A 50,412-nucleotide genomic window follows, 5' to 3' on the forward strand; every position below is an offset into this window, starting at 1 on the left:
TTTGCCATTATGCTTATCCATCCACGCCCCCTCGATATATGGATCTTCATTCCCGAGAGACTTCCTGATGGTTTGCAAGAACTCCTCCGTCACGCCGGGATTCATTTTCGCGTAGTTTTTAACGATCTCCTCGACCTGTTCCGGCGGTCTGGGTACGTGATTTTCGCCATTTCTTTCATAGCCGATAACCGCAGTATTGCCCTGCACGAGGGCGATCGGTTCCCCATTGGGCTTCATATCCTCTGGATTGAGTTCAACGCCGTAAAGCGGCGTGACATTGGAGCATCCCCAGTAGAAATAAACCCTGCCGTCGTCATCCAAGAACAGATTCGGGTCCCAGAAGGGAAACGTCCCTTCGATTTCTTCAAACGCGCCGTTAATCGGATCTTTCGTTCTGTAGAAGGAACAGTTCTTGGATTTACTCGATGCGGAAAAATAAACATATTCTCCGATGACCCGAACATCCGGGGCATAGTCGTAAACCGGCACATCCTTCAGCGGGTGGAAGGTCCAATCGGTCAAATTGTCGCTGACAAGAAACCCTGCCGTCATCGAAGGAAACAGATAATATTGGCCTTTGAACAAAATCATTGAAGGATCCGCGGCTTCCCTATAAGTGACGTTAAGCCCTCTTGAATCGGTGAATTGATATTTGTATTCCATATTGATCGGGTTGCACATATACGTCATTCTCGTTCGCTCCTCTTCAGATCGCTACTTTTTCGTTAAATTGGCTATCATACAAATCCGCGTAAAAACCTCTTTGTTCCAACAATTCAAGGTGGTTGCCCCGTTCCACAATCTCTCCGTTATTCATGACGAGGATCAGATCGGCATCCCGGATCGTGGACAGCCGGTGAGCAATGACGAAACTCGTTCTGCCGGCCATTAATTCCTTCATCGCATTTTGAATATTCATCTCTGTCCGAGTGTCGACGCTGCTCGTCGCTTCGTCGAGGATCAGGACGGTCGGGTCGGCGAGGATCGCCCGGGCGATCGTTAGTAATTGTTTTTGTCCTTGCGAAATATTCGAGGCGTCTTCTCCCAGCAACGTATCGTAGCCTTCCGACAGCTTGCGGATAAAATCGTCCGCGTAAGCACTTCTGGCGGCACGGACGATGTCCTCTTCCGTCGCTCCTGTGCGTCCGTAGGCGATATTGTCCCGGATCGTTCCGTTAAACAGCCACGTATCCTGAGTGACCATGCCGTATCGGCTTCGGACTTGCTCCCGGCTCATGTCCTTGTAATCGACGCCGCCTAGCAGGATGCTCCCTTCGTCGACCTCGTAAAATCGCATTAACACGTTAATCAGCGTGGTTTTGCCCGCACCCGTCGGTCCGACGATGGCGATGGTCTGGCCTTCCTTCACGTCAAGATCGAATCCGCGAAGGATCGGCTTGGCTTTCTCGTAACCGAAGCTGACGTTCCGGAAGCTAACGCTCCCCTCGATTTTGTCGGCAGGGCCGATCGACGGCTCGCGTCGGTCTTCCTCTTCTTCATCTTCATCCAGAACTCGGAATACCCTCTCCGCGGAAGCGATCGCCGCCTGAATCAAATTCATGATGCCCGCCACCTGCATCAACGGATAATTGATCTGCTGCGTATATTGGATGAAGGCTTGAACATAGCCGATCCGCATATTCCCGTTTAACACGAGAACGCCGCCGACGATGGCGACCACTACGTAACCGATGTTGCCGACGAAAGTCATCAATGGCATCATGAGTCCGGAAACGAACTGCGCCTTCCTTCCGGCTTCATAGAGCTTCTGATTCATCTGATCGAAGGATCGGATTGCTTCTTCTTCGTACCCGTACGTTTTCACGACCCGATGGCCGCCGAACATCTCCTCGACATGTCCGTTCACGTTGCCTAATTCCGCTTGCTGACGAACGAAAAACTTCTTGGATTTTCCTGCTATCCATCTCATCGCGAATGCGCTGAGCGGCAAGGTGATACCGATCACGATCGTGAGCCACGGACTGATATAGAGCATCATCGCGACGATTCCAACGACGGTCAAGACCGAGCTCATGATTTGCGAGATCGCCTGTTGAAGAGAAGTATTGATGTTATCGACGTCGTTTACCGCCCTACTGAGCAAGTCGCCCTGGGAATGCCGGTCGAAATACCGAAGAGGCAAGCGCGACATTTTCTCTGTTACCTGTTGTCGCAAAGTCGCGGTTACCCGTTGGGCAACGCTTGCCAGGACGTACTGCTGCAAAAAGGAAAAGAACGAAGAAGCGGCATATAGTCCGATCATCCCGATTAGCCATTTCCCGAGCCAAGCGAAATCGACACCCGTGCCTTCCCTGTAACTGTCGAACAAGAAATTCGTCGCGTCCCCGAGCAACTTCGGGTTAACGACGCTGAATAGCGTGCCCGCAATAGCCGCGAACGCGACGAACGTCAATTTACCACGATGGGGCTTGAGGTATCCCATCAACCGCCGGAATGCGTTCTCATTGCTTCCTGTCATGCGCTCTCCTCCTCCTTAAGCTGAGAAGCAACGATTTCCCGATAAATACCGTTTGATGACAGCAATTGTTCGTGGGTTCCGATGCCGGCGATTTCTCCCTCGTGAAGCACGATAATCCGATCGGCGTCCTTCACCGTGCTGACGCGCTGGGCGACGATTAAGATCGTGGCATCCGCCGTGACCTGCTTCAACGCTTTCCTTAACTCGGCGTCCGTCTTGTAATCCAGCGCCGAAAAGCTATCATCGAACAAATAGATGGCGGGTTTTCTCGCGAGTGCTCTCGCGATCGACAACCGCTGCTTCTGGCCGCCTGAGAAATTAGCTCCTCCTTGCGCGGATTCTTCTTCCGAACCCTTCTCCTTTGAATGGACGAAATCCAAGGCTTGCGCAGTTCGGAGCGCTTCTTCCAGCTGTTCCGGCGATAGCCGATCTCGGCCGAATGCCACGTTATCTGCAATCGTCCCCCGGAATAAGAACGCTTTCTGGGTGACGTACCCGATGCGCGACCTGAGCGATCGCTGAGGTATATCCCGAATGTCCACACCATCGACGAGTATCGCACCGCTCTCTACGTCATATAAGCGAGGAATGAGTTGCAGCAGCGTCGTCTTGCCCGAACCCGTGCTCCCGATAATCGCCGTCGTTTCGCCCGGTCCGGCTTGAAAAGAAACCGATCGAAGAGCAGGATTCGCGGCTCCAGGATAACGAAAGGTGACCTCCGCGAATTCAATATGGCCCTTGATCTCGGTTGCAAGCTCGTTGCTCCCGGCGTCCGCGATCGTCGGTTCGAGCCGCAACACGTCGGCAATCCTATTGGCGGAGGCTTGTGCTCGCGGAATCATGACGAACATCATCGATAACATGATCAAAGCGACCATAATCATCATCGCGTATTGCAGGAATGCCATCAGGTTGCCGATTTGCATGTGCCCTTGGTCGATTCGAAATCCGCCGAACCAGACAATCGAAACATTCGTTAAACTCATCACCATGGTCATCGTGGGGAACAGATAAGCCATTATTTTGTTCACCTTGATGCCTGTGTCGCGATAATCTTCGTTCGCCTCGTTAAATCGCCCGCTCTCGTATTCCGTTCGGTTAAACGCGCGAATGACGAGCATGCCGCTTAACGTTTCGCGAATGATTAGATTCAAGCGATCCGTCTTCGACTGCAACAAACCGAATAAGGGAACGGCTTTTCGCATGATTATGAAAATGATTCCCGCCAATACCGGCAAAACGGCGATAAAAACCAAGGAAAGCATCGAATCCCGATAGAACGCTAGAATGATGCCCCCCAGAAGCATGATGGGCGCACGTGTCATCATCCCGAACAGCGCGTTGACAAAATCCTGCACTTGCCGGATGTCGTTCGTCGTTCGCGTCATCAGTGAAGCCGGTCCGAAAATTTCGAATTGTTGCAAGGAGAACTTCTGTATTTGGATGAACAAAGAGCGCCGCAAATCTTTGCCAAAACCGTGCGCGACTCCGGAAGAGAGGTAGTTCACGCCGACGGTGAGCGCCACCGCGAAGATGGAACAGAAGATCATCCACCCGCCGGTCTGAAAGACGTAATCCATATCCTCTTTCGCGATGCCGAAGTCCACCATGTTGGCCATCAGCGTAGGCAAATACAGTTCGAGCATGATCCCCGCAAACATCAGGATGAGAAGCGCCGCAATTGATTTCTTGTACGGCTTCAAATATCGCAATAATAAGGTCATGACCGCCCCTTCTCCGAATCGTATATTCGGGTATCGAGATATTCGATTGATTTCTGTAGCAGATTGGACAACATGCGGCTTTCCTCGGCTCCCAGATGCTCTGCCAACCCTTCGTAAAGCTTGCGAGAATATCGGAGAACATCTGAGGCTTGCTGTTTTCCCTTCTCGGTCAATGAAACCCGAACGACCCGACGGTCTATCGGATCTTTGGCGCGAACGATCAAATTCCGTTCGACCATGTCGTTCAACAGTTGGGATACAAACGGGGAAGTCACTCCCAAATACTCGCTAATCTCCATTACGCTCATACGGTCTTGCTCTCTTTCCATGAGGATCAACAACATCCGGGCTTCGTTTACTTTTTGGTTAAAAGTGTCTATGCGAGTTTCAATATTTTTGCGGTACAGATGCCCGAAAACCTTCATCAGCTCCAACGATTCGTGATCCATGTAACTCTCCTTTCACGATAATAATCGAATAGGTAAGTTACTTATTTATTCGATCTGATTTGATTGTAAAAAATCGCGCATTCCCGAACTAACACTTTGAAGACTTTTTCGCTATCACTATTACGACTTTTTGGAACGCTTGGAAAACAAAAAAACACCTATTCCCAGACCTATCCAGATCTTCTTTTTTTTCGTTCTTGCGCTATTTCTATTGCCTTATTTATTAGATATTTTCCTAGCCCTTGTTTATAATTACCTATTTTGGCATCGGTTCCTTGAACTGAACAAGAAACAAGATGAAAAATTAGTTTCCAACGCAATACTTTTGGTATCGTGTCAAAAACCAAATTTCACCACAATACGGTTATTTAAATCTGGCTAATCTTGCTGTCGTTATTTGGAACGAAGAGCAATGGGCAAATAATCTTCTCATAAGAAATTATTTAAGAGATAATCCAGATGTAGCCAAACATTACTCTGAAAATAAGCTCAAATCCATAATGAAAGGATATACTACATTACTTTCTTATTCGGATGAAAAAGTCGATTTCGTATACAATTTACTCGAACAAGCAAAGAAAAGCTATGAATAGGACTAACAGAACCGCTTATACTTCGGCGGTTCTGTCTCGACATATATAGCAACAATATTTAAGAAAACAGCCTTTACAGAATAAAAAGGGACTTCCCTAAAATCATATAGACTTTTGGAACAGCCCCGCATTAAGGTTTCTATGACATTATCATTGCCCCTACTTAAAATACAATGTATCCATTATTTACGATTCGAAACCGAAGTATTCTTGAGCGTTGTGATAACAAACATTTTGTACAATCGTGCCAAGGAAATCTACATTATTAGGATACTCGCCTTTGCTGACCCATTCTCCGAGCAGGTTACAAAGAATGCGCCGGAAATATTCATGGCGCGTAAAAGACAGAAAGCTACGTGAATCCGTCAGCATGCCAATGAAACGGCTTAAGAGCCCAAGTTCAGCAAGTGATTTCATCTGTGCGATCATACCCTCCTTCGTATCATTAAACCACCAGCCCGATCCAAATTGTATTTTGCCAGGAATACCATCCCCCTGAAAATTACCAATCATCGACCCAATCACATGATTATGTGATGGATTTAGTGAATAAAGAATTGTCTTTGGAAGCCCCCCCTCGCGTTGGATCGCATTCAATAAATAGGACAATGGTTTAGCTATGCTGCCATCGTTAACCGAATCATAACCAGCATCAGGACCAAGAATCTCAAATGCCTGTGTATTATTATTCCGAAGTACATTCATATGGTATTGCATCGCCCAGCCACGTTTTGCGTACAAATTACCTAAATAGACGAGAATAGCTGTTTTATATCGTTTCTCCTCTTCTGGGCTTACCTCGGCACCCGCAAGAGATTTTGCAAAAATCGCAGCCACTTCATCCTTAGTACCACCTATAAAGTGAACATCATTTAATCCATGATCAGAGACTCGGCAACCGACTGAATGAAAAAAATCCACTCTGTTTTCGATTGCCCTAAGCAGACTGTCATAGTCCGAAATAGCAATACCGGAAATTCGCTGCAAACTGCTGATCCAATCCAGAAAATGAATTCCATTAATATCTAGACATTTATCTGGACGGAAGGTTGGCAATACCTTTACATCAATTGTAGGATCATCCTTTATTTTTAAATGGTATTCTAGCGAATCCGTCGGATCATCCGTCGTACAGATTACATGTACATTGGACTTCCTAATAATATCCCTTGCGCCAAAATCCCCTTCAGTAAGCATCGTATTAACCCTATCCCAGATCAAAGGTGCAGTGTTACCATCGAGCAGTTCGTTGATATCGAAAAATCTCTTCAGTTCTAAATGTGTCCAGTGGTACATTGGATTACCAATCATGTATGGAACTGTTTTCGCATATGCAAAAAATTTATCATAGTCACTCGCATCTCCAGTTATCCGTTTTTCATCAATTCCATTTGATCTCATTACTCTCCATTTGTAATGATCCCCCGACAACCACACTTCCGTAATATTGCGATATTTCTTATTTTCATAAATCTCCTTTGGATTCAAATGGCAGTGATAATCGATGATAGGCATATGTTTTGCGTAATTATGATACAAAGTAACTGCTATCGGGGTCTCCAATAAAAAATGATCATCCATAAAAGCCTTCTCCACAGTCTTCCGCTCCTTTTGTTGTTAACCTAACCAGATTTCGAACAAACCTTCCGTTACCCCTAGATTGTACATGTAGAAAAGGCCGAATAAGAAACTCAACGTCCCCGCTAAACGTGTCAGGGAGATATTCAACCATCTATTTTGATAGCTATATACGAACGGAATGCCCAAAATTGTTGTAAATAGGAGCATTCCTATAATTGTTCCTAATCCGAATAAGAGAATATACAACGCACATTTCCAAATTGAAGATACCGTCGATAAGGTCAAGATCACCATCGCCGCGCTTCCAGCTAGTCCATGCACGAAGCCGATAAAAGTCACTTTCCATAATGAAGCTTTCGCTTCATTAGTGGTCGTTTTTGAGTTCAAGGCATTCTTCAAAATCAGATTCTTTGCTCCTAGATAGACCAACATAATCCCTACTAAAAATTCAAGTGACATCGCCCATTTCTCTGGCAAATCTCCTCTAAGCAGGACAAGAATCATACCGACCACGAATAGCGTCACTGTATGTCCGATTCCCCAAAAAACACCCGTTAATGTGGAGCGCCACAATTTCTTACTGTTCCCAACCATCGTGGACACAGCAATGATGTGATCAGGTTCAATGGCATGCTTAATGCCAAGAATAAATCCCACAGTTAAAGCAGATAGCAAACTAACAATCAAATTCTTCGCCTCCTAGAGGTTTATGCTCCTCTATACACTTAAACTTCTGCTCTGCGAATAGCGTCGTACACAGTCTTAAGTGGAATATCATACAACTTTGCGACTCGCTTGCATTCCTCATATTCCGGGGCCCATTGTACGACTACGCCGCCGTAAATACCTTTCTTCACTGTAATCGGTCCCCATTCCGTCTGCACGCTGACGAATACACGCTCTAAGCGATGGACCGATAATGGGTAATAACGAATGCCGAGTGTTGTTGTCTCCCTGAATAGTGTTTTTTTCATTTCGTCGATTTTATCATCGGAGCATAGCAACTGTAGAAGTGTGCCTGGTCTATTCTTTTTCATGTATATAGGCGTATAGTAAACATCGTTAGCCCCTTGTTCAAAGAGCAGATCCATAACGTAGCCAAGCCATTCGCCCGGCATATCATCCAAGTTAACTTCCATTTTTACCATGTTGTTATCAATATGCTCGTATGGCGGCGGTGATTGATTCCCCATGAGGCGAACTCCTCTTTATCTTCAGATCGTAATTTAATTATTCACCGATCATGACGCGCAGTACGTTAGGCTGTTCACGGAATGTTTTTGTTCCAGCTCCATAACCGATGGACTCTACACGGAGTGAAGGCATTGTACCAAAACTATCCGCGAGAACCGAAACGATTGCCGCCCCCGTCGGTGTTGTAAGCTCGGATCTAATATGCGACTGCTCAATGGGGATCCCCTTAAGCATTTCAAGTGTGGCCGGCGCAGGAACCGGATAGATACCGTGATCGATACGAATTTTGCCCATACCGGTCGGAACAGCTGAGCAAGCAACCTTCGAGATTTCTAACTGATGAATCAAAATGGCCGCCCCAACTATATCCACAATGGAGTCGACAGACCCGACCTCGTGGAAGTGAACGCGTTCTAAAGGAATTCCATGAATTTTGCCTTCTGCTTCTCCAATTTTCCGGAAAATCGTCAGTGCCGTTTCCTTGACCTTATTTTCCAAATCGGAATCCGCGATTAAGTGAACGATATCCTTATACGCTCGGTGATCATGGTGATGGTGATCATGGTCGTGACCGTGTTCGTGACTTTGATCGTGATCGTGATCGTGACCATGATCGTGACCATGATCGTGATCGTGACCGTGTTCGTGACCGTGTTCGTGACCGTGACCGTGACTGTGTGAATGCCTATGAATATGTTGTTTACTTGCATCCTTGTTCGGCTGATGCAGTAAAACTACATCAAATTTAACAGCTGTAATACCGTTCTTAATAATAGTCTCTCGCTTTAGCTCGTACTCATCGCCGATATGAAGCTTTTTCAGCTCCTGTTGAAGCAGTTGCATATCGCCGCCCGCGTCGAGCAGCGCTCCAATGAACATATCTCCGCTAATACCTGAAAAGCAGTCGATGTATAAGGTTTTCATACAGAGACTTCCCCTTTGTGAATGAGTTGATGGATAAGAGCGGCATTATAACCCCCTCCGAAACCATTATCAATATTGACCACGCTAATACCCGACGCGCAAGAATTGAGCATCGTCAACAGCGCTGACAGTCCGTTGAAGTTTGCACCGTAACCGACACTAGTCGGGACTGCTATTACTGGATGCGACACCAGGCCACCAACGACGCTCGCCAGCGCCCCTTCCATACCAGCAATAACAACGGAAACTGTTGCTTGCTGAATCTCCTCTGCGTGATATAGAAGACGATGAATGCCCGCAACACCTACGTCATAAATGCGGTGAACTTTACTCCCTAATACTTCTGCGGTGACAGCAGCCTCCTCAGCGACGCTTATATCGGATGTACCTGCTGCTATAACGGCAATGTATCCTTCGCGATCACTACTCGATTGATTGGATTTCTTCCAGTAGAGAAGCCGGGAAGTGTTGTCATACACGAAATCAGAGCAACAGCTTTGAATTAAATTCGCTTTCTCCGGTGTAATTCGGGTAATAAGCACCTCGTTGTTTTGCGCTTGCAGTGACGTTGCAATGCCGATAATCTGTTCCACAGATTTGTTCTCACCGTACACGATCTCGGGAAAACCCTGCCGCTTCTTTCTGTGATGATCAACCTTCGCAAAACCGAGGTTTTCGAAAGAAGCCAATAGCTTCGACGCTTCTTCGACGCTCATGCTTCCGCTATGCACCTGCTTTAAAATGTTTTCCAGCACGCATTTCACCTCTCCACGTTAAGAGTTGCTTAAAATAACGGTGCAATTAGGTTTGCCAATTCCTCATATCGCCCGTAAATCTCTTTATACTTCCTGCTGTTCTCTCCATTAGGAAGCACAGCTTCACCTAACGGAATATTGTTTTTAATATCCTCGAATCGCTGCTCGGCCCCAATCGCGACCAAAGCCGTCCAAGCTGCCCCCCACGCTGCGCTATGATGGTTCTCAGATACATAAATCTCCGTACTAAATACGTCTGCCATCATCTGTAGCCAGATTGGCGAACGGGCTAGCCCCCCGCTCACGTACATATGCTTAGGTGGTCCCGCCAGCTTCTCAAGCACCCGACCAATTTGATACAAGTTGAACGTAATGCCTTCCAGAACTGCTCTTACGTAATGCGCTTTCGTATGTGTCATCGTCAAACCGAAGAAATTACCTCTCGCTCTTTGATTCCAAAGTGGAGCCCGTTCGCCGTTAATATAGGGCAGGAATAGCAGCCCCTCTGCCCCCGGAGGTGATTGCTCTGCTTCGGCAAGGAAGCTTTCGTAACTGCCAGAGTCGTTAAGTAATTGCTTCAACCACTGTAGTGTAATGCCCCCATTATTCGTCGGCCCGCCAATAATATAGGAATCGCTCATAAAAGAATAACAAAACGTTTCCCCGCTTTGACTGACCTTCACTTCATGGGTGAATTGCCTAATTGCTCCGCTCGTGCCAACCGAGACAGCCACTTCTCCTGGCAGAAGAGCTCCTGTTCCAAGATTAGATAACTGACCATCGGCCGCCCCGATCACGAAAGTTATGGATTGAGAAAGTCCCATCCGATCTGCGATATCGACTTTAAGTTCTCCCAATACCGTCGTTGGAGGTACGATCTCAGACAGTTGTTCCTCAGCAATTCCAGCGAGCGCCAGCAATTCCTCATCCCATGTCAGCGAGGATGGATTGAACAATCCGGTAGCCGATGCCATCGAATAATCAATTATCCGTTTGCCAAACCAGCGATAGATGACATATTCCTTGATCGACATGAAGTAAGAGGCCTGACGGTACGCCTCATCCTGTACCTCTTTCATCCACATCAGCTTTATAAAAGGCGTCATAGGGTGGATGGGGGTTCCTGTTTTAGAATACAACCGGTTTCGTATCTCCTCCGTCATCTGTTCCACTTGCACTGTCCCTCGGCCATCCGCCCAAATGAATGCTGAGGATAAAGGTTGGCCTTGCTTGCTTACTGGCACAAGAGAGTGCATGGCAGCTGAAAAGCCGATCGCTTGTAGCTGATCGCTATCAATCGCAGCCTTGCTGATAACTTCCCTAACGACTTGAACCGCCTGCCGCTCAATCTCAGTGGCATCCTGCTGCACCCATCCCTGTTGAGGATATTCCGAATCAATCATTCTCTCTGCTTCAGCGACGAGATTCCCAATTCTATCGAAAAGACATGCTTTCACGCTTGTCGTCCCGATATCAAGTCCCATTACATAGGTTGACATGTGACTACCTTCCTTTTTCAATCAAGATAGATTCCACTTACAGGCCAAGTGATTTGTTCATGCTGCCGCTTCGATAGCCGAGAAGATCCAATGTAACGTATTTGTAGCCATATGCCTGTAAACGCTCAACAATTTCCTCGTGGTTGGACAGAATCGAAGCCATGTCACCGGGGTCTACCTCGATTCGAGCGATATCCTGATGCGTCCTCACACGTACTTGACGAATATGAAGCGATTTCAAATAGGCCTCTGCTCGTTGAACCTTTTGCAACTTCTCGTTTGTAATTGTCTCGCCATATGCAATCCTAGACGACAGACAGGCGAATGAAGGCTTATCCCAAGTAGGCAAACCAAATCCTTTGGATAAGGAACGAATTTCCTCCTTGTATAAGTCAGCTTCCATTAGCGGCCCCCGTATGCCTCTTTCCTTAGCAGCCTGCATGCCTGGGCGATGCTCATTCTTATCATCTGCGATGACTCCATACACAATATTGGCAAACCCCCTCTCCTCAAGCAAAGGAAGTAAATGGTCAAACAGGCTGCTTTTACAGAAATAGCAGCGATTTTTGTTATTCTCCGCATACCCTGGAATAGCAAGCTCTGAGGTCGATATAACCTCATGACGTACGCCGATAAGCTCAGCTAGCAACTCTGCTTCCTTTAACTCGCTTGTTGGATACGTCTCAGAATCAGCTGTTACAGCCAGAACATGCTGTGCGCCTAACGTTTCCACAGCAGCCTTCAGCAAGAACGTACTGTCCACTCCTCCCGAGAAAGCAACGACGACTGACCCCAACTCACGAAGGATTTCTTGTAGGGCAACATACTTATCAGTAGTCAATCTCCAGTCCCCTCTCTATATCGTCATGCTGCCGAAGCCGCCGTCCACACGAACGAGCGTTCCAGTAACAAAGCCTGATGCTTTGTCCGACGCAAGCCATACAGCCGCTCCTTGTAACTCCTCCGGCATTCCGAACCGATTCATTGGAGTATGCCTCATAATGGAGGCGACACGATCCTCGCTCAGTATTTTCCGATTCTGTTCTGCTGGAAAAAATCCAGGAATAATCGCGTTCACACGTATACCTTGTTCTGCGAACTCACGCGCGAGAAATTGCGTAACGCTGTTTAATCCCGCTTTAGACACCGAGTAAGTGAAAACTTTGGATAATGGTGTTGTCGACGAAACGGATGAAATATTAATAATACTCCCTCTCCGTCCTTGCTCAATCATACGTTTGGCGAAAATTTGACAAATGAGGACGACCCCCTTCAAATTCACGTCCATAATGTCGTCCCACTCATCCATTTCAAGATCGAAAAATGGAGTAGGACTGTTCTTACCCGGGGCGTTTAACAATATGTCGCAGCCTCCCGTCCATGCTTCGATCTCCGAAGACAATTGGCGAAGCGATTCCTTCGAGCCAACATCGGCTTGAAAAGCTTGTGCACTTCCACCAGCACCAATTATGTTTTCAGCCACCGATTTAGCTTTGTCGTAATTCCTTCCAACGATTGCGACATGGGCTCCATGTGCGGCCAAACCTGCTGCCATCGAAGAACCAAGCACGCCGTTACCTCCTACCACAACCGCGGTCTTCCCTGTCAAATCAAACAAATTAACCATTTCCTTTCTCCTCTCTACTATTAGAATAAGTTACCGTCCTCATCGAAAGTCAGTTCGTATAGATCCTGAATTACTTCCATTTTGGGATGACGCCGCACTTCGTCCAACAACGCTTCGGATACATCGATCACACCAAGCTCCAGCGTATTTTTGATCCGAACCATTCTGACTTGTTCAAAATGCAAAATATTGCAAGTCTTTATGGACGCCTGAATGGTCTCCCTGTCATTGGGCAGTGTCGTGGCTATCTTCGTCGGTGCTACAACAGTGGAAGTTAAGCCATTCGCATACGTTTTCTCGCGATCCATTTTGTCTATCAGCCGTTGTGTCGTAAAATCTGCAGTTCCAACGCCGTTAGCATTTCCTTCGCTCTGATGGGTCAGATCTAATACCGCCATTTTGTTCACATCAGGCCCGCCATGAGCATAAGGCGTTGGATACCGTCCTGTAATGTTAGGATCCATACCGTCGCCGCTAATGTTTTTCCCGATTTGATCAATAATGAGGACATCAAGTTGGTCAAAGTACAACTTTGGCAGCAGCGCTTTTGCCTTAACTAGCAGCGCAGGCTCATTTTCTAAAATTTCTTCCGGTGTCATCGTTTCAATGAGTGCCACTTTATCAAAAGCATTTTCGACCGAAGCTACTCCAAACAACAGAGGTTTATGCTCCATAATCATCTTGGCCATTGCTGGCACGTTTTCTGCCATATATTTAAATCCTAGCTGATGACAAGCTTCTGCACCTTTTTGCTTGCCCAGCCCAATACTAATCATTTTCATCATGCCGCTCTCAACCTCACCTCTGAAAGCGGTATGAGGCTTGATTCGGTTAATAACAACCATCCCGTCTGCGGCAGCAGCGAATTGATCGACATATACGGGCAATCCATTAGGAAGCTCCCCAATTTGAACTACCTCCATCGATGACTTGATTTCACAGCCTATCGTTTCCTTTGTAATACCAAGATGTGCCAGTACTTCACGTTGCCCTTCCGCAGTTGCTCCACCATGACTTCCCATGCTAGGTACGATAAACGGTCTAGCCCCAGCGTCTTGGAGAAACTTCACAGTAACAGCCGTAATCTCCACGAGCCTGTCAAGTCCCCTGCTCCCAACCGCGATCGCTATTTCCATTCCAGGCTTTACTTTTCCCGCTATGGCCTCACGTTGTAGCTTTGGAAGAAGGTCGCTTGCTAAATCATCGATTCTAGTTTCATCAAAATTCACTTTAACCTTCGCCATCTTTGGTATTGGAATATCTTTCACCAGATCCTGTAAAATCCCCATTACTAATCATCGCTCCTTTTCTATTCGCTTTATCCAAACCCTTCATATTGACGACTGCTCTTTATTCCATAATAATTAATTTGTTTACTAAACAAATTAATTATAGTAATAATGTAACAACCCTCAAATACCTTGTCAATTCTAACTTTTCCCTAGTCGCAGGCTATGCAAGCTACATGTTATAATAATCAAAGACTTAATTTAATGTCCGGATCTGGAGGATTAAGTAATGATGGTTACAGGTGATGCATCCTATATTAAAAGAATGAATCGATCTTTAATTTTGAAACATATTTTACAAAAAGGTATGCTCTCTCGCGCAGATCTAGCTAAAGCAACCGCTTTGACGCGGGCAACAATATCTGCCCAGGTTGTCGATCTGCTTGATGAAGAACTGGTCGTAGAGAAAGATATGGAATATAACCTTGTTGGACGGAAGCCTATTATGCTCTCTATAAATGCTGATTCGGGTTATGCACTTGGCATCGATCTGGAATTTGGACGGGTATCGTTCGCAGTTGCCAACCTTAAAGGCTCAATCGTCTCAACAGAGACGATTGAATTGAAAACGACATCATATACGGACATCTTAAACCTGCTCCTTACATCAATTAGATCATACCAAGAACGATATGAATCTTGCAGATATGGCATTATTGGAATCGTTATCGGAATTCATGGACTCGTATCGACAGAGGAAGTTATTCACTACATACCCTCGTTCGATTGGCATGACGTTTCTTTAAAAACTGACCTGGAGATGGCGCTGAAAGTTAAAGTACATTTAGAGAACAATGCTAATCTTAGTGCATTCGCTGAGCGAACTTTTTACCATCATGAATCAGAAAATTTGTTATGCATTACTTTATATTCCGGCATTGGTCTTGGCATGATGATTAACCATGCGTTCTTCCGCGGACAAGATGGTTTTGCCGGCGAGATAGGACATATGATCTTGGTTCCTGATGGTATACTCTGTAATTGTGGTAATAAAGGATGCTGGGAGAAATACGCTTCCGAAGCAAGTGTATTTAAACAATTGAGTACGGTTAAGCACATCTCCTCCATTACATATGAACAAATACATCATTGGCTTAAGGAAGGTGACCCTGAAGTCCATGAAGCAATGAAAACATATTTTTACTACTTGTCCATCGGATTAAATAACATTATCAACATCTACAACCCCGAGGTCATTGTATTGGATAGCGAATTGTTGCGCCTTTATCCGAATTCATTGGACACGATAGGTAAGCACCTGCATTCTAGAATCAGCAATTACCATGAAATGAAAATATCTTCATTGGGTAAACAATCTTGTGTCCTTGGCGCATGTGCCCTTGGTATCCAGAAATTCCTTCAAGTATCCACTTTAAATTTAAACAGAGAATAAATTGTTTAGATTGAAAAACAAAATAAGCACCATTTTTTAAGCCTTTTCTTCAGAACTGTTTCCGTCTTATCAAACCAAATGAGTCATCCCTATCGGTCTTCAAGGATGATTCTCTCTACTTCCAAAAGAATAAGCACAACTGATCATAGTACTATAAAGAAAATGAGCCTCATGGGATAGCACCCATGTGACTCATTTTCTTTTTAAAATCATCACTTATGTGATTTCCATAAATCTTAATATACAGGATCATCTTTTCGCCTTATAAAACTCATGATACAGCTTCATCAACGCCCTTTTCTCAATCCGCGACACATAGCTCCGCGAGATCCCGAGCTCCTTCGCAATCTCCCGTTGCGTCCGCTCATCCCCGCCATGCTCTAACCCAAAGCGTCCAATCACAACTTCCTTCTCACGGTCATCCAATATATCAAGATTTTTATAAATCTTGCTCTTCTCGATTTTCAATTGCACCTTATCGACGATATTATCGGCCTCCGTGCCGAGAATACCGATAAGCGTAATCTCATTGCCTTCCTTGTCCGTCCCAATCGGGTCATGCAGCGATACGTCTTTCCGAGTCTTCTTCAAAGAGCGAAGATGCATAAGTATTTCGTTCTCAATACAGCGTGCAGCGAATGTCGCGAGCTTCGTGCCTTTGCCCGTCTGGAAGCTCTCAATTGCCTTAATAAGTCCAATCGTACCGATCGAGATTAAGTCTTCCAGGTCCTCGCCGGTATTGTCGAATTTCTTGACGTTGTGAACACGAACCAATGTAATTTTGCATATCTGTTTGCCCAATCCACATGTGCAGAGTGCTATCTAGTCCAAGCCACCCTCTGTAGATTTTGCATCACAGACTCGAACTTCAACTCGATTCTCTGCTTGACCACCAACTGCCACTCGACTACTGGTTGATACCCTCTTAGTCTGGTAAAATGAAATAAAATCCATTATGAGGAGGATGTACCCAAATGTCTGATCGCAATGATCTTGATGAGCGTCGACGAAATAAGCTAAAGGTTCTTCGATTCGACAAGACCGACAACCACCTCGTCGAGAGTGATAAGCCTAAGGAAACCTTCGATGATGTTGGGGGCCTTGAAGAGGTCAAAAAGAAGATTCGACTAAACTTCATCCTGCCTCTACTACAACCGGAGATGTTTGCTGCATATGGTCGAGAAGCAGGTGGAAGTCTACTTCTGTACGGGCCTTCAGGCTGCGGAAAAACATTCCTCGCTCGCGCCGTTGCTGGAGAAATCAATGCGAACTTCATGCATATTGAGCTACAAGCGATTCTATCTATGTATGTTGGGCAAAGTGAGCATAATCTTCATGACCTATTCGAGAAGGCTCGTGAAAATAAGCCCTGCGTCATCTTCATAGATGAACTGGATGCGCTGGGTGGCAGTCGCAACCAAATGAATCAACATCATGATCGAATGCTCGTTAATCAGCTGTTACTTGAGCTAGATGGACTCCAAAACTTCAATGACCAAGTATTCGTCATTGCTGCAACCAATACACCTTGGTATTTGGACTCCGCACTACGTAGACCTGGCCGGTTCAATCACCTTATCTTCGTACCACCGCCAGAAGAAGAGGAACGCACGACGATTCTCGGACTGAAGCTTGCTGGCAAACCTACTGATAAGTTGGATCTCACTAAAATCGCGAAGGAGACCAAATCATTCTCTGGTGCGGACTTGGAGCAAATTGTGAAGGATTCCGTGGAACTCGCAGTAGAACGTATGATGAAGAGCGGAGTGATTGAACCAATTACGCAGGATGACCTGAAAAAAGCGAGTAAGAGCCGCAAAGCAACGACGTTGGACTGGTTCTCCACTGCTAAGAACTATGCCACCTTCAGTGATGTGAATCAGGACTATCAGAACGTCCTCGAATATATGAAAGCAAACGGGTTGAAATAATACAATGACTACACAATTGGACTCCATTGGCATACGTTACAATAAAATCAATCAGTTGATCAATTGGAATAGGCTTAAAGAAGCCGCGGAAGAAGCACAAAACCTAATTCGAGAAACACCCGAGGATGCTGATGCCTATGCCATGCTTGCACATGTATACCTACAAATGGAGAAATACGACGAGGTTCATCATTGGTCTGAAGAAGCTTTACGAAGAGATCCAGAGAATCGTATTGCTTGGTTTAATAGAACAGTTGCCTATTATGATACAAAGCAGTGGAAAGAACTACAATCTGTACTTTTTGAAGCGCAGCGGATTGATCCCTATGAAGATCACTATTTTTACATACAAGCTAATGTCAATCATTTGAAAGGTCATCATGAAGAGGCTAACAAACACATTCGCCAAGCCTTGGAGATCGATCCAGACAATCCACTGTATATCGCTGTATTAAGTTATAACGAAGCATTGCTTCGCAACTTAAGTGAATCTCGAAATCTAGAACGACAAGCACTTCGCTTAGAAGTCGAGTCTGAGCAAGTATTCCTCTATCTATCTTGGGCAGCATCACAGCGTGGTGAGTACGATCAGCATCTAATGCTACTCGGCAATGCGATTCGTCTCAATCCTAATAATCAACAAATTCGAGATGAATATTTGGAAGCTCTCCAGCAGAGCTACAAACTCTACCGAATGATTTTAGCTCCAACGAAGCTATTAAAAAAGTTAAAGCCTTGGCAAATACTTGTTAGTTGGATGCTAGCGTGGGTCCTCTTCAAGCCGCTAATTATTGTCTTTATCATCATTTATATCGCAACCCATTGGTTGACCAAACTACTTGTACATGTAAAAGTTTTTGGTTGGACATTCAAGAAGTAACTAGATGACTTTCTCATCATCGCATATGATAACGTAAGCCTCTATCCCCAGCTCTCCTATACAAAAAAAGTCTGCCGATATGTGATAGCATGCTTCAGCGCATCTATCTAATATCGGGCTGACTTCTCTTTATCATTAACGAATAGTCCACATCCAGCGCTCCATCCGCTCTAACACCACGGTCAGGTTAGTTAGCGATGCCGCGTAGGAGCAGCGGATAAAGTCTTCGCCACCTGCACCGAACACGAGTCCAGAGACACTATAAGTCAATGTCTGAAGACGTGCATGTATAAAGTATAGTGTTGTTATTCCCACTAATAGTAATCCAATCATAAAACCACTACATTTGAATCATTAGTATTACGCACTCCACATGACTAGTGTGCTGTAACAAAATCAAAACAAAAAAACGGCATTTCTGCCGTTTGTGTTTAAAGTGTTGATGGATACTAGCGGGAGCGAACCGCTGACCTCTTGCATGCCATGCAAGCGCTATCTCAGTTGAGCTAAGCCCCCCGTGTCATTTCGCCTTACTTCGTCTTACTTTTAGGGTAGTGTAACCAACCAGCTCGTGCTCCCGTATGTGGATATTACACTACCCCAATTTATCTAGCATTTACACGCATCAACTCATTAAGGCTCAATCGATTCGGCTACCTTCATGGCCTCATCGCCCGAAATCGGACCGGACACGCCATACTGAATGCCGTCAACCACCCAGAACAGCTCCGTGAACTCGGCTTGCTCGAAAATAAAGCCGTCCGCTCCGCTCACTTTGGTCTGTGTGAACAGGTCCGTCGGGAACGCCGCCGGCATGCGGCTCGCGCTGAACGTCACCGTCTTATCACCCGAACCGTATGTGAAGTTCAAATCTCTGAGCGGTTGGTCCTTCATTCCCACCCCGACGATCTCAGCCAGCTTGAAGCCTTCCGGGGCGACTTGAGGAACATGCACACCGGAACCGAAAGCTGTTTTCGCTGCCTCCGAATTTCCGAATGGAGTTGTAATCAATTGGGACAACTCCGAACCTGTGGCTCCACCGTTTCCGGGCAGCACGGTTCCCGACGAATTATCCGTTGGCGGCGGTACTGCGGCGGGCTCTTGCAGCATCGGCAATCCCGTCACTATGACGACTGCCGCGACTAGCGCTGCCGCTCCTGCAAGCCAGGCTTTCGGAAGAACGAATCGGCGGCGGCTTCTCTGTTCCGCGGCGGCTTGCTTCCTGATCTTCTGTTTCACGCTATCGCTCAATTCCATTTTAGGGAACAACATATCATCCGACTCCTTTTGCAAATGTTGCCGTAAATTACGCTCCATGTCCGTCATCGGTTATCTCCTTTTTGCGCATTTCCCGAGCCAACGCCTCCCGCGCCCGGTGCAGTCTGTTTCTCACGGTACCCTCGGGCGACGACGTCGCTTTCGCAATTTCCCGTGTGTCCAAGTCCAGATAATAATATAAATACAAAGCCTCCTGATACGGCAGAGGCAGACGCAGCATATGCCGCAAAATCTCGCTTTTCTGCAATCTTTTAAGCGCTTCTTCTTCCACGTCGAATATCCGTCCCCGCTCCATCCCGCTGGGATCGGTCGGCTGTTCCGTAAACATCCGCACGCCCATCTTGTCCCGGCAAACGTTGATGGCGATCGTCGTCAACCAGGTTTTAACCGCGCTATCTCCACGAAACGAATTCCAGTTGCGATAAGCGCGAAGGAATACCTCCTGACTGATATCCTCGGCAAAATGCCGATCGCCGGTATAAAAATAAGCGGTGCGCATGACCGTCGAGCCATAGCTTTCCATCAGTTGCTCTAGAGCTTGAGAAGGATCTTTCGGGAAATTTTCCTTGTTATTCGAGCCGGCCGGCTTCACTGAATTATCACCTCCACCTTATTAGACGGCCTGAGTGCATTTTTCGCTGCACTGCGCTTTAAATCTGACAGTCCATTAAAGATTTTGTGAATTTGAGCTTAAGTCCCCATACTCCTTCTAGCATGAATTTCATACGATGAAAAGCCACATGAACAGTATGCTGTCAATGCAGCTTTTACTTCCAATATACTGCCACGTACTTCACTTGTGTGGAGTGCTTAAACAATAAAAACCAAACGGTAGTGTTCCGTTTGGTTCTTGAATGGATATAACATCGGGAAATCGCTACCATAACTTTATCGTTATTAACGACAAGACTAAATTAAAAGTTTGAATTTCGCTCTTTCCTATCGCTTCGCCTTATAAAACTCATGATACAGCTTCATAAGCGCCCGCTTCTCGATCCGCGACACATAGCTCCGCGAGATCCCAAGCTCCTTCGCAATCTCCCGTTGCGTCCGCTCATCCCCCGCCATGCTCCAACCCAAACCTTCCGATTACAACTTCCTTCTCGCGGTCATCCAATATATCAAGATTTTTATAAATCTTGCTCTTCTCGATTTTCAATTGCACCTTGTCGACGATATCATCAGCCTCCGTACCGAGAATATCGATCAGCGTAATTTCGTTGCCTTCCTTGTCCGTCCCAATCGGGTCATGCAGCGATACGTCTTTCCGGGTCTTCTTCAAAGACCTCAAGTGCATAAGTATTTCGTTCTCGATACAGCGAGCCGCGAACGTCGCGAGCTTCGTGCCTTTGCCGGTCTGGAAGCTCTCAATTGCCTTGATCAGGCCAATTGTCCCGATCGAGATCAAGTCCTCCAGATCCTCGCCGGTATTTTCGAATTTCTTGACGTTGTGGGCGGTTCGGCCCACAATGAAAGCAATTTGTTCGTATTTCATCCCATGTAAGTAGAGTAATATGGTTTGATATCTTTCAAACATTCGCTTATTCTTGGTTATTCTCATGGCTGCTTTTATGGCTTGGATCTCCGGATTTTGATCGTCCTGGAGTGTGTTGTTCATCATAATCCCTCCTAAGGGTCATCGACTGCTCTCCCTTAAGAGTTATAAAATTATTTCTAAAAACCTTTAGTACCGTCTATATACTTCAAGAAATAATATTTAGAGGCATTGGCACCAAAAATTGCCGTATGCTCCTCCTGCGACAAGCTGTAGGGAAGCGCCTTTTGCAAGGCTTCATAAACCTCGCCATAGCTGCACGTCATAAAGCATACCGGCCAATCGCTGCCGAACAGAACTCGATCCGCACCAAAAACCGCAAGTACATGCTGCACATAGGCAGCTAAGTCCTCCCAAACCCAAGATTGTTGGTCTGCTTCCGTGACTAAACCGGACAGCTTACACATCACATTAGGATAGGCGGCTAGTTCGGCCATTTGTCCCTTCCAGGGCTCTAAGACATACTCCGCGATGAAAGGTTTAGCCGCATGATCGATTACCGCTTTAAACGTCGGGAATGTCTGCAGCACCTTCAGGATATGCGGGAGATGGCGAGGTCTTAACTGTAAGTCAATCGGGAACTCATCTCGGACTACGATCTCCAGATTCTTCATGACTTGCGGGCGAAGTATCCATGGATCCGGCAAATCCTGCAACATCGGACGGAATCCGACAAAGCCCTCATGCTTGCGGAATTCCGCATACGACTCGGCAAACCCAGGTGAATCCAAATCTAGCCATCCTACTACGCCAGCGATACTATCATATTTACATATAGCGAAAGCATGAATACTGTTTCTTCAAGCGTAGGGGCAGCTTGCACGACAATTGAGCGATCGAAGCCGTAGCTAGTCAAGGTTGCATTCAACTGCTCCGGCATATAATCGGCATAAAGAATCCCTTGCGTTGGAGTCAGCCATCCATAATCCTTACGTTCCGTTTTCCAGTAGTGCTGATGCGCATCGATTCTCATTTTTTACCCCAACAGGATATCGGTATAATAATAGTAAGGTCCCGGTGATGCGGTTTTCTCCACGGCAACCGGCAGGACGTACACGAGTGGAGAAACACCTTCACTGACAACTTCTACTTCCAGGTTATGAGTCCCGGCTGCTAATGTTAATTCTATCCGCTGCTCCTGCGGGGCACGATGATAGGCTGGCATGAACTCCAGCGTTTCTTCGCAGTCGATGACAACCCGTCCGTTCAACTTCAGCTTAACGGGAACGTTCGCCGCAGCAATGAGTCGAAGCTTGCGCTCAACTGGGTTGAAGAGCGTTGTTTGTGCGCGGTACACACCGTCAATCCTCCCTGACGCTTCAACGCCAAGTGCCTCTTTCCAATCCAGTCGATTCCCAGAGGTATCTACTTCTTTTCCCTCGTCCCCTTCCGGTCCCCAGACAAGCCATTTCGATGCATGAACTAAAGTGAATGGTATGTTCTGAACAACCCATACCGTATGGTCATGGATCCGGGTCCAACTGAATGTGAGTTCGTAGCTTGCAGCGACTTCAATCGATGCTTTAATTACTACATCCCATCGGAAAGATTCGCCTGGCTCGAGATTAACCTCAACTGCACTCGGCCCCTCCCAATCAGCTGGTAGCGCCACTGCAAGGCTTCCCTCTACCCGGGTTTGCGAACGATTCGTGAATGTTAGTGGCAGTCGCTTCTTTTGAGCTGCTCTAATCGCCGGGCCTTCTGAACCATAATCGATCTCCAGTTCGGCATCCGGACAGCCTTTGCTTCCCTGCGGCAGCAGATACCGATTGCTTGTTACTTTTCGTCCCCATAGCTCCCTTACCCCATCATTGGGTTGATCCCCAGTCTCAGCCCTCTCAAATCTTGTCGGCAGATCGGGATGCACCAGAATACCCGTATCCCATGCGGCAAGAATTTGTTTGCCCATACGGATCGTCCGACGGGTCAGTTCATCCAAATTCGTTGGTGCTGGGAAGCCTTTGATCGGAGGGCTTACCACGATCCGGTCGCCAACCGGTTTCACCCATTTCTCAGGCAGTCCTTCCGGTCCTAACAGCATACCGAGTATCGCGCCCAGCGTCGCCGCCGTACAATCCGTATCATAGCCGCAGTTGACCGCTTTCAAAATCGCATCCTCAAAATCTTGCCCATACAGCCATCCAAGAATCGTAAACGCAATGTTTTGCGGAGCGTCGGTAAAATTGTCATTGCCATGATGCTGCAGAATGAGCTCTCGCGTTTCTATCCAGTTCTTTCCTTCCTGATGCCAGCGAAGCAAGTCCCTCAATGCTTTGGCTGTTCGGCTTTCTTCCGGAATATAGTTCATACCGATGGCAATCAACTGGTCGCGATCCTTCTCGAAGAAAATGGCGCTCTCCAATGCCGCAAAAAACATTTCACCATACACACCTTCACCGCCGGAATGGTCGACAATAGCATCTTGATAGGCATAATGGGCCGCTGTTTCCGGCGATCCAGGTGCCGCCATTGCCCATATTTCGGATCGGATAGGCGATCCCATACAATCATTGAACGGATTGTTGAACCAGCCTGCAACCGGCGGGAGAAGACCTCTTCGCATATTCGTCAGGGCGTAGCCGTATTCATCATACGGGAAAAAGACATGCTCCAACCACTCCTGCCCCAGCTCTTTTGCCGTCAATCCCGGGCCATACTGCTCTAAAGCATGCAGCCATACCAGCTGTAGATCCAGATCATCGTTCTCCAGAGGTCCGTCCGGCAAACTTCCATAATAGGTTAGTTCCAGCAATTCCTTCTTTCCTTCATCCGGCGCCCCGAGAGTCCCCCCTATATTCTTGCCAAGCCATCCCCCGTAAACGATCCGATAATAATCCTGTTCATTTAAAATACTAGTACCCATGTGTTAACCTCCGTCATTTGTTATAATGGTAATGATTTCATTATAGGAAGCGCTCTCTTCCAGAGCCATGGATCAGGTATTGTTTACAGATTAAAATAAATGGGAGGATGCCATGTTCTACTCGCTGTCCCGATTGTCCAAGCTGGATGTTAAATGGGCAAATCTTTTCAATGCCAATAATCCCAATTTCTTCAGTCAGCATCACAATCCCTATTATGAACTGATCGTTATTGCCGATGGAACTGTACATCTGCAGGTCAACGGAAAACAATTGACGTTGCAGACCGGCGAGTCACTACTTATGATGCCCTGGGATCAGCATACAGGTTGGAATTCACAAGAACCTCAAGGCCAGTTTTTTTGGGTACAATTTTCCAGTGATCCGGGTCTGAATGAATTTGCCTTGGATCGGGCATCCGAACTAAATATTGTCCATGCCGAGCGTACGGAACTTAGAACAGCCCAGATCCTTCATGAAGATCTTCTTATCATTCCCCGCCAGTTCAAGACCAGCAAGCGTTACAAGTTGCTGGGCTTGTTCGACGAACTTATAGAAGAGTTAAAGCATCCGACGGGTTATTTTCGCTTTCATGCTACGCTGCTGCTTGCCCAAATGTTCAGGGTTCTGGCGAATGATTGCCTCGAGCAAAATCATCTCGACACGTCAGTGCCCGTTTCCTATATTACTTTCCGCAGGCTTGTCGATCATTTGAACAATTTCTATGAGTCTGATATTACGAAAGCAACCCTGGAGCGAGTATTGGATCGAAAATATGAATATCTATGCCAGGTATTTAAAAAATACGCCAACACCAATATTCACCATTATATTCATCAGCTTAGAGTCCAACGAGCCAAACACCTACTACTCCATACAACCAATAGTGTCAAAGAAATTGCGGAGGAGGTCGGTTATCCAGATCCCTTTTACTTCAGCCGGATGTTTAAAAAGATGGAAGGCATGGCTCCGCAGCATTACCGCAATAATAGGTAAAACCCGTAAGCCTAGAGGGAGACCGCTGAAGAACTCTCATGTTTTTAAAAATTTCAAAATTTACTAAACAAAAAGACGACTCATTTCCATTTTTTTAATGGAAGGAGCCGTCTTTTTTCTAATCTCATACACGTCTTTTTGCTAGATTTTAATTATTCATTTTCATTATTCGCATCAAATTAATGTGAATATTGCCAGTCCTCCTTGATTCTCCATGCCGATTAGACCCGAGGATGCCGCTACATCGTACCCGTACCTATGTTTTAATTCACTGTTTTTGCCTCTATTTTGTAGCACTGCATCGACTTTTCTCTAAAGTCATGACATTCAGTAGCCTTTTGGTTTCTGTTCTTTTCTTTTTTTCCTGTCCGCATTTTTCTGACCGCCATATGTCCGGCCTTGCAGACATGCATGCTCGGATCTGCCCTCAAGCCTGAAACCCACCTCATCCGGTGTTACTTCCGTTCTTCCATGATGTAACGTGATCGTCTCCATCATAATACTATGATCGCTGAAAATTAAGTTTAATTTTTGTTTAATGAATAACAAGAACATGCTACGATACGTATATGAATTCTGAACGAAGAGGGGCACATTCATGCCTATACGCAAGGAGGTCACATTAAAGACGATCGCCAAGGAGCTGGGACTAACCGTACAGACGGTCAATAAGGCTTTAAAAGGAAAGCCGGGCATGTCTGAGACTACCCGGCAGCTTATTATCGAAACTTCGGAAAAGCTGGGCTACTTCACGAAAGACCAGATTCGCAGCCTAAGGGCTGAACGCATTGTCTCTTATCCGATGGAACGCATGCGATTCTTACTTATACAAACCGAACAATCGGTTGGCTACAACCGACTGTTACTCGAAGGCTTGCACGAACGCTTCGCTTCCTTCGGCCATCATATTGAAACCTGTATGCTTCCAGGCGCTATCAGAGAAACGGAGATTCACGACTGGATTGAAGTGAAGGGACTCGAGTTTGCCGATGGCTTATTCATCGCTCCCAGTATCGTCCCCAAACCTTGGGAGCCTGCACTTCTTCGACTATCCATTCCTAGGATACTGCTTAGCTATCCCCCGCTAGGGACTAGAGTGGACAGTGTCATCTGGGACATCTACGAAGCAACCTATCAAGCAGTCGCCTATCTGCAATCCATCGGTCATCAACGTATAATGTATGTGGGTGATACACATTCCCAAAGAGGGTATATTTTACGCTGGCAGGCCTTCCTTCACGCCATGAATGAATTCCATACGGAGGTTGACCCGATTATCCATTCGACCAGCGAGCGGAGCACCCATCCCCAGTGGCTGGAGGAGCTTAGTGATAGGCTTGTTCACTATGCTCCCACAGCTATCATCTGCGGAGTCGACGGAGAGGTTGCCTCCGTATACCAACTCTGCACCAAGCTTCAACTGAGCATTCCTCAAGATATTTCCATAATAGGTATCATGAACGAACAACAGGAGCTGCTGCCGTTATTTACCCGTCCTCTGCTGTCCATCCGGGAAACAGGATACCGGGCAGCCCATCGGATGTTATGGCGTATCGCTAATCCTACCCTCCCCAATGAGCACATCCGTATTCAAGGCGAATTATTCATTGGGAGCACTACGGCTGCTCATCAGCTAAAATGATTCCTTTTCGATAGTCCATAGACATTACTAGGAGATAGGTTACCTCTTATTTCGTTACTTCCACTGTAATCTTATCACTCGAGGTAACGCCACCCGCATTGACCCATTCACTATGGTACTCATGCACACCAATCTCTCTGCCAGCAATCGTCGTCACGGCGCTTTGAGCACTTGGAGAAGCTGCATTCAAGCTCTTCGTTTCGATCAGAATGCCATTTTCGTATAGGCGATATTCGGAAGCGTTGGTGCCCCACCACATGTTCATTGTTACCTTGTAGTTTCCATCTCCATCCCAATTATCTTGAGATAGTACCGGTTTACCTGGTAATGCGTCCGTAATTTGGACCACAAGTGGGTCGCTGGTTGTCGTTCCGAAGGAATTAATAAGTTCACATGTATAGGTGTAGGTGCCGTTCGCTTTGCCTTTCACATCCACTTTAGCCACTTGTGCTGCCGGGGACGCGTCTGTCAAAGTATTCGTACTAATAAGTACGCCATTTTCATACAACTTGAACACGGAGCCGTTATTTCCCCACCACATGTTCATCGTGACTGTATAGTTACCATCTTTTAATCCAGTTGCCTGACCGCTATTATCTGACAACACTGGTTTACCTGGTGCCCCAACCGATAACGGCTTCACAACGTTGAATGTTTGTGTCGATTGCACCAAATTGCCCGCTGCATCCATTACACGATATTGCACCGTATGTGCACCTAAGGCCAGACTACCTGCGGCGATGGTTTGCCCGCTGCTAATCTCGGCGCCATCCAAAATCAACGTCTGTGTTGCCACACCTGAGAGAGCATCTGTACTGTTCAAATCAAATCTCAGCGTATCCGCATCTGTCACGTCCGCAACTGCGTGACCGGACTGCGTTAATATAGCCTCCGGCACTGTTTTATCCAATTTCACTTGCAACGATTTTGCCGCTTCCACATTCCCTGCGGCATCTGTAGAGAAATAACCGATCGTACTCGTTCCTTCGTTTTGAATAACAATTGGTGCCATGTAAGCAGCAACAGTCCCACCATTGATACTGTATTCGGTCCCCACCGCACCCGCTGATTCATCCACAGCCGTCAAGGTAACCGTCACATCTTCATTAAACCAGCCCTCGCCATTCGGAGCACCAGACAACTCCGCCGTCGTCACAGGTGCCACGGTGTTAGTCCATCGCGCAAACAACACAACGTCTCCCGTGATGCTGGCCGATACGAAGTCGAACTCCGTTGTATAGCTTGCATCCGTGTACCATCCGCCAAAGCTGAAGCTCTCTCTTGTCGGATCGGACGGCTTCATCGCCTTATCTCCGTAGCTTACCGTTTGGCTGTCAACCGTCGAGCCTCCATAAGTCTCAAATCTGACAGTGGGATTCGAGGCATTCCTTTCAATGTTGAATGAAACCGTCTGAATGCTCCCTGAATTGCCTTCATGATCTATGGATCTATAGCTGATATGGTAGAGGCCATCCTGCTCAAACGTGATCGGCCCCGTGTATGCCAGCCACGTATTCCCACTATCCAGACTATATTCGGACTGTGTAACCCCCTGTGATTGCGGTGCAGACAATGTAACCGTTACCGGATTTTTGTATCGCCCATTTGGTCCATCCGGCTGTGAAGGAGATAAATCCGCTGTGACAAGCGCAATGACATCCACAATCGTCATGGAGTAAGGCTTCAATTGGATCTCTCCGGTGAAAATAGAAGCTGGCGTCTCCGGTAACGGATTAACTTGTGGCGCGTCCAACCAACTCGCATTCGGGTTCGTCAGAAATTCGGGTAAAGGATTGGAGCCCCCATATACCCAATTTGTCTTGAGTTCCCATCCGGGTATGGAAACATTGACAGGGTTCATGGTCCGATTGGCAAAAACGACCTTCTTAATCCCGTTGGCATCACCAAATCCCCATGCACCAACATCCGCAATGTCATAATAAACATCCGTTGCTATGAACCGCAGCTTTTCATTTTGAACATTGCCTTGTGCAAGATTGAGCTTGTAATAGCTGCTATTAGAGTCAAGCAGACCTCCCAAAGCTTTAAATACATAATAATTCGGTAATTCAACGAGTTCTCCAGCCGCGGTTTGCTGTACGATGCCAAACCCTTGGCGATCTACCATCGAATGTACGTCCGAAATCGTCACTGCACCCGACTCGATCATTTGCAGCACCCGTTCCATATTGTGCATCGCAAATGCCGGGGTTTTCATAAATTGCTTGCGTGCCTTTTCGTTAGGGTCTGTCTCTCCAAATAGGACGGTTGGAAGAGAAGACCATTCAGTAACCCATATTTCCTTGTCTGGGAATTGGTTTTTCTGAATCAACAGACCTTCCAATGCACTTTGATTATACGTATATAAGTATCTCATCATTTTGCTGTTCGTTAGATCAAATAAATTTGGAATGGGTGAATACACATGGACGATGACGGCGTCGTAGAAACTGTTGTCCGCCATTAGTGTTTGATTCCATAGAGCAACGCGCCCCCCTTGAGTAGCTCCCCAATCCACATTGGGGTCTGGCAGATTATTGGGGTCAGCCGCTATTCGGTCTTCCAAATCTTTGGCCACAGCCACAATCCCGATTTTAATGGTAGGATCTATGCTTTTGATTCCTTGATAGATCAATTGGCATTTGGCAATATATTCAGAGACTGACGGGAAGCTTGCATCAAACAAGATGGAATATAGCTCGTTCCCCATTTCCACATAGATGGGTTGTGTCGTTTGCTGCTTCATCTGTTGAACTTGGGCCAGAATGTCTTCCACGGACTGGGAGATTACATTCAATACAAATACGTAGGGAACCTCCAGCGTATTGGCGAGATGGTAGGAGTCTGCAAGGTATAATCCCGGATAACCGGGCTGCAGATTCACACTCTCTACCACCCCAACGGTTCGATTCCCGTAGAATTGCTGATACCGTGGATCTTTTGAATTCATGACCGTGCCTTCGTTGTACAAGTAGTAATTTGCAGCCGTTCCATCGGGTCCACGAACATTTTGAAGCTTGAGGTCCATGCCCAGATGATCAAAGCTTTCCAACTGAAAATCAGGTACTCTTCCAACCTTAACCAGTTGTTCGTTATGTGCTCCTAAGAAATGGGATGGCAGGCCTTGTGGAGTCGGATCAATCTCAAATTCGGCCATCGATATGGTTGGTTCCGGCACAGGATTCACAACGACTTGCGTCGAAGCCGAGAATCCGCCGTCTACGGTAGTAATGGTGATTACCGCCGTTCCTGCAGACAAGGCTTTAATGGCTCTGGAAGTACTGGAGCCTCCTACCAAACTTACCACGGAAGGATCACTGGAAGTCCATGTAGTCAACGGATTATCTACATCCACCGGACTGATCGAAGCCGTAAGTTCCTCTGCCTCCCCAACGTAGAGTGATGCGACCAATTTGTTGAGGGTAACACCTGTAGGCCGGACATATACGACGATATCGCTCTTGTCCTGAAAGGAAGCGTCATACGTTGCAGCAGTAACGACTGTCTGACCTTTCGCTATGGCTGTAACCACACCCGTCTCGTCTACAGTCGCCACCTGAGTATCGCTTGATGTCCACACCACATTTTCCCCTGTCGTATTGGTCAGTTGCAGCGGCTCACTATTTCCACTTGCGATCGCAGTAAGTTTGGTGCCCAGGACAAAGGGTGAGCTTTCATGGTTCCATATTTGTATATGATCTATAGTCGCCTTTACATTGTACGTCGTCAACTGCACCTTGCCGGATACATAGGAAACATTAGAAATGGCTCCCGCATACGTATAATCAAGGTCGGTTGCGCTTTTCACATAAACCTGAACCCAATTATCCAGGGCGACCAATTTAATATCGTAATCCGTCCCTGTGTTAAAAGTCATTGCATACATCGACTGCTCCGTGCCGCCTGCTTTGACGTAACTTAATCCGGTGCTTCTGATCAGCAAACGTGTATAATCCGCTTCGCTGACATACCTAAACTTTATAGAAATAAAATTGCCCGTCAGGTTTTCGCCCCGATTAAACCTCATAGAAATCGTCTGATTCCTCCACGTTGTTTCCGTCCCTTTCAATTCGATCAAAGAGGACTCCGTTGAGGTCGAAGAAAGCCGGGAATTATCAGCCGCCCACGCCCCGTATACAGATTTCCATACACTCATGCCATTGCTGAAATCGTCCTGGAACTGCAATACTCCGGTAGAATTAATCGGATCCTTAACCACGATTTCACCCTTATCCTGATAGAGACCGTCATAGGTTGCTGCGGTAATGACCGCCTGTCCCCGCGCGAGCGCTGTAACAGCTCCCGTCTGATCTACTGTCGCCACCTGGTTGTCGCTTGAACTCCACACTACATTTTTCCCGGTTGTATTCGTCAACTGCAGCGTTTCGCCATGTCCTGTAGTGAAAGCGCTTAACTTTTTACCTAAAATAAATGGTGAACTTTCATGGTTCCATATTTGAATGTCATCTAAAGCGGCCTTTACATTGTAAGTTGTCAGTTGTACCTTGCCGAAATTGTAGGAAGCATTGGAAATCGCTCCCGCAACGGTATACTCAGGATCGGCCGCTCTTTTTACATACACTTGCACCAAATCGTCCAAGGCGACCAATTTGATATCATAATCCGTCCCCGTATTAAATGTCGTTGCATAAAAAGACTGCTCTGCTCCGCCTGCTTGGATATAACTTAATCCGGTACCTCTGATCAGCAAACGTGTATAATCCGCTTCGCTGACATACCTTAATTTGATCGAAATGAAGTTGTCGTTTGAGCTTGTGGCTAGTCGGTTAAATCTCATGGATACCGTCATGTTTCTCCACTTTGTATCGGTCCCTTTCGGCTCAAGCAGAGAGGATGAAGCGGCCGGGGAAATAAGCTGCGAATAATCGATTCCCCATGCTCCGGATACGGCATTCCACAAGCTCATGCCGTTGCTGAAATCGTCCTGGAACTGCAATACCCCTGCAGGATCGACCGGGTCCTTCATATAGATATCAAATCTGGCTTGTTCCAGATTGTCAGCCGTAGCAGCCGTAATAGTTACCAGGCCCCTGCTTACAGCAGTTACCACACCATTTCCATCTACGATTGCCCTCGTCGTGTCACTAGAGGTCCAAACAACCGTTTTTCCGGTTGTATTGATTAGCTGCAAAGCAGATTGACTTCCCAAATTTAATGAAGACAGCACGCTTCCATTCGCCATAAAAGCGGAAGACTGCGTATTCGATACTTTGACATTATCCAACAGTACCTTGTCGTTGGAGGTTTGGAATTTCAGCTTTCCGTTTTGTACGGGCAAGCCTGCAATCGTCCCTGCGCTCGTGTAATTGGATGCCCCTTCCGTTTTGGCATAGATGGTTGCCGTACTTCCTGATAGCATCATCTTTACGTCATAGTTAGTACCCACGGTAAATGTATAACCGGAAAGGTATGACTCCGCAGCTCCATTTAATGTATAGCTTAACCCCGTAGGTCTGATCAACAATCCCAAATTGCTGGTGTTGCTCACATACCTTGTAAAGACTCTTGTAAAACCGCCTCCTGGCGCTGCCACTATTTGGATTCGAAACTCGACAATTTGATCCTGCCAAACGGAATTCGATCCCTTCGGCTCAATTTCGTTCGTGCTGCCCGAGGTTACCCGAAGAGCGCCGTTGTCAACAACCCATGATCCTTTTACTCCCTTCCATAACGACATGCCCTCGCTAAAATCGTCTTGAAATTGCAGTACGCCGGTGTCTCCAGCACCAACAGCCAGACTTTCCGGAACTGGGGATAGCAGCGCAGCTAAAAATATACAAAAAACCACACCCAAGATACCTTTTTTACACATGCTATAAACAGCCTCCCTTATACTTAAACTCAATAATGTAAGCGCTTTATATCTAATGTAAAAAAAAAACAATAAGGTTGTTCCAGTCCGATTTGAACACAGATCAACCTTACTGCCCCCTCCTACAAACTACTTATTCCACAATCTCACATTGAAACTCATTAGCCCCCAAACGAATCGTTCGGTTTTGGAAAGAAATCTCTCTCTCCTCCGTGGTATCATTCCAGAATACGAAGAGTCTTCTCGCATTATGAACGTATTCCGTTTTGATGATTCCCTCGGGCAGCTCCATGTCGGTATCCAGTGAAAAGGTACCGTGATAGAAAAATTCAGAGTAGCGATCGCGTAAGGCAATCAATTCCTTAATATGTCTTGCATAGGCCTCAGCCGCAGTCACTGTTGCCCGACAGCGGTAAATGGCAATATCAAAGCGGTATCCATACACAAAAGCGAAGTGAAGCTGCTGTTTAAAATCGCTTCTCTCATCATGCATGTATCGATTGGACATGATCGTCTCAGGGAACGTTTGCCGGTAAAGCTCAGGGAATGACTCGTCGTCTTTAAAACTCGCGTATTGGCAACTATGATGGAAATCCAGGAGAGGCGCATAACAGTCGACAACGAATTCAGAGCCGAAGGCTTTATCCCCTGTGCATAATTCACGCATTTGCTGCAAATTGCGCCGACGCCAAATCGTCTCGTTATCCCCACGGTTTCCATGATCATGCGATGCATCGAAACAGAGATGAGGGAAATGTCCTGCGATCTGATCGTAGAAAATGGAGTCCGGATTGTAGCTTAGTTTTTGTTGACCGATCTCAATAAGATGCTTATTCCATTCGTCGGTGGCCTGACAGGCAGACACAAAGCTTTTGTAGCCAAAATTGCGCAGCAGCATGCCGTCATTGTTGAATTTATAATGCTCCCTGTACTCCATACCATCAATATTTTTGCGGCAAATCCGGTGCCCGGTTTCCTTGTAATAGTCTGATTTCACATCGATCAGTACACCATTTGTGTAAAGCGCAATACGCCCCCCAAGGCGCTGCACTTCCGCAATCGCTGCTTTAAAACCTTCTTCTCCGCCAAGGGCAGGATCCGGCTCATAGACGGGATACCCGTTATCGAAGCCGCCTTTCCACCAACCGAAGAGCAGAATCATTTCCACCCCGACCGCTTTGCCTTCCTCGTAGACACGCGGTAAATCTTCATACCGGAAGTAAATTTTGCCGAACTGATGCTTCATGATGATCCGCTGCCAACCGGGGAGCTCTTGTACCCATTCAGGTTTCTGCGGTTCACTAAACCAACCGTCCGCCCATTGCCTATAAATGGCCGAGCCTTGCCGCCAATCCCCGGGAACGAAAGCTACGACAGAGGTCGGGGAGGAAACTTCTTCTCGTCCTTGCACCAAAGGGAACTGAGAAACGGCTAGAACGAGACGCGGATCACTATTGCGCGGGCCTATTCCTGCGGCTAACACACACGTAGTGAAGTTGTCATCATGCCGACCTACATAGAGGAAATGCGAACCGCTCTGCACGCCAAACCAAGCCATGCTGCCGAAACTCGGATAGGTCATGTCGAGCCAAATCTCATGGTCATCACTGGACATGTATTCACTGTGAGCTCTGTCAATTGCCGTCCAAGGATCTGCAAGTCGGTGTCCATGCCCCTCACTGCGGTACAGAACGTCGCGAAAGCGCTGTTCATCCGCAACAACGGATACATCTATGAACGGAAGTTTGACCTCATTAACTCGTACCTCGCTTTGATTATTTACCTTGTATGAGAAGTGCAACTGGTCTCCAACCACCAGGACCTGCACCCGAAACAAGACTGGATAGGTATTGCCGTCCTCTGCTTCGAGCTGAATATATTGGATAGCCAATCCACCCTCAATTTCGGTTACAGTCCCGCTCTGAAGACTTGAACGAACAGACATGTCGCGAAACTCGCCGTCATCCAGTTGAATTCTCCAGAAATCCGCTCCTGCACTCTCTTGTAATAGAAGTCCCTCCGCCGACCAACGTACGAACCGTCCCTGCGGATCTACAGCAAACTGTAATTGTCCTGCCTTAATTGAATATGTCATTTTCGCAATCTGTCCTTTCCTTATCTTAAATAAAGGCCGCCGTTTACATCCAGGATAACTCCGGTTATGTACCTAGCTTCGTCGCTAGCTAGGAATATCGCCGCAGCTGCAACATCTTCAAGCTTCCCTAAGCCTAGGGGGACGGATTCCGTTAACTTCTTTAACTTCTCATCCCCATGCGTTCGAAACAATAATTCGGTTTCGATGATGCCCGGAGCGATCGCGTTAACGGTAATGCCGTAAGGCGCGGCCGTGCGAGCGAGCGTTTTCGTGAAGCCCATCTGTCCGCTTTTACTAGCAGCGTAGTGAACATGGCCATACAAAGCACCTTGATGTCCAACGACCGAACTGATGGAAATAATTCTTCCGCTTTTTTGCGGCATCATGATATCCATGGCATACTTCGAGCATAAGAAGGTGCTCGTCAAGTTGTTGTTGATGATTTCATTCCAACTTTGCAGCGACGTTTCACCTATCGTTTCCGCCCTGGAAGTGCCAGCATTGTTGACCAATACATCTAGGCGTCCATACTTCTCTACCGCCATATGAAACAATCTCTGGACATCATCTTCTTGGCTGACATCCGCTTGGATCGCAATGGCATCCCGCCCCATCGCCTTGACTTGCTCAACAAGTTGAAGTGCGCTTTCGGTGATCTCCATAGCGTTAATAATCACATTAGCTCCCGCTTCAGCCATACCTAAGATCATCCCGCGTCCGAGACCTTGCGATGACCCCGTTACCAGGACCACTTTGCCAGATAAATCAAACATAACGATGCTCACCTCGGTTTCTGATATAACTCAAAAGTAGTGCTCGGCAGCCGGCGGTCGAATTTGAATAAGTTGCCCGTTATAATGCCGCAAATCGTGAGGGACGTATGGATACTTTATTGCTGAGTCTTCGTTCAGTTCAATGCCTAACCCCGGTTTATCCGGGATCGTCATGTATCCATCCTCAAAATGCAGCTGTTCGTCCGTGATCTCTTTGCGCCAAGGCACATCGCTTGCCATAATTTCCAGATAAAAAAAGTTAGGCGTGCAGGCGGCCAATTGCAGTGTAGCTGCGTTAGCTATGGGGCCGCTTGGATTATGCGGGGCGAATGGAATATAGTTGGTCTCCGCCATTGCTGCAATTTTGCGGCATTCCATAATGCCGCCGGCATGGCTGATATCCGGCTGCACATAGTCAAGCGCTCTTCGCTTGAACACTTCGCTGAATCCTTGTCGCGTAAACAATCGTTCCCCGCCTGCGATGGCCACTGGAGATTTCCGCCTTACATCTACCATGGCGTCTAAGTTATCTGGTGGAACTGGTTCTTCAAACCACACTGGCTTGAACGCTTCAATCTCCTTAGCGATCTTGATCGCTGTAGGTACATTGAAACGGCCATGCCCTTCAATGAACAGATCCATATCATAACCTACGGCATCTCTCACAACACCAATGCACTCAAGAGCCTTATCCATTTCTTCATTCGAGAGAGTCATGTACGCTTTGCCGAACGGATCCCACTTCAACCCCTTGAATCCGCGCTGCATCGCTTCCTTGGCTTTTACACCAAAATCCTCTACGCAAGTGGCCCCGGCAAACCACCCGTTGGCATACACCTTTACCTTGTCGTGAACCTTTCCTCCAAGCAGCCTGTGAACCGGAACGCCCAGTGATTTACCGTTAATGTCCCACAATGCCATTTCCACTGCACTGAGCGCAGACATCAGAACGGCCCCGCCCCGCCAGTAGGCATCACGATATATATTGTGATAATGTGCTTCGATATCAAGCGGGCTTTTCCCGATTAGGTACCGTTTTATATCTTCTATTGCCCCAGTTACAGCATTCTCTTTATACTCCAGCGTTGCTTCGCCAACCCCTGAAATACCTTCATCTGTGTAAATTTTGACGAATACGAAGTTTGTCCGGTAACAATCGACGACAAACGTATTCACGCCAGTAATTTTCATCTCCACACCCCTAAGAAACATGTCATATTTATTTTTAGTTTAAAATCATCACGAGATTCTTTGGATCTCGTGATGGTTTGCATTCACTCTATTTCTTGTTTGGATGTTCCTTTTTATAAATTTCTGTAGCTTGTATGCAAAGCGATCTGGGTGGTGCGAAAGATAAGCTTTTCACCGAAGTATAGTTCCGGTATCGTTAATAGCTGCTATCAACCGTTACTTCAGCGGCTTGAAATCCGGCTGCAGATACTTGTTTAAATCCACCGTTTTCGCTTCCACATTGGCAGCCGTCAGTTTATTGAACGCATCTCCCAGCTCTTGCAGTTCCTTCTCAATTTCCGGAAGCTCCTTGCCCTTGATAAACAGCTCCGACATGACGTCATTTACAACGCCCGCTTTTTTGACATCGATTGAGCCCACTTTAAGCGGAGGGTTTAAAACGGAATAATCCAGCAGTGGCGCCATCGGATAATTCGTTGACTTTCCATTGATGACAAAACCTGCTGATCCCTTGCGATCCACTGGTTGAATCGATTTTTCCTGAGCGGCAAGATTTGTAAAGGAACCGAGACCCTTTTTGGCCAGCGTCACAAACATTTCATCGGAGATCATGAATTCCCATACCTTCTTTGCTTCTTCAAGATGCTCCGTTTTTTTGTTGATGCTGAATCCGCCCGCTGTCTCGTAGCCAGGACCACCCAGAACTTCCCCTCCCCAAGTAGGGAAGTCTGCCACGGCCCAGTCGATTTTTGCTGGAAACTGATCGTTGAATACCCCGATATCCCAGGTGGCCGCGGACAGCATGCCGATATTGCCCTCGGAAAACTGGGCGCGGATCATATCGTTGTCATAATTTCCTACGCCTGGAAAGACGCTGCCTTCCTTATTCACATCAATCCACCATTTCACATATTTAGCAAAAGGCAAAAAGTCATATTTTCCAGTTACGGCATTCCAGCCATCCCTGCCATAAATGTCTCCCGAAACAACTGCCGGATAAGTCACATAATACCGCCAGAATGCCGACTGCTTAATCGGCAGACCGAGACCGAACTTCTTGCCGCCTCCACTGGCCGTTATCTGTTTCGCATATTGCTGCATTTCCTGCCAGGTCGTTGGGGGTTTCTCTGGATCAAGTCCGGATGCTTTGAACAAATCCTTATTGTAAACTAATTTAAAAGTGGTGACGTTCTCAAAGACACGGTCCAGTTCACCATTCTTGGAGGTTGGTGGAACTGTAAGAGCGGATTTATCAAAGCGTTTACGAATTTCCGGTGTGATCAAGGGATTCAAATCCAGTGGATAATCCGCATTGGCCAGATCGGGAATATAATAAGCAATATCCGGAAGTTTACCCGCATTCAGTGCAAGCTTCAGCTGCTCGTTATAGTTATCCGAGTAAACCTTATAGTCAATCTGGATATTGTCAGGATTCGTTTCATTGAACTTTTTGATTAAGCCCTCACGAACCTCAAGATCATGCCGTGTGTTGGTCCAAACCTTGATCGTCACTTTTTCCTTAGGCTTTTCTTTCTCTACCGCCGCGGTGCTGCTGGCATCCTTGCCATTGTTTGTACCAGACGAGCACCCGGCAGACAGAGCCAGCATCACGGCAGCTATCGTAATCAAACTGCGGCTTCCCCATTTTTTTCTACTCAATTGCTTCAACCCCTCACCTTGTTTTGAATTACAACCTCATTATAGAAAGGAATCCACCCGCAGTTAACCCCTCAAAACTCGTATTTACTGACAAACCAGCCGCGATTATGGAAGCTTTTCCACATAGGGAAGCAGCAGCTCAAAGCATTTCCCCTGCTCCAGCTTCTTCATCCGCAGGCCATTGGGTTCACCAAAATAGAGCCGGATCCGCTCATGAACATTACGGATGCCAAAGGAGTCCGGATCGGGAACCTGCTCGCTGAGCAGCCGCTGTACCCGCTCCTCGTCCAGAACTTGTCCATCATCAAAGACACCAATGCAAAAAGCATCCTCTGCAGCACGCCAGCCTTCAACCTTGATAAGACTTCCACCCGCCTGGCGGCTCATTCCGTACATGATGGCGTTCTCCACCAGCGGCTGAAGCGCGATTTTCACAATCTCCTGCTGCATGAATTCCTCAGGGATCTGGATGGCAATCGTAAACCGCCCCTTGTAGCGGATTTGCTGCATGCCAATATAATTATTCAAGTGCCTTAGCTCCTGCTCAACGGTCACGACATCGATCTGATCCAAGCCTCCTCGAAGAAAGCCGCTTAAATATTCAATCATGCTGGTGAGCTCCCGATCCTTGTGCTCCAGCGCTTTCCACTGGATGGTATCCAGGCTGTTGTAGAGAAAATGCGGGTTAATCTGATACTGCAACAGCCTCAGTCGGTACTCCTTCTTCAGCACCTGCTCCTGGCCGATTTCCATTAACAGTTCACGAATCCCGTCATAGAGGACGCCAATTTCATCCGCCCGCACCAAAGGCGGGATGTGCAGGTTGGCCCCCTCGCTTTTCTTCCGGACAACTAGTAGGGCCAGCCGTTCAATCGGACGGGAGAAATTCCGTGCCAGCCGGATGGAGAGCAGCGTCATACCCAACAGCAGTAGCCCCACCAGGCCGATAGTCCATTGATACACCTTGTAGAGCGGCAGCAGCACCTGATGACGCGGCACAATGCTGAGAAGCATCCATTCCGCCCCAATCGTCCGTATGGAATAATAGCTGTCCCCTTCTGTAAAGCTGTATTCCGGCTTGTAGAGACTCTTCTCTTCAGGAAGACGAAGGATTCTCGACTGGAGCTCCGAATTCTCCTCTGTTCCCGGAGAACGGATTAATCTTTCATTCCCGGCATCGACAATCAGATACTGGCTTTGACCTAGATGCTGCGGCTCCTCCAGCATCGCGCTCATAGAGCTGTACGGGATGGTAATCAGCAGACAACCGTGCAATTGCTGAGCGGCAACGCTTCCTAAAGGAACGATCCAGGTGAATTCACCCGTTGTTTTATCGTCAGACAGCCAGTAAACGCGTTCAAGCGTTCGTTTGTCCAGAGAAAAGCTTTCAATACGAGCGGGATCATTTTTCACAGGAAGGCCGTAGCTGGAAAGATAGTGATTTCGGGGTAAGAGAAAGGAAACGCGAAAGTCGGCGTTAATATACTTAATATTGCTCAGATACTGAGATAGCCGGTTGGCCACCTCAACCTGTCTGAGAATAGGAGCTTGCGGATTTGCAAAAGCCTGCATCAGCTCATCATCCTGAAGAAGCAGCCCCTCTGCTGTTTTAAATTCCTGGTACAGCTGTCCCAGAGGGGCAGCTGTGCGAGACAGGATCAAATCCGCGCTTTCTTCCAATTGCCGGGTAAATAAATTGGAGGTCACGAGGATATTAACAAGGCCGACAGCCAGTAGTGGAAGGAGCGCCAATGCGAGCATAAGCAAGAACAGCTTTTGGTGAAAACGGCGGAAGGGAGGGCGGCGCTGCTTCATACAAGAGCCCCCCGATATTCCGAAGGTGTCATACCATATTCCTTTTTGAACAACTTCACAAAATGCTCTACCTTGTTGTACCCGACTTTATAGGACACCTCATAAACCTTAAGCGTGGGTTCCTTCAGCAGCCTGATTGCTGCGCCCATGCGGGCCCGAAGCAGGTGAGCACGGAAGGTGACTCCCGTTTGCTGCTTGAACAGCTCACTCAAGTAAACGGGGGAAAGGCCTAAATCCTCGGCAATGGTGGTCAGCTGGAGATCCTGTTCGTATTCCCTGCCAATCCGCTCCAGAGCAAGACGAATCAACCGATGAATTCCTTTACCATGCCGCTGACGGAGTAAATGATGGATCTCGTGGGTAAAGAAATACAGAAGTTCCTTGATTTTCGTATGACCGGAGATGCGCATCCTTAAGTCATCTGTATTCGGCAGGAGTCCTTCACCATCAACCTGGGCATGCTCCCGTATCGTGGACAGCCATTCAAAGCACCAGCGCTTCGCCGCATTCAGCTCCCATTCCATAAAGGCAGGAGCCAATTGGTTTAGCCACTCGATCACTCGGTCTGTATCTCCCTGCAGCATCCACCCAATGAGCTCCGCCATAGGCTTCGTCCATTGAACATAGGCCATTTCGTCACGGGACGGCAAAAGAAAGCGAACCGGCTCCTCCGGATTCGCTCCCATATATTCCATCATTTTCTCCGTTTCCCAAAACAATCTAGACAGTTGGAGCGGACTTTGTCCAGACTCTGAAATCATAATGTGTACTTTCTTTTTGGTGAATCGGTCTATAGAGTCGTATAATCGCCGGGCAAAGACGAGGAGCTCCTCTTGGGAGGTGATGCCTCCCGTAACCAGCAGCCATTTACCGAAGGAAAGGCGAATCGGGCAAATAGCATCGTATTCGGCTATAAGCTCGAACATGACATTCTGCACGGCAAACTGGTCAGTCTTAGCAGACTCCATATGACCGTGTTGATCAGCCCTATCCAACGTAATCAGGTGCAGTCTCAACTCGCCATCTAGCAGCCATTTCAGCCCTACCTGAACACACTCCTCTTTCCACTCATAGCCAGGTTGATCTCCTAATATGAGCTCCTGAATATACTGGGAGCGGATGGATTCCTCATAATATCGATTGCGGTGGTCACGTTTTCTTAGCACCTTAAGCTGCTCCAGCCTATCCACCTGCTTAAGAAGAACCTGCAGTAATTCTTCAGGCTTCGTCGGCTTGAGTAGATAATCCGTTACACCCAACTGGAGTGCTCTGTGGGCATATTCGAATTCACTGTAAGCACTGAGAATGATAAACTGGGTATTCGGCCGATATGCCTCAGCCCGGGCTATCATCTCTAATCCTGTCATATCCGGCATTCTGATGTCGGATATGACAATATCCGGAGATACAGTCCGGATTTGTTCCAGGGCGCTCTCTCCATCCTCTGCTACACTGGCAACCACGAGATCGTATTCTTCCCAAGGAATAATTGTGACTAGTCTTTCCCGAATAAAATGCTCATCATCCACAATCAACACTTTATACATGCTGCATCCTCCGATCTGTTAACCCTTCACAGCACCTTGCGCAAGTCCACCTACAATTTGCCGGTTTAATACAATAAATACGACGAGTACGGGAATTACAGAAATCATCGAGCCCGCCAGCAACAAGTTCCAGGCCGCTGCTCCAGAACCCATATTCCGCAGTTCAACCACACCTACAGTCAGTGTTTTGGTATCCGGATTACCGATACTCATGACTAAAGGGAAAATATAAGTGTTCCATTCCGCAATAAATTCCAACAGGAAAAAAGTAGCGGTAATCGGAGCCATCAACGGCAGTGTCAGTCGGTAAAAACGCTTGAAATAGGATGCCCCATCAACAATTGCCGCCTCATCCATCTCCTTGCCGAGCGATTTAACGAAGCCTTCGTACAAGAAAACACTAGCCCCCAAACCATACAAGGCAGCAAGAGGGATCGTAAAAATACTGTTCGTCAATCCCCAATCCACAGCGAGCTTGAACTTGGGAAACAAGGTCATCGGACCCAGGCTGACGAACATCACCCCGATAATCAACAGAGAGAGCAGTCGTTTGCCAGGAAATTTGGTTCTTGCAAAAACATACCCAGACATCGCCCCCATAAACACACTCAGCCCAGAGCTGACCGTAGCAAAAATCACCGAGTTATAGAAATACAGGGAGAAATTCAGCTCTTCCCATACCTCCGAATAGTTGGAGAATATCCACTTCCGGGGTAGCAAGCCGCCACCTGTAATCAGTTCCTGATTGGATTTGAAGGAATAAAACAAGACGTAAAGCACCGGAATCAATGTTAGGAAGGCGACGACAGATAAAATTACATACTTTAACCACTTTAACAGATGTTTCACCTTACTGTCCTCCTTAATTATGATAATCCATTTTCTTAGTCAACTTGAAGTAGCCTATCGATATCACGACCAGGATAAGTGCCGTAAACACCGCCACCGTTGCCCCGTAGCCATAATTGGTGCCTGCATCTCCTCCGAAAAACTGATGAAAAATATACAAGAAGGTCAGCTCGGTAGCATAGTTCGGTCCACCATCAGTAAGGACGAGAAAGGGGCCCATCGACTTGAGTGTCCCTAGAATAGACAGGAACAAAATCATCTGCAGAATCCGCCCCATCATTGGAAGGGAGATATAACGCACCCTGGTCCACCCCGTAGCTCCGTCGATATCAGCGCTTTCATAGACATCCTTCGGAATGCTGGTCAGACCTACAAGAAAAAGCAGCATATTGATCCCGAAATTCTGCCAGGCGTCTAAAACCATCCCGCTAACAAGAGCTGTCCACCCGCCTGACAGGAAGGCAATGGGTTGATCGATCAGGTTTAAGGCGAGCAGCAGCTGATTAAGCCCCCCGTTGTACGGGTTCAGCAGGATATAAACCACCAAGGCCATCGTTGAGGCCGGCAGAATGTAAGGCATAACAAACATGGCCCGAAACACATTTTTTCCTTTCATTTGCGAACTGAGTAACAGAGCCAGCATAAAGGCAAGAGGAATCTCAAGGATGATTTTCAGGGAGAAAAGAGCCTGCTTCCAGAGGCTAGACCAGTAAATTTGATCATCCATCAGTCCTCGAAAATTAGCCAGCCCCGTAAACCGCTCCGGCCTAACTCCATCATAGTAATAAAAAACGTATTTAACCGCCCAAGCAATCGGGTATAAGGAAAAAATAACAAAGCAGCAAACAGGAATCAGCAGCATGAGGTACGCGGCGCCATAATTTCTCCAAAAGAGTCGAAAGGGGTTTAGGGCTCTCACACTCACAGCCGGAGTGATGTCAGACTTTACGGATAAATCAGTCATCCCTTCCGTCCTCCTTTATTCCATCTGCTGGCAGAAGGCCTCGTAGCCCCAACGAGGAAATCCAATGCTTCACGCTAGTATTCATGGGTATTGCCCCCTTCTTTGTATTGGTAACGCTATTATAGCACCACCCTTTTCGACTATCCCCCCCTTAAACTTTATATATACTGCACATAACAGGAGAAATTCTAGCCCGAGATTCATGCCCCTGCCAAATAACCCCACAAAGCGGAGTCTTTGCGTGGAAATGCGGGTAAGAGAAATCACCAGACATCCTTCTTGGTTGCCTGGTGATTTGTTAGGTTAAATGAATAAATGAAAAGCACAGCAGTCGCCTTTGTAGAGTAAGCGTCAAATAGCCCACACCTTGTCATCAAGATGAGGGCTAAGATATAAGCTGGATTAAGACTTAAACACGCGGCAAGTCAGCGGTAGTGATGTCGACCATGGCAATAGTTTGTCTAGCGCTTCTGGATCTTTTGGATCGAGTAGTTGCGGAAGCTGCTCGAATAGATACACCAGATATTTAAACGGATTCAGCCCGTTTTCTTTGGCTGTTTCCATTACACTATAGATGATGCTGCTCGCCTTTGCACCGCGAGGCGTATTGGCGAAAGGCCAGTTCTTTCTTCCAATGACAAACGGCTTAATCGCTCTTTCACTGCGATTGTTGTCGATCTCTAGCCGCCCATCCTCTAAGAATGCCGTCAGCTTGTCCCATTGGTTCAAGCTGTAGCCGATAGCTTCTCCAAGTTTACTCTTCGGCAATGTACGAGACCGTACTTGACGCAGCCATGCGAAATAAGCATCCAGAACAGGAAGACTTTTTTCCTGACGGATGGTGTAACGATCTTCTGGTGTCTTGTCTTTCAACTCGCGCTCAATGGTAAAGAGTTGATTGCAGAATTGCAAGCCCTACTGAGCAACCGTTTCTGTTTTATCTTGGGAGGCTGGTAATGCTTTTAGTGCCTCATCAAACTTGCGCCTCGCATGCGCCCAGCATCCCACCAGCTTGGCGTTTTGCACCTTGTGGTAGCCAGGATAACCGTCCACATGAAGGTAACCACGGAATCCCTTCAAAAAATTCCGTGGATGCTCGCCGCCACGTGTTGGCCGGTAGTCATACAGGACGATGGGTGGACCCATACGACCCGTTCGATACAGCCACAGATACGATTGCGATTCTGCCGACTTCTCCGGTTCGCGAAGCACTTGAAGGGTAGTCTCATCGGCATGTAGGATGTCCTGAATGAGCAGGTGTTCTCGCATACGGTCCGTTAGCAGCGATAGCCATTGATCCGCGCCGTACATCATCCAGTTGGCTAGCGTCTGCCGAGAGATCGTTAGACCCAAACGGGCAAATTGTTGCTCCTGCCGATACAGCGGCTGGCTGTCTACATATTTTTGACTCATGACATGCGCCATGATCGATGGGGAAGCCAAACTTCCCGGATAAATGGGCTTTGGCATAGGAGCCGTTACGATCGGCGTACGAATTTCCTCACGCTCACAGTGACGACAGGAATAGACAAGGCGCACATGCCGCGTCACCTTCACTTCCGCAGGAATGACCGCAATTTCATTTCGCGTCTCGGTGCTCATCTCATGAAGCGCACCTCCGCAGCAGGCGCAGACTTGCTCCTCCTCAGGCAACGTATACGTGATGGTCTCTACAGGGAATTGATCCAGCTTAGCCTCGCGGTTGCCGCTAGACTTTTTGCGGCTGTAAGTGACCGTTTCGACGTCCGGCTCCTGGGTGGCGGGTGTCGCCAGCACCTCAGCTTCATTAAACAGATTGAGTTCAATCTGATCAGGATACGTTTTCTCGCTCGAGGCGCCGAATCGCTTCTGCTGCGCAAGACGGAACTGCTCTTCGTACCATTTGAGCTTGGCCGACAGTTCTGCAATTTGTGCGTCTTGTTTAGCTGTTTTCTGTTCCAGTTCTTCTATTGTAAGGGGTTGATTTTCTGTTTGGTTTTCCATACCTTAAATGATTCGCAATGTAAGCAGAATATCCTACTTCGAGCTATGTCGAAATGGCGAACATTTTCGTTAAATGACCGTATTTGCGACGACTTGCAGGTGTGCTTGGCGCTGGCTGAGGGCAAGCCCATCGAGCAACCAACGAAGCTCACGGGAAGAGACGGTAACGGTGCCCTCATTCTCCTTTGGCCACTCAAAATGGCCTCGTTCAAGGCGACGATAGAACAGCCAAAAGCGTTGTGCTCCCAGTACAGGATTTTAAGCTTATTGCGCTCACGATTGCAGAACACAAACAAGCACGGAGAGAACGGATCGAGTCCAAAACCTGCTTGAACAAGTGCGGCTAACCCATCGATTGACTTGCGAAGATCCGTTGATCTACAAGCGAGATACACGCGCTGGACGCTTGGCAAAGTTAACATGGCGCCTCAAGTGCGAGCACGATTTTCGGAGTAAGTGAGGATCGAAGCCGGTTCGAAGCTCGATACTGGCTTGTCCGATACGTACAATCAGAGAAGACGAAAGGGTGCTAGTATCTTTATTTTCGGCCAACGTAAGTGGCACAAAACGAGGAGAAGGAGATGGTGCAGCCGGGGAAGAAACAGCTTTCGTTTTGCGAAGCCAGTATTTCAGTTGTTCTTTTGTGAAGGAATTGGCATTACACCAAGCAGCCATTGTGAGACCGCTGGATCTGTAATTTGCAACACGTTCTATCCATGCTTGGCGATGTTGTTCTCTCGTGGTCATGAGGCAACCTCCTCGATTGGGTTGCCTTCATTTATTTTCTCATGAATGGATTGGACGTTGAAGGTGGGCTGGGTTTGACGCTTACCAAACAAGTATCTGTAATTGTTTAGCCTGCTGCAGCGCTTGCGCGCAATTATTTGCTCCAAGCTTTATTGCAAGGTATCGTTGAAAGTGATGAAACCTTCTTTCGTGAGTCTATGAAAGGTCGTGAAATTGCATAAAAAAGACTTTAACAAAGTCAAAGCCTGTTCTAAACTATCAATCCCATATCTTAGGGCGGTCTATCCCCATTGTTCTCATATAGTTTAACAACTGACCTGTGTGAACAGCTTCGTGGTAAGCAATGCGTAATAACATATCCCCAAGTGTTTTAATATAACCACCTACATCATAAAGGTCTATTTCTATATTTTCTAAGTCGTTTATACTAATTGTTTTTATGTATTTCAAGAATTCCTCACGATAAGGCAGTGCAAATTCTAGTTCATCATCTACTGATGTAATTTCTTTTGCTTCAAAGGGATTATACAAATTAGATAGCGCTTTACTACCTCTCCCTATAAGAACTTGGTGAAAAAGAAACTCACCTTGTAATAAATGTCTAATCATTTCAGCACAAGTAAGAGCGTCTTCATCAGGTTTCCAATTTAACATTTCTTCAGGTATAGCTTTCCATACTTTTATACTTCTACGTCTAATTTCTTCAAAATTAATAATTATTAAATCAGTTGCATTCATCTAAACTCCACCCCCACTACAAATTGAAGCAATTCCGATCATCTCATTCACGTATTTGAAAACAAGGGTTACCCTTAGGCAGTTTGGTGAACCGCCATCAGGGTAACCCACCGATTATTACTCTACTTGCTCATTACCGCCAACATTCTCAATAGAATCGTTACAGCCTCTGCTCTTGTCGCATGAGCATCGGAATTGAATTGATTTGCGCCTGTACCTTCCATAATGCCAACCTTCTTTATTGCCGCTGCTACGCCTTTCACCCAAGATGGGATGTTCTTGTCGTCTGCGAAGCCGGTTGCAGTATTCACTTCGATTGACAGCTTAAGCGATTTTGCGATTATTGTTGCCATCTCAGCGCGTGTAATTGCAGTATTCGGACGGAAAGTGCCGTCCTCATAGCCTTTAATAATGCCTGTTTGTACCGCTTGCGCAACTGCCTTCCGTGCCCAAGACGGGCACTCCATTGTATCAGTGAACGTTAATGCCGCTCCTTCATCTTGTCGCTTCAGCGCCTTCATCAGCATGACCGCGAATTCCGCGCGAGTAACCGCATGATCGGGCTTAAAAGTCTCATCCGGATAACCTTCGACGATTCCGTCCTTTACCGCTTGAATAATGCCCGCCGCTGCCCAGTGTCCAGAGATATCGTTGAAGCTAACTTTCACTTCAGATGGCTGATCTACTGCAAGTATCGCATATTTCGTAAAATGATCAACCTCTACGCTGATCCGATTGCCTTTTACGATACCACCAACCATTACCCATTTCCTCATCGCTTCGTCAAAGTAGAAAATAGATGGTATTTGACCTTCCTCCAAGCTTGCTGGTTCAAAAACAATGGTCATCTTTACTGGTTTGTTGAAATTTTCCGGGAAATTTTTCAGAATTTCAAAGATCGGGCTGACGAGTACTTCATTATTCAGTAGTAGACTTTGTGTTTCCAATACTTTTTCGATCGTTAGTTTTAAATCTTTTTTTGTTGCGTTAGCCGGAATTTCAATCGTAATCTCATCGTCCAAATGAACCTCGCCAATTTTGCCTGTGGGAAGCGATATTACGCCATCCTTTGAGATCACTTTGCTGTCATTCGGTGGTGTTGGGACACCACCACCACCACTGCTATGGATCGCCGTCCATTTTGCGTACAGAGTCGTGTTCGCAATCACCGTATCCGTGCCATAGTTCCACATGGTAACGTATGTTGCCTCCTTATACCAACCCGCAAAATTGTAGCCGTTTCTCGTCGGATCCGCCGGTGCGGAGATCGTTGCTCCCGAGCTCACGCCGTATCTGCTTGTGACCAAGCTGCCTCCCTGCGTATCGAAGGTTACCGTGTACGTCGCCGCGGCCGTCGTCCATTTCGCGTACAGGGTCGTGTTCGCAATCACCGTATCCGTGCTATAGTTCCACATGGTAACGTATGTTGCTTCCTTATACCAACCCGCAAAAGTGTAGCCGCTTTTCGTCGGATCTGTAGGGGCGGAGATCGTAGCTCCCGAGCTCACGCCGGTGACGTTAGTGACCGCGCTGCCTCCCTGCGAATCGAAGGTTACCGTGTACGTCGCCGGGATCGCCGTCCATTTCGCGTACAACGTTAGGTTCGCCGTCACCGTATCCGTGCCATAGTCCCACAAGGTAACGTATGTTGCTTCCTTATACCAACCCGCAAAAGTGTAGCCGCTCCTCGTCGGATCAGCAGGGGCAGTGATCGTAGCTCCCGAGCTCACGCCGTATCTGCTCGTGACCAAGCTGCCTCCCTGCGAATCGAAGGTTACCGTGTACGTCGCCGCGGCCGCCGTCCATTTCGCGTACAGCGTCGTGTTTGCCGTCACCGTATCCGTGCCGAAGTTCCACGAGGTAACGTAGGTTGCTTCCTTATACCAACCTGCAAAAGTGTAGCCACTTTTCGTCGGATCTGCCGGTGCGGTGATCGTAGCTCCCGAGCTTACGCCGGTGACACTCGCGACAGAGCTACCTCCCTGCGTGTCGAAGGTTACCGTGTACGTCGCCGGGATCGCCGTCCATTTCGCGTACAGCGTTTTGTTCGCAATCACCATGTCGGTGCTAAAATTCCACAGGGTAGCGTAAGTTGCTTCCTTATACCAACCAGCAAAAATGTAGCCGCTCCTCGTCGGATCTGCCGGTGCGGAGATCGTAGCTCCCGAGCTTACGCCGGTGACACTCGCGACAGAGCTGCCTCCCTGCGTGTCGAAGGTTACCGTGTACGTCGCCGGAATCGCCGTCCATTTCGCGTACAGCGTTTTGTTCGCAATCACCATGTCGGTGCTAAAATTCCACAGGGTAGCGTAAGTTGCTTCCTTATACCAACCAGCAAAAATGTAGCGGCTTTTCGTCGGATCTGTAGGGGCGGAGATCATAGCTCCCGAGCTCACGCCGGTGACGTTCGTGACCGCGCTGCCTCCCTGTGTGTCGAAGGTTACCGTGTATGTCTCCAAGACCAATTCAGCCCGCATTACCGTCAACGTGTATGTGTTCTTTGACGTTCCGTCCTCCGCTGTCACGATTATCGTGATCGTGTTTTTGCCGACATCCAGGTTAACCACTCCCGATGCACTGCCGCTTACCACTACCATACCGTTTACCGTTATCGTTGACTTGCTATCTCTCGCCGTCGGCGTAATCGTGATGCTGCTCACACTGTTCGCCACGTCAGCAAAGTATTTCGTATAGTCCGTTGGGTCCTTCTCAGGCACCGTACCGCTCGATATCGTCAAACCGTTCAAAATCGAGTCAATGCTGAGCAAACGCGTCACCGTCAAAGTGTACGTCTTCGTCGTTCCGTCCTGCGCCGTCACCAGTACAGTAATCGTATTACTGCCCACGTTCAGATTAACCGGTGACCGGCTACCACTTGCCACCGCCATCCCGTTCACCTTCACCGTCGCCCTGCTGTCCGCCACTACCGACTCTACCAGGAGGCTGGTCACACCATATAAGTTGCTTAAAGCATAGCTGGTTTTGCCAGGTTCAAAATAAATGTTAAAAGCTCGACCATCATCTAGGAAAAAAGTCAAATTCCTCAAATCCGCATTGCTGTTCGCCGTCCACTTCGCATACAGCGTGATGTCCGAAGTCACCGTATCCGTGCTGAAATTCCACGGGTTGTTCGATGCTTTATACCAACCTGCGAAGGCATAGCCGATTCGTGTTGGAGCTGCAGGGGCGCTGATCGCGGCTCCCGAGCTTACGCCGGTGACACTCGCAACCGCGCTGCCTCCCTGCGTGTCGAAGGTTACTGAGAATGTTACCGGAGAGGCAAAAATCAAAGATGGAACCATTCCCGCTAGCATAAATAATACCGTTAATAAAGAAATACACCTTCTAATCATTGAATCTCTCACTCACCTTTTCTAAAGTACGAATATATCCCGTTATAAAATGACCATACGAATCAATTATAAATCTTTGAAAACATAAAAAGACCTACCCCGCGGGGCAATGTCATTAAGTTAAACTCAGAGACAAGATCGTGAATAGAAAATGAATCCGAAACGGCATAGGAAATAGTCCTATGCCGTTTCGAATTTTATACAAGCAAGAAAAA

Annotated in this window: 38 protein-coding genes, 1 tRNA gene and 5 pseudogenes (1 of these 44 cut by a window edge); 7 read left to right on the forward strand and 37 right to left on the reverse strand. The window is 47.2% G+C overall.

The window, feature by feature from the left end:
* The 4 genes in view from AC6ESP_RS21710 to AC6ESP_RS21725 are tightly spaced (at most 16 nt apart) and all read right to left on the reverse strand, a layout consistent with a single transcriptional unit that may run on beyond the window.
* Positions 1-690 carry the start of a family 43 glycosylhydrolase gene (locus AC6ESP_RS21710; protein WP_497098832.1) on the reverse strand. It extends 1,101 nt beyond the left edge of the window, so the window shows 690 of its 1,791 coding nt (coding positions 1-690); its start codon is at positions 688-690; its stop codon lies beyond the left edge, outside the window.
* 16 nt (positions 691-706) lie between these two features.
* The gene (locus tag AC6ESP_RS21715) at positions 707-2,479 is read right to left on the reverse strand and encodes an ABC transporter ATP-binding protein (RefSeq protein WP_497098833.1); all 1,773 of its coding nucleotides are present in this window, start codon (positions 2,477-2,479) and stop codon (positions 707-709) included.
* Complete coding sequence (locus tag AC6ESP_RS21720; protein WP_497098834.1) at positions 2,476-4,203, reverse strand: ABC transporter ATP-binding protein; 1,728 nt, start codon at positions 4,201-4,203, stop codon at positions 2,476-2,478. The genes AC6ESP_RS21715 and AC6ESP_RS21720 overlap by 4 nt, the downstream gene beginning before the upstream one ends.
* Positions 4,200-4,652, reverse strand: a complete 453-nt coding sequence (locus tag AC6ESP_RS21725; RefSeq protein ID WP_497098835.1) for a MarR family winged helix-turn-helix transcriptional regulator — start codon at positions 4,650-4,652, stop codon at positions 4,200-4,202. The genes AC6ESP_RS21720 and AC6ESP_RS21725 overlap by 4 nt, the downstream gene beginning before the upstream one ends.
* Positions 4,653-4,902: 250 nt before the next feature.
* Here AC6ESP_RS21725 and AC6ESP_RS21730 point away from each other — a divergent pair.
* Together AC6ESP_RS21730 and AC6ESP_RS21735 are read left to right on the forward strand one after the other, a co-directional pair.
* Positions 4,903-5,034: pseudogene (locus tag AC6ESP_RS21730) on the forward strand (IS1595 family transposase); the annotation flags it as partial.
* Positions 5,027-5,245 carry a GrpB family protein gene (locus tag AC6ESP_RS21735; protein WP_497098868.1) on the forward strand — a complete coding sequence of 73 codons (219 nt, stop codon included), beginning with the start codon at positions 5,027-5,029 and terminating at the stop codon, positions 5,243-5,245. The pseudogene AC6ESP_RS21730 and the gene AC6ESP_RS21735, both read left to right, overlap by 8 nt.
* Before the next feature lie 186 nt (positions 5,246-5,431).
* On the opposite strand, the gene uxaC is transcribed toward AC6ESP_RS21735, so the two are convergent.
* Genes uxaC through AC6ESP_RS21780 form a run of 9 tightly spaced genes read right to left on the reverse strand, consistent with a single transcriptional unit; the run spans position 5,432 to position 14,114 of the window.
* Positions 5,432-6,826: a glucuronate isomerase gene (uxaC, locus tag AC6ESP_RS21740; protein ID WP_497098869.1), complete on the reverse strand. Its 1,395-nt coding sequence runs from the start codon at positions 6,824-6,826 to the stop codon at positions 5,432-5,434.
* 36 nt (positions 6,827-6,862) lie between these two features.
* Positions 6,863-7,513 (reverse strand): urease accessory protein UreH, encoded by a 651-nt coding sequence (locus AC6ESP_RS21745; protein ID WP_497098836.1) that lies wholly within the window; start codon positions 7,511-7,513, stop codon positions 6,863-6,865.
* Between the two features lie 38 nt (positions 7,514-7,551).
* Positions 7,552-8,019, reverse strand: a complete 468-nt coding sequence (gene larC2 / locus AC6ESP_RS21750) for a nickel pincer cofactor biosynthesis protein LarC2 (RefSeq protein ID WP_497098837.1) — start codon at positions 8,017-8,019, stop codon at positions 7,552-7,554.
* A gap of 37 nt (positions 8,020-8,056) precedes the next feature.
* A complete protein-coding gene (larC, locus tag AC6ESP_RS21755; protein ID WP_497098838.1) occupies positions 8,057-8,944 on the reverse strand; it encodes a nickel pincer cofactor biosynthesis protein LarC in 888 nt (295 codons plus the stop codon).
* Entirely contained in the window at positions 8,941-9,699 is a 759-nt protein-coding gene (gene larB, locus AC6ESP_RS21760) for a nickel pincer cofactor biosynthesis protein LarB (protein ID WP_497098839.1), read from the reverse strand. The genes larC and larB overlap by 4 nt, the downstream gene beginning before the upstream one ends.
* 29 nt (positions 9,700-9,728) lie before the next feature.
* Positions 9,729-11,198, reverse strand: coding sequence for a gluconokinase (locus AC6ESP_RS21765; RefSeq protein WP_497098840.1), 1,470 nt, complete (start codon positions 11,196-11,198; stop codon positions 9,729-9,731).
* A 37-nt stretch (positions 11,199-11,235) separates the two neighbouring features.
* Positions 11,236-12,039 carry an ATP-dependent sacrificial sulfur transferase LarE gene (larE, locus tag AC6ESP_RS21770; RefSeq protein WP_497098841.1) on the reverse strand — a complete coding sequence of 268 codons (804 nt, stop codon included), beginning with the start codon at positions 12,037-12,039 and terminating at the stop codon, positions 11,236-11,238.
* Between the two features lie 15 nt (positions 12,040-12,054).
* On the reverse strand, positions 12,055-12,825 hold the full coding sequence (locus AC6ESP_RS21775; protein WP_497098842.1) for an SDR family oxidoreductase: 771 nt from the start codon (positions 12,823-12,825) through the stop codon (positions 12,055-12,057).
* A 20-nt stretch (positions 12,826-12,845) separates the two neighbouring features.
* Positions 12,846-14,114, reverse strand: coding sequence for a nickel pincer cofactor-dependent isomerase, group 22 (locus AC6ESP_RS21780; RefSeq protein WP_497098843.1), 1,269 nt, complete (start codon positions 14,112-14,114; stop codon positions 12,846-12,848).
* A gap of 232 nt (positions 14,115-14,346) precedes the next feature.
* On the opposite strand from AC6ESP_RS21780, the gene AC6ESP_RS21785 reads away from it, so the two are divergent.
* Entirely contained in the window at positions 14,347-15,507 is a 1,161-nt protein-coding gene (locus tag AC6ESP_RS21785) for an ROK family protein (RefSeq protein WP_497098870.1), read from the forward strand.
* Positions 15,508-15,756: 249 nt separating this feature from the next.
* On the opposite strand, the gene sigK (AC6ESP_RS21790) is transcribed toward AC6ESP_RS21785, so the two are convergent.
* Positions 15,757-16,308, reverse strand: a complete 552-nt coding sequence (gene sigK, locus AC6ESP_RS21790; RefSeq protein WP_497098844.1) for an RNA polymerase sporulation sigma factor SigK — start codon at positions 16,306-16,308, stop codon at positions 15,757-15,759.
* 173 nt (positions 16,309-16,481) lie between these two features.
* Between sigK (AC6ESP_RS21790) and AC6ESP_RS21795 the strand changes: the two genes are divergently transcribed.
* Together AC6ESP_RS21795 and AC6ESP_RS21800 are read left to right on the forward strand one after the other, a co-directional pair.
* The gene (locus AC6ESP_RS21795) at positions 16,482-17,438 is read left to right on the forward strand and encodes an ATP-binding protein (protein WP_497098845.1); all 957 of its coding nucleotides are present in this window, start codon (positions 16,482-16,484) and stop codon (positions 17,436-17,438) included.
* 4 nt (positions 17,439-17,442) lie between these two features.
* Positions 17,443-18,318: a tetratricopeptide repeat protein gene (locus tag AC6ESP_RS21800; protein WP_497098846.1), complete on the forward strand. Its 876-nt coding sequence runs from the start codon at positions 17,443-17,445 to the stop codon at positions 18,316-18,318.
* A 135-nt stretch (positions 18,319-18,453) separates the two neighbouring features.
* Here the strand turns inward: AC6ESP_RS21800 and AC6ESP_RS21805 are convergent, their stop codons facing one another.
* The 8 genes and pseudogenes from AC6ESP_RS21805 to AC6ESP_RS21840 all read right to left on the reverse strand — a co-directional run bounded on the left by AC6ESP_RS21805 (position 18,454) and on the right by AC6ESP_RS21840 (position 24,014).
* Entirely contained in the window at positions 18,454-18,633 is a 180-nt protein-coding gene (locus AC6ESP_RS21805) for a hypothetical protein (protein ID WP_497098847.1), read from the reverse strand.
* A gap of 128 nt (positions 18,634-18,761) precedes the next feature.
* Positions 18,762-18,832: transfer RNA gene (locus tag AC6ESP_RS21810), tRNA-Ala, on the reverse strand.
* A gap of 119 nt (positions 18,833-18,951) precedes the next feature.
* A complete protein-coding gene (locus AC6ESP_RS21815) occupies positions 18,952-19,590 on the reverse strand; it encodes a DUF4367 domain-containing protein (RefSeq protein WP_497098848.1) in 639 nt (212 codons plus the stop codon).
* Positions 19,591-19,624: 34 nt separating this feature from the next.
* Positions 19,625-20,188, reverse strand: coding sequence for an RNA polymerase sigma factor (locus AC6ESP_RS21820; protein WP_497098849.1), 564 nt, complete (start codon positions 20,186-20,188; stop codon positions 19,625-19,627).
* A gap of 347 nt (positions 20,189-20,535) precedes the next feature.
* Positions 20,536-21,091 (reverse strand): annotated as a pseudogene (sigK, locus tag AC6ESP_RS21825) (RNA polymerase sporulation sigma factor SigK).
* A gap of 179 nt (positions 21,092-21,270) precedes the next feature.
* Positions 21,271-21,882 (reverse strand): amidohydrolase family protein, encoded by a 612-nt coding sequence (locus AC6ESP_RS21830; RefSeq protein ID WP_497098850.1) that lies wholly within the window; start codon positions 21,880-21,882, stop codon positions 21,271-21,273.
* 14 nt (positions 21,883-21,896) lie between these two features.
* Entirely contained in the window at positions 21,897-22,124 is a 228-nt protein-coding gene (locus AC6ESP_RS21835; protein ID WP_497098851.1) for a hypothetical protein, read from the reverse strand.
* Between the two features lie 3 nt (positions 22,125-22,127).
* The gene (locus tag AC6ESP_RS21840; RefSeq protein WP_497098852.1) at positions 22,128-24,014 is read right to left on the reverse strand and encodes an ADP-ribosylglycohydrolase family protein; all 1,887 of its coding nucleotides are present in this window, start codon (positions 24,012-24,014) and stop codon (positions 22,128-22,130) included.
* 133 nt (positions 24,015-24,147) lie between these two features.
* Here AC6ESP_RS21840 and AC6ESP_RS21845 point away from each other — a divergent pair, with 133 nt between their 5' ends.
* Positions 24,148-25,008, forward strand: coding sequence for an AraC family transcriptional regulator (locus tag AC6ESP_RS21845; RefSeq protein ID WP_497098853.1), 861 nt, complete (start codon positions 24,148-24,150; stop codon positions 25,006-25,008).
* A gap of 174 nt (positions 25,009-25,182) precedes the next feature.
* On the opposite strand, the pseudogene AC6ESP_RS21850 reads toward AC6ESP_RS21845, so the two are convergent.
* Positions 25,183-25,430, reverse strand: a pseudogene (locus AC6ESP_RS21850) (IS5/IS1182 family transposase); the annotation flags it as partial.
* Between the two features lie 176 nt (positions 25,431-25,606).
* On the opposite strand from AC6ESP_RS21850, the gene AC6ESP_RS21855 reads away from it, so the two are divergent.
* Entirely contained in the window at positions 25,607-26,650 is a 1,044-nt protein-coding gene (locus AC6ESP_RS21855; protein WP_497098854.1) for a LacI family DNA-binding transcriptional regulator, read from the forward strand.
* Positions 26,651-26,696: 46 nt separating this feature from the next.
* Here the strand turns inward: AC6ESP_RS21855 and AC6ESP_RS21860 are convergent, their stop codons facing one another.
* From AC6ESP_RS21860 to AC6ESP_RS21925, 14 genes and pseudogenes are all read right to left on the reverse strand, one after another.
* Positions 26,697-32,483: an OmpL47-type beta-barrel domain-containing protein gene (locus AC6ESP_RS21860; RefSeq protein ID WP_497098855.1), complete on the reverse strand. Its 5,787-nt coding sequence runs from the start codon at positions 32,481-32,483 to the stop codon at positions 26,697-26,699.
* 133 nt (positions 32,484-32,616) lie between these two features.
* On the reverse strand, positions 32,617-34,578 hold the full coding sequence (locus tag AC6ESP_RS21865; RefSeq protein ID WP_497098856.1) for a DUF6259 domain-containing protein: 1,962 nt from the start codon (positions 34,576-34,578) through the stop codon (positions 32,617-32,619).
* A 20-nt stretch (positions 34,579-34,598) separates the two neighbouring features.
* On the reverse strand, positions 34,599-35,351 hold the full coding sequence (locus tag AC6ESP_RS21870) for an SDR family NAD(P)-dependent oxidoreductase (RefSeq protein WP_497098857.1): 753 nt from the start codon (positions 35,349-35,351) through the stop codon (positions 34,599-34,601).
* A 30-nt stretch (positions 35,352-35,381) separates the two neighbouring features.
* A complete protein-coding gene (dgoD, locus tag AC6ESP_RS21875; protein ID WP_497098858.1) occupies positions 35,382-36,542 on the reverse strand; it encodes a galactonate dehydratase in 1,161 nt (386 codons plus the stop codon).
* A gap of 216 nt (positions 36,543-36,758) precedes the next feature.
* A complete protein-coding gene (locus AC6ESP_RS21880) occupies positions 36,759-38,201 on the reverse strand; it encodes an ABC transporter substrate-binding protein (protein ID WP_497098859.1) in 1,443 nt (480 codons plus the stop codon).
* A gap of 105 nt (positions 38,202-38,306) precedes the next feature.
* A complete protein-coding gene (locus tag AC6ESP_RS21885; protein ID WP_497098860.1) occupies positions 38,307-40,016 on the reverse strand; it encodes a sensor histidine kinase in 1,710 nt (569 codons plus the stop codon).
* A complete protein-coding gene (locus AC6ESP_RS21890; RefSeq protein WP_497098861.1) occupies positions 40,013-41,563 on the reverse strand; it encodes a response regulator transcription factor in 1,551 nt (516 codons plus the stop codon). Before AC6ESP_RS21890 ends, AC6ESP_RS21885 begins: the two co-directional genes overlap by 4 nt.
* 18 nt (positions 41,564-41,581) lie before the next feature.
* Positions 41,582-42,412: a carbohydrate ABC transporter permease gene (locus AC6ESP_RS21895; RefSeq protein ID WP_497098862.1), complete on the reverse strand. Its 831-nt coding sequence runs from the start codon at positions 42,410-42,412 to the stop codon at positions 41,582-41,584.
* 13 nt (positions 42,413-42,425) lie between these two features.
* Positions 42,426-43,376 (reverse strand): carbohydrate ABC transporter permease, encoded by a 951-nt coding sequence (locus tag AC6ESP_RS21900; RefSeq protein ID WP_497098863.1) that lies wholly within the window; start codon positions 43,374-43,376, stop codon positions 42,426-42,428.
* A 402-nt stretch (positions 43,377-43,778) separates the two neighbouring features.
* Positions 43,779-45,359: pseudogene (gene tnpC, locus AC6ESP_RS21905) on the reverse strand (IS66 family transposase).
* A 69-nt stretch (positions 45,360-45,428) separates the two neighbouring features.
* Positions 45,429-45,781 (reverse strand): annotated as a pseudogene (gene tnpB / locus AC6ESP_RS21910) (IS66 family insertion sequence element accessory protein TnpB).
* Positions 45,738-46,106, reverse strand: a complete 369-nt coding sequence (gene tnpA, locus AC6ESP_RS21915; protein WP_497098864.1) for an IS66 family insertion sequence element accessory protein TnpA — start codon at positions 46,104-46,106, stop codon at positions 45,738-45,740. The pseudogene tnpB and the gene tnpA overlap by 44 nt, the downstream one beginning before the upstream one ends.
* Positions 46,107-46,364: 258 nt before the next feature.
* The gene (locus AC6ESP_RS21920) at positions 46,365-46,844 is read right to left on the reverse strand and encodes a DinB family protein (protein ID WP_497098865.1); all 480 of its coding nucleotides are present in this window, start codon (positions 46,842-46,844) and stop codon (positions 46,365-46,367) included.
* A 122-nt stretch (positions 46,845-46,966) separates the two neighbouring features.
* Positions 46,967-50,197: an InlB B-repeat-containing protein gene (locus AC6ESP_RS21925; RefSeq protein ID WP_497098866.1), complete on the reverse strand. Its 3,231-nt coding sequence runs from the start codon at positions 50,195-50,197 to the stop codon at positions 46,967-46,969.
* Between the last annotated feature and the right edge of the window lie 215 nt (positions 50,198-50,412).

The sequence above is a fragment of the Paenibacillus xinjiangensis genome, assembly GCF_059686975.1.

Excerpts from the sequence above, each read along its gene's own strand:
- AC6ESP_RS21835 (WP_497098851.1), bottom strand. The coding sequence starts at position 22,124 with ATGAGAATCGATGCGCATCAGCACTACTGGAAAACGGAACGTAAGGAT.
- AC6ESP_RS21890 (WP_497098861.1), bottom strand. The coding sequence starts at position 41,563 with ATGTATAAAGTGTTGATTGTGGATGATGAGCATTTTATTCGGGAAAGA.
- AC6ESP_RS21720 (WP_497098834.1), bottom strand. The coding sequence starts at position 4,203 with ATGACCTTATTATTGCGATATTTGAAGCCGTACAAGAAATCAATTGCG.
- AC6ESP_RS21795 (WP_497098845.1), top strand. The coding sequence starts at position 16,482 with ATGTCTGATCGCAATGATCTTGATGAGCGTCGACGAAATAAGCTAAAG.
- AC6ESP_RS21775 (WP_497098842.1), bottom strand. The coding sequence starts at position 12,825 with ATGGTTAATTTGTTTGATTTGACAGGGAAGACCGCGGTTGTGGTAGGA.
- AC6ESP_RS21860 (WP_497098855.1), bottom strand. The coding sequence starts at position 32,483 with ATGTGTAAAAAAGGTATCTTGGGTGTGGTTTTTTGTATATTTTTAGCT.
- AC6ESP_RS21715 (WP_497098833.1), bottom strand. The coding sequence starts at position 2,479 with ATGACAGGAAGCAATGAGAACGCATTCCGGCGGTTGATGGGATACCTC.
- AC6ESP_RS21800 (WP_497098846.1), top strand. The coding sequence starts at position 17,443 with ATGACTACACAATTGGACTCCATTGGCATACGTTACAATAAAATCAAT.
- AC6ESP_RS21855 (WP_497098854.1), top strand. The coding sequence starts at position 25,607 with ATGCCTATACGCAAGGAGGTCACATTAAAGACGATCGCCAAGGAGCTG.
- AC6ESP_RS21870 (WP_497098857.1), bottom strand. The coding sequence starts at position 35,351 with ATGTTTGATTTATCTGGCAAAGTGGTCCTGGTAACGGGGTCATCGCAA.
- AC6ESP_RS21815 (WP_497098848.1), bottom strand. The coding sequence starts at position 19,590 with ATGTTGTTCCCTAAAATGGAATTGAGCGATAGCGTGAAACAGAAGATC.
- larC (WP_497098838.1), bottom strand. The coding sequence starts at position 8,944 with ATGAAAACCTTATACATCGACTGCTTTTCAGGTATTAGCGGAGATATG.
- dgoD (WP_497098858.1), bottom strand. The coding sequence starts at position 36,542 with ATGAAAATTACTGGCGTGAATACGTTTGTCGTCGATTGTTACCGGACA.
- AC6ESP_RS21925 (WP_497098866.1), bottom strand. The coding sequence starts at position 50,197 with ATGATTAGAAGGTGTATTTCTTTATTAACGGTATTATTTATGCTAGCG.
- larC2 (WP_497098837.1), bottom strand. The coding sequence starts at position 8,019 with ATGGGGAATCAATCACCGCCGCCATACGAGCATATTGATAACAACATG.
- AC6ESP_RS21900 (WP_497098863.1), bottom strand. The coding sequence starts at position 43,376 with ATGACTGATTTATCCGTAAAGTCTGACATCACTCCGGCTGTGAGTGTG.
- AC6ESP_RS21885 (WP_497098860.1), bottom strand. The coding sequence starts at position 40,016 with ATGAAGCAGCGCCGCCCTCCCTTCCGCCGTTTTCACCAAAAGCTGTTC.
- AC6ESP_RS21840 (WP_497098852.1), bottom strand. The coding sequence starts at position 24,014 with ATGGGTACTAGTATTTTAAATGAACAGGATTATTATCGGATCGTTTAC.
- AC6ESP_RS21865 (WP_497098856.1), bottom strand. The coding sequence starts at position 34,578 with ATGACATATTCAATTAAGGCAGGACAATTACAGTTTGCTGTAGATCCG.
- uxaC (WP_497098869.1), bottom strand. The coding sequence starts at position 6,826 with ATGGATGATCATTTTTTATTGGAGACCCCGATAGCAGTTACTTTGTAT.
- AC6ESP_RS21725 (WP_497098835.1), bottom strand. The coding sequence starts at position 4,652 with ATGGATCACGAATCGTTGGAGCTGATGAAGGTTTTCGGGCATCTGTAC.
- AC6ESP_RS21780 (WP_497098843.1), bottom strand. The coding sequence starts at position 14,114 with ATGGGGATTTTACAGGATCTGGTGAAAGATATTCCAATACCAAAGATG.
- AC6ESP_RS21920 (WP_497098865.1), bottom strand. The coding sequence starts at position 46,844 with ATGAATGCAACTGATTTAATAATTATTAATTTTGAAGAAATTAGACGT.
- tnpA (WP_497098864.1), bottom strand. The coding sequence starts at position 46,106 with ATGACCACGAGAGAACAACATCGCCAAGCATGGATAGAACGTGTTGCA.
- AC6ESP_RS21785 (WP_497098870.1), top strand. The coding sequence starts at position 14,347 with ATGGTTACAGGTGATGCATCCTATATTAAAAGAATGAATCGATCTTTA.
- AC6ESP_RS21765 (WP_497098840.1), bottom strand. The coding sequence starts at position 11,198 with ATGTCAACCTATGTAATGGGACTTGATATCGGGACGACAAGCGTGAAA.